At 65.0% G+C, this 57,070-nt stretch carries 48 protein-coding genes (2 of these 48 cut by a window edge); 21 read left to right on the forward strand and 27 right to left on the reverse strand.

The annotated features are described in order from the left end of the window. From uvrA to EN846_RS20190, 4 genes are all read left to right on the forward strand, one after another. Nucleotides 1-646, forward strand: the 3' portion of a protein-coding gene (gene uvrA, locus EN846_RS20175) for an excinuclease ABC subunit UvrA (RefSeq protein ID WP_128346749.1). The gene continues 2,276 nt to the left of window position 1, outside the view; 646 of the gene's 2,922 nt are visible here — the last part of the coding sequence; its start codon lies beyond the left edge, outside the window; it ends in the stop codon at nt 644-646. 33 nt (nt 647-679) lie between these two features. Beyond that, nucleotides 680-1,144, forward strand: a complete 465-nt coding sequence (locus EN846_RS20180; protein WP_127394167.1) for a GNAT family N-acetyltransferase — start codon at nt 680-682, stop codon at nt 1,142-1,144. 28 nt (nt 1,145-1,172) lie between these two features. Continuing rightward, on the forward strand, nt 1,173-1,979 hold the full coding sequence (locus tag EN846_RS20185) for a DUF72 domain-containing protein (protein WP_127394166.1): 807 nt from the start codon (nt 1,173-1,175) through the stop codon (nt 1,977-1,979). Nucleotides 1,980-2,092: 113 nt separating this feature from the next. Continuing rightward, on the forward strand, nt 2,093-3,244 hold the full coding sequence (locus tag EN846_RS20190; protein ID WP_128346750.1) for a GGDEF domain-containing protein: 1,152 nt from the start codon (nt 2,093-2,095) through the stop codon (nt 3,242-3,244). Nucleotides 3,245-3,263: 19 nt separating this feature from the next. Here EN846_RS20190 and EN846_RS20195 read toward each other — a convergent pair whose 3' ends face one another. The 6 genes from EN846_RS20195 to urtA all read right to left on the reverse strand — a co-directional run bounded on the left by EN846_RS20195 (nt 3,264) and on the right by urtA (nt 9,717). Further along, nucleotides 3,264-3,437: a hypothetical protein gene (locus EN846_RS20195; protein WP_127284540.1), complete on the reverse strand. Its 174-nt coding sequence runs from the start codon at nt 3,435-3,437 to the stop codon at nt 3,264-3,266. Between the two features lie 424 nt (nt 3,438-3,861). Continuing rightward, nucleotides 3,862-4,557 (reverse strand): urea ABC transporter ATP-binding subunit UrtE, encoded by a 696-nt coding sequence (gene urtE / locus EN846_RS20200; protein WP_128275646.1) that lies wholly within the window; start codon nt 4,555-4,557, stop codon nt 3,862-3,864. 70 nt (nt 4,558-4,627) lie between these two features. Then, nucleotides 4,628-5,374 carry an urea ABC transporter ATP-binding protein UrtD gene (gene urtD / locus EN846_RS20205; protein ID WP_127392692.1) on the reverse strand — a complete coding sequence of 249 codons (747 nt, stop codon included), beginning with the start codon at nt 5,372-5,374 and terminating at the stop codon, nt 4,628-4,630. 6 nt (nt 5,375-5,380) lie between these two features. Then, nucleotides 5,381-6,604: an urea ABC transporter permease subunit UrtC gene (gene urtC, locus EN846_RS20210; RefSeq protein WP_127392693.1), complete on the reverse strand. Its 1,224-nt coding sequence runs from the start codon at nt 6,602-6,604 to the stop codon at nt 5,381-5,383. Continuing rightward, a complete protein-coding gene (urtB, locus tag EN846_RS20215; protein ID WP_127392694.1) occupies nt 6,601-8,217 on the reverse strand; it encodes an urea ABC transporter permease subunit UrtB in 1,617 nt (538 codons plus the stop codon). The genes urtC and urtB overlap by 4 nt, the downstream gene beginning before the upstream one ends. A gap of 192 nt (nt 8,218-8,409) precedes the next feature. Beyond that, entirely contained in the window at nt 8,410-9,717 is a 1,308-nt protein-coding gene (gene urtA, locus EN846_RS20220) for an urea ABC transporter substrate-binding protein (protein ID WP_127284535.1), read from the reverse strand. A gap of 292 nt (nt 9,718-10,009) precedes the next feature. On the opposite strand from urtA, the gene EN846_RS20225 reads away from it, so the two are divergent. Then, the gene (locus EN846_RS20225; protein WP_127392695.1) at nt 10,010-10,405 is read left to right on the forward strand and encodes a hypothetical protein; all 396 of its coding nucleotides are present in this window, start codon (nt 10,010-10,012) and stop codon (nt 10,403-10,405) included. Nucleotides 10,406-10,468: 63 nt separating this feature from the next. On the opposite strand, the gene EN846_RS20230 is transcribed toward EN846_RS20225, so the two are convergent. Together EN846_RS20230 and EN846_RS20235 are read right to left on the reverse strand one after the other, a co-directional pair. Then, nucleotides 10,469-11,176, reverse strand: coding sequence for a DeoD-type purine-nucleoside phosphorylase (locus EN846_RS20230; RefSeq protein WP_127284533.1), 708 nt, complete (start codon nt 11,174-11,176; stop codon nt 10,469-10,471). Nucleotides 11,177-11,386: 210 nt separating this feature from the next. Then, entirely contained in the window at nt 11,387-13,960 is a 2,574-nt protein-coding gene (locus EN846_RS20235; RefSeq protein ID WP_127392696.1) for a PAS domain-containing sensor histidine kinase, read from the reverse strand. 218 nt (nt 13,961-14,178) lie between these two features. Between EN846_RS20235 and EN846_RS20240 the strand changes: the two genes are divergently transcribed. After that, the gene (locus EN846_RS20240; protein WP_187331399.1) at nt 14,179-14,901 is read left to right on the forward strand and encodes a flagellar biosynthetic protein FliO; all 723 of its coding nucleotides are present in this window, start codon (nt 14,179-14,181) and stop codon (nt 14,899-14,901) included. 219 nt (nt 14,902-15,120) lie between these two features. On the opposite strand, the gene dksA is transcribed toward EN846_RS20240, so the two are convergent. Next, a complete protein-coding gene (gene dksA / locus EN846_RS20245) occupies nt 15,121-15,537 on the reverse strand; it encodes an RNA polymerase-binding protein DksA (RefSeq protein WP_127393258.1) in 417 nt (138 codons plus the stop codon). Between the two features lie 246 nt (nt 15,538-15,783). Between dksA and EN846_RS20250 the strand changes: the two genes are divergently transcribed. The 4 genes from EN846_RS20250 (at nt 15,784) to EN846_RS20265 (ending at nt 19,562) form a co-directional block, all read left to right on the forward strand. Beyond that, complete coding sequence (locus EN846_RS20250) at nt 15,784-16,287, forward strand: histidine phosphatase family protein (RefSeq protein WP_127287093.1); 504 nt, start codon at nt 15,784-15,786, stop codon at nt 16,285-16,287. A gap of 79 nt (nt 16,288-16,366) precedes the next feature. Further along, a complete protein-coding gene (locus EN846_RS20255) occupies nt 16,367-17,839 on the forward strand; it encodes a YcjX family protein (RefSeq protein ID WP_127393257.1) in 1,473 nt (490 codons plus the stop codon). Continuing rightward, nucleotides 17,836-18,921, forward strand: coding sequence for a YcjF family protein (locus tag EN846_RS20260; protein WP_128346931.1), 1,086 nt, complete (start codon nt 17,836-17,838; stop codon nt 18,919-18,921). The genes EN846_RS20255 and EN846_RS20260 overlap by 4 nt, the downstream gene beginning before the upstream one ends. A gap of 89 nt (nt 18,922-19,010) precedes the next feature. Next, nucleotides 19,011-19,562: a hypothetical protein gene (locus tag EN846_RS20265; RefSeq protein ID WP_127309905.1), complete on the forward strand. Its 552-nt coding sequence runs from the start codon at nt 19,011-19,013 to the stop codon at nt 19,560-19,562. A 65-nt stretch (nt 19,563-19,627) separates the two neighbouring features. On the opposite strand, the gene EN846_RS20270 is transcribed toward EN846_RS20265, so the two are convergent. The 3 genes from EN846_RS20270 to EN846_RS20280 form a co-directional block, all read right to left on the reverse strand. Continuing rightward, nucleotides 19,628-19,894 (reverse strand): hypothetical protein, encoded by a 267-nt coding sequence (locus EN846_RS20270; RefSeq protein ID WP_126054776.1) that lies wholly within the window; start codon nt 19,892-19,894, stop codon nt 19,628-19,630. Between the two features lie 177 nt (nt 19,895-20,071). Next, nucleotides 20,072-21,280: an MFS transporter gene (locus EN846_RS20275; protein ID WP_127309906.1), complete on the reverse strand. Its 1,209-nt coding sequence runs from the start codon at nt 21,278-21,280 to the stop codon at nt 20,072-20,074. Between the two features lie 60 nt (nt 21,281-21,340). Further along, the gene (locus tag EN846_RS20280; protein WP_127286307.1) at nt 21,341-22,330 is read right to left on the reverse strand and encodes an AraC family transcriptional regulator; all 990 of its coding nucleotides are present in this window, start codon (nt 22,328-22,330) and stop codon (nt 21,341-21,343) included. A gap of 160 nt (nt 22,331-22,490) precedes the next feature. Between EN846_RS20280 and EN846_RS20285 the strand changes: the two genes are divergently transcribed. Next, a complete protein-coding gene (locus EN846_RS20285) occupies nt 22,491-24,329 on the forward strand; it encodes a monovalent cation:proton antiporter-2 (CPA2) family protein (protein WP_128346723.1) in 1,839 nt (612 codons plus the stop codon). After that, nucleotides 24,330-24,878, forward strand: a complete 549-nt coding sequence (locus EN846_RS20290; protein ID WP_127393001.1) for a DUF924 family protein — start codon at nt 24,330-24,332, stop codon at nt 24,876-24,878. Between the two features lie 34 nt (nt 24,879-24,912). Here EN846_RS20290 and folK read toward each other — a convergent pair whose 3' ends face one another. Genes folK through folP form a run of 3 tightly spaced genes read right to left on the reverse strand, consistent with a single transcriptional unit; the run spans nt 24,913 to nt 26,623 of the window. Next, nucleotides 24,913-25,425, reverse strand: a complete 513-nt coding sequence (folK, locus tag EN846_RS20295; RefSeq protein ID WP_127393000.1) for a 2-amino-4-hydroxy-6-hydroxymethyldihydropteridine diphosphokinase — start codon at nt 25,423-25,425, stop codon at nt 24,913-24,915. Then, on the reverse strand, nt 25,409-25,768 hold the full coding sequence (gene folB, locus EN846_RS20300) for a dihydroneopterin aldolase (protein ID WP_127286302.1): 360 nt from the start codon (nt 25,766-25,768) through the stop codon (nt 25,409-25,411). The genes folK and folB overlap by 17 nt, the downstream gene beginning before the upstream one ends. A 3-nt stretch (nt 25,769-25,771) precedes the next feature. Next, complete coding sequence (gene folP, locus EN846_RS20305) at nt 25,772-26,623, reverse strand: dihydropteroate synthase (protein WP_127392999.1); 852 nt, start codon at nt 26,621-26,623, stop codon at nt 25,772-25,774. An 85-nt stretch (nt 26,624-26,708) separates the two neighbouring features. On the opposite strand from folP, the gene EN846_RS20310 reads away from it, so the two are divergent. Both EN846_RS20310 and EN846_RS20315 read left to right on the forward strand, forming a co-directional pair. Next, complete coding sequence (locus EN846_RS20310) at nt 26,709-27,329, forward strand: DUF922 domain-containing protein (protein WP_127392998.1); 621 nt, start codon at nt 26,709-26,711, stop codon at nt 27,327-27,329. A 233-nt stretch (nt 27,330-27,562) separates the two neighbouring features. Beyond that, nucleotides 27,563-29,044, forward strand: a complete 1,482-nt coding sequence (locus EN846_RS20315) for an MDR family MFS transporter (RefSeq protein WP_127392997.1) — start codon at nt 27,563-27,565, stop codon at nt 29,042-29,044. 7 nt (nt 29,045-29,051) lie between these two features. Here the strand turns inward: EN846_RS20315 and EN846_RS20320 are convergent, their stop codons facing one another. The 3 genes from EN846_RS20320 to EN846_RS20330 form a co-directional block, all read right to left on the reverse strand. Beyond that, the gene (locus tag EN846_RS20320; RefSeq protein ID WP_127392996.1) at nt 29,052-30,080 is read right to left on the reverse strand and encodes an NAD(P)/FAD-dependent oxidoreductase; all 1,029 of its coding nucleotides are present in this window, start codon (nt 30,078-30,080) and stop codon (nt 29,052-29,054) included. Between the two features lie 89 nt (nt 30,081-30,169). After that, on the reverse strand, nt 30,170-30,490 hold the full coding sequence (locus EN846_RS20325) for a 2Fe-2S iron-sulfur cluster-binding protein (protein WP_127287062.1): 321 nt from the start codon (nt 30,488-30,490) through the stop codon (nt 30,170-30,172). Nucleotides 30,491-30,584: 94 nt separating this feature from the next. Beyond that, a complete protein-coding gene (locus tag EN846_RS20330; RefSeq protein ID WP_135913951.1) occupies nt 30,585-30,953 on the reverse strand; it encodes an Hpt domain-containing protein in 369 nt (122 codons plus the stop codon). A 290-nt stretch (nt 30,954-31,243) separates the two neighbouring features. Between EN846_RS20330 and EN846_RS20335 the strand changes: the two genes are divergently transcribed. After that, complete coding sequence (locus EN846_RS20335) at nt 31,244-37,297, forward strand: kinesin (RefSeq protein WP_135859262.1); 6,054 nt, start codon at nt 31,244-31,246, stop codon at nt 37,295-37,297. Nucleotides 37,298-37,398: 101 nt separating this feature from the next. Here the strand turns inward: EN846_RS20335 and EN846_RS20340 are convergent, their stop codons facing one another. Genes EN846_RS20340 through EN846_RS20355 form a run of 4 tightly spaced genes read right to left on the reverse strand, consistent with a single transcriptional unit; the run spans nt 37,399 to nt 41,482 of the window. Next, entirely contained in the window at nt 37,399-38,109 is a 711-nt protein-coding gene (locus tag EN846_RS20340; RefSeq protein WP_127393134.1) for an ABC-type transport auxiliary lipoprotein family protein, read from the reverse strand. Further along, nucleotides 38,087-39,460 carry an MlaD family protein gene (locus tag EN846_RS20345; RefSeq protein WP_127393133.1) on the reverse strand — a complete coding sequence of 458 codons (1,374 nt, stop codon included), beginning with the start codon at nt 39,458-39,460 and terminating at the stop codon, nt 38,087-38,089. Before EN846_RS20345 ends, EN846_RS20340 begins: the two co-directional genes overlap by 23 nt. Before the next feature lie 14 nt (nt 39,461-39,474). Then, nucleotides 39,475-40,293 (reverse strand): ABC transporter ATP-binding protein, encoded by an 819-nt coding sequence (locus tag EN846_RS20350; protein ID WP_127286684.1) that lies wholly within the window; start codon nt 40,291-40,293, stop codon nt 39,475-39,477. A 1-nt stretch (nt 40,294) separates the two neighbouring features. Continuing rightward, nucleotides 40,295-41,482 (reverse strand): ABC transporter permease, encoded by a 1,188-nt coding sequence (locus EN846_RS20355; RefSeq protein ID WP_135913950.1) that lies wholly within the window; start codon nt 41,480-41,482, stop codon nt 40,295-40,297. A gap of 76 nt (nt 41,483-41,558) precedes the next feature. Here EN846_RS20355 and dgcA point away from each other — a divergent pair, with 76 nt between their 5' ends. After that, complete coding sequence (dgcA, locus tag EN846_RS20360; protein ID WP_127393921.1) at nt 41,559-42,542, forward strand: N-acetyl-D-Glu racemase DgcA; 984 nt, start codon at nt 41,559-41,561, stop codon at nt 42,540-42,542. Here dgcA and EN846_RS20365 read toward each other — a convergent pair. Together EN846_RS20365 and EN846_RS20370 are read right to left on the reverse strand one after the other, a co-directional pair. After that, complete coding sequence (locus EN846_RS20365; RefSeq protein ID WP_127393922.1) at nt 42,513-43,727, reverse strand: MFS transporter; 1,215 nt, start codon at nt 43,725-43,727, stop codon at nt 42,513-42,515. The genes dgcA and EN846_RS20365 overlap by 30 nt on opposite strands. Before the next feature lie 126 nt (nt 43,728-43,853). Continuing rightward, the gene (locus EN846_RS20370) at nt 43,854-44,675 is read right to left on the reverse strand and encodes a UDP-2,3-diacylglucosamine diphosphatase (RefSeq protein ID WP_128347079.1); all 822 of its coding nucleotides are present in this window, start codon (nt 44,673-44,675) and stop codon (nt 43,854-43,856) included. Between the two features lie 120 nt (nt 44,676-44,795). On the opposite strand from EN846_RS20370, the gene EN846_RS20375 reads away from it, so the two are divergent. The 3 genes from EN846_RS20375 (at nt 44,796) to EN846_RS20385 (ending at nt 49,417) form a co-directional block, all read left to right on the forward strand. Next, complete coding sequence (locus EN846_RS20375) at nt 44,796-45,575, forward strand: SDR family oxidoreductase (protein ID WP_127394013.1); 780 nt, start codon at nt 44,796-44,798, stop codon at nt 45,573-45,575. A gap of 171 nt (nt 45,576-45,746) precedes the next feature. Continuing rightward, the gene (locus tag EN846_RS20380) at nt 45,747-48,071 is read left to right on the forward strand and encodes an NADP-dependent malic enzyme (protein ID WP_127394012.1); all 2,325 of its coding nucleotides are present in this window, start codon (nt 45,747-45,749) and stop codon (nt 48,069-48,071) included. A gap of 122 nt (nt 48,072-48,193) precedes the next feature. Next, nucleotides 48,194-49,417 (forward strand): DUF2865 domain-containing protein, encoded by a 1,224-nt coding sequence (locus EN846_RS20385; protein ID WP_135859259.1) that lies wholly within the window; start codon nt 48,194-48,196, stop codon nt 49,415-49,417. On the opposite strand, the gene gltX is transcribed toward EN846_RS20385, so the two are convergent. Beyond that, complete coding sequence (gene gltX / locus EN846_RS20390) at nt 49,335-50,708, reverse strand: glutamate--tRNA ligase (RefSeq protein ID WP_127309159.1); 1,374 nt, start codon at nt 50,706-50,708, stop codon at nt 49,335-49,337. The two genes, EN846_RS20385 and gltX, sit on opposite strands and share 83 nt — an antisense overlap. A 722-nt stretch (nt 50,709-51,430) precedes the next feature. On the opposite strand from gltX, the gene EN846_RS20395 reads away from it, so the two are divergent. Continuing rightward, complete coding sequence (locus EN846_RS20395) at nt 51,431-55,204, forward strand: vitamin B12-dependent ribonucleotide reductase (protein ID WP_127391157.1); 3,774 nt, start codon at nt 51,431-51,433, stop codon at nt 55,202-55,204. A gap of 193 nt (nt 55,205-55,397) precedes the next feature. Here the strand turns inward: EN846_RS20395 and EN846_RS20400 are convergent, their stop codons facing one another. Together EN846_RS20400 and EN846_RS35205 are read right to left on the reverse strand one after the other, a co-directional pair. Further along, complete coding sequence (locus EN846_RS20400; protein ID WP_127391158.1) at nt 55,398-56,006, reverse strand: class I SAM-dependent methyltransferase; 609 nt, start codon at nt 56,004-56,006, stop codon at nt 55,398-55,400. A gap of 39 nt (nt 56,007-56,045) precedes the next feature. Further along, the gene (locus EN846_RS35205; protein ID WP_187331398.1) at nt 56,046-56,213 is read right to left on the reverse strand and encodes a hypothetical protein; all 168 of its coding nucleotides are present in this window, start codon (nt 56,211-56,213) and stop codon (nt 56,046-56,048) included. A 105-nt stretch (nt 56,214-56,318) separates the two neighbouring features. On the opposite strand from EN846_RS35205, the gene EN846_RS20405 reads away from it, so the two are divergent. Then, on the forward strand, nt 56,319-57,070 hold the 5' portion of the coding sequence (locus EN846_RS20405) for a LysR family transcriptional regulator (protein WP_127285450.1). The gene runs 163 nt beyond the window's last position; only the first 752 of its 915 coding nucleotides appear in the window; the start codon lies at nt 56,319-56,321; its stop codon lies off the right edge, out of view.

A 57,070-nucleotide genomic window follows, 5' to 3' on the forward strand; every position in this document is an offset into this window, starting at 1 on the left:
CCGCTGCGAGGCCTGCCAGGGCGATGGCGTCATCAAGATCGAGATGCACTTCCTGCCCGATGTCTACGTCACCTGCGACGTCTGCCACGGCAAGCGTTACAACCGCGAGACGCTCGACGTGCTGTTCAAGGGCAAGTCGATCGCCGACGTGCTCGACATGACGGTCGAGGAAGGCGTCGACTTCTTCGCTGCCGTGCCCGGCGTGCGCGACAAGCTGGAGACGCTGAAGCAGGTCGGTCTCGGCTACATCCATATCGGCCAGCAGGCGACGACCCTGTCGGGCGGCGAGGCGCAGCGCATCAAGCTGGCCAAGGAACTGTCGCGCAAGGCGACAGGCAAGACGCTCTACATCCTCGACGAGCCGACCACCGGCCTGCATTTCCACGACGTCGCCAAGCTGCTCGAAGTGCTGCACGAACTGGTCGACCAGGGCAACACGGTGGTGGTCATCGAGCACAATCTCGAGGTCATCAAGACCGCCGACTGGGTGCTCGACCTCGGCCCCGAAGGCGGCGACGGCGGCGGCGAACTGGTCGCCTCCGGCACGCCGGAAGCGATCGTGCGCGAGAAGCGCAGCTACACCGGCCAGTTCCTCAAGGAGCTGCTGGAGCGGCGCCCCGGAGGCAAGCGCGAAGCGGCGGAGTGAGTGCGCAATCGTCAGTGCCTGGAGAGCGTTTGAATGACAATCACAAAGGCGCTTGCGGCGGATCTCCCCGCGGTCGTTTCGCTGACCACCGCCGCCTACGCGCCCTACACCGCGCTGCTCGGCGCGCCACCCATGCCGGTGACGGAAGACTATGCGCCGCGCATCGGGCGCGGCGAGGTCTGGCTGCTGGAGAGCGGTGCTGAGCTTGCCGGGCTGATCGTGCTCGAGCGCCATGCCGACCATGTCATGATCTTCAGCGTGGCCGTGTCGCCTGCGTTTCAAGGCAGAGGTCTCGGCATCAAACTGCTCAAGTTCGCCGACGAACAGACACGGTCATGGGGTCTGCCGGAAGTGCGGCTCTACACCAATTCGCGGATGGAGCGAAACATCGCGCTCTATACGGCCTATGGTTTCCGGGAAACGGGTCGCCGGGCACACCCCTACCGGCCAGGATGGATTGTGGTCGACATGGCCAAGCCGGTCGGCCAAGCCGCCTGATAGCTCTTTTGAAACTGGGAGGATGACAATGGCCAGCCAAGGAACGATCCGCTCGGGCATGGGCGGCTGGACGTTCGAGCCGTGGGACACGTCCTTCTATCCGGACAAGCTGTCCAAGGCCAAGCAGCTCCAATACGCCAGCCGGCAGGTGCCGAGCATCGAGGTCAACGGCACCTTCTATTCCAGCTTCAAGGAGCCGACCTTTGTGAAATGGGCAAACGAGGCGCCGGACGGTTTCGTCTATTCGCTGAAAGGCAACCGCTTCGTCACCAACCGGCGCGTGCTGGGCGAGGCCGGCGAGTCGATGATGCGTTTCCTCGGCTCCGGCGTCGCCGCGCTCGGCGACAAGCTCGGCCCGATCCTGTGGCAGTTCGCGCCGACGAAGAAATTCGACGCGGATGATTTCGAAGCCTTCTTGAAGCTGCTCCCCGAGAAGCAGGACGGCGTCGCGCTGCGCCACGCGCTGGAAGTCCGCCACGACAGCTTCATCGTGCCGGAATTCGCGGCGCTTGCGCGCAAGTACAAGGCGGCGATCGTCTATGCCGACCATGCCAAATATCCGGCTATCGCCGACGTCACCGGCGATTTCGTCTATGCGCGCCTGCAGACCGGCAGCGACGACAATCCCGACTGCTACACGCCGAAAGGGTTGGATGAGTGGGCGACGCGGGTAAAGACCTGGGCGGAAGGCAAGCAGCCGGCCGACCTGCCGCGCGTCGATCCCAAAATCGACGCGCCGGTCAAGCCGCGCGACGTGTTCGCCTATTTCATCACCGAGGGCAAGGTGCGCGCACCGTTCGGCGCCATGGCGCTGATGAAGCGCGTGACCGGCTGACGCGGCAAAATCTCGGTATCTTCGCGGATATCGTAACGGTATCGACACTTCCTTGCGGCACTAATAGCCGACGCCAGAGCAGACTCTGGCGCCGCCGCCGGCAAGGACAGGGCATGCTGCTCGACTACAATTCAATGCTGCTGGCGGTCGGCTTTTCCGCCGCCTGCCTCAGCATGACGTTGTTCGGCACATGGCTGACCGCCCGCTCCGACAGGTTTCTTCTGACCTGGGCCATCAGCGTGCTGCTGATCGTCGGCGAGGTGTTTGTCTATGACGCTTATATCGAATCCCCTGGGCCTGTCCTTGGCGTTCTGACGCTGGCACTTCTGCTGCTCGGCTTTTCGGTGATGCTGGGTGCCGCCCACCAGTTCAGGACAGGGCGCTCGCCATTGCCGCGCGTCCTGGTGGGCGCCGGCATTTCGCTCGCTTTGGCGCTGCCGCCCATGGCGCTCGGCTATGACGGGCTTGGCTTCATGCTGGAGAATTTCCTTGCCGGCCTGCTGCTGTTCGCGACGGCGCATGAATACTGGCGCGGGCGGGAGGAAGCGCCTGCGCCGCTGCAGGGTGTCGCCCTGCTCTATTCGCTGACCGCGGCTTCGTTCGTGCTGTGCGCGGCGGTGCTGGCCTGGGACGGCAGGCTGGTGCTCGGCCACGCGCCGAGCAACTGGGCCGAGGATCTCAGCCTCATCATCGTCATCGCCTCGATGACCGGCATCGGCGGGCTGTCGCTGGCGCTGAACCAGGGGCGGCTGGCGCAGCATCACCGGCGCAATGCGCTCACCGATCCGCTGACCGGCCTGCTCAACCGGCGCGCGCTGTTCGACCTGCATGGCGAGGCGCCCGTCGGCGCTTTCATGGCGGTGGTGGTGTTCGACCTCGACGGCTTCAAGGCGATCAACGACGAATTCGGCCATGCCGCCGGCGACGCGGTGCTGAAAGTATTCGCCGAGGAACTCGCCGCCAATCTTCAGCCAACCGATGCCGCCGCGCGCCTTGGCGGCGAGGAATTCGCGCTGGTGCTCAAGCGCACCTTGCCGGAAAAGGTGGAGTTCGCCGCCGAGCGCATCCGCGCATCGTTCGCGGCGCGCCGCATCGAAACCGAGACGCGCCCGCTGTCCTGCACCGTCAGCGCCGGCTACGCCTTCGGCAGCCAGGACGGCACCAGCTTCGACAAGGTGCTGAGCGCCGCCGACAAGGCGCTTTATGCCGCCAAGCGGAGCGGCCGCAACCGCGTGCTTGCCGCGACGCTGCGGCGCGCGAGCTAGCGCCCGGCCTGCCTTCGCTTCAGTGCGCCATCACCTCGTTGTAGGCATCGAGGTCGACGTAGAAAACCTTGGTCATTTCACCAATCAGCTCGTCCGGATCGTAGCCCTGCGACCTCAGGATGTTGATGGCGGTGATGATGTCGACGCGCTCGGTGAGGCGTCGCTTCTGGTAGTCCTCCACAAAACGATCCATCGCCTTTCCCCTGGCAAGAGTCTTTTGGACGCATTGACCGACAATCACTGCGGGGAAGCTAGGCCTGCTTGCTTGCGTGGAACTTGCCGGCTGGGCCCGCGCCTTCCCCCTCATTCGCGACTGGTACGGAAAGCGGCCGACTCACCAAGGCCAAGAAAAGACTAGCATGCGGCATTAAACGCGCCAGAGCTGCCGAACACTTCGTCATCCTTGGGCGCAGCGACGCGAAGCGGAGCGAAGACGCTAGGATCCATGCCGTTACTTGGAAGCGCCACTAACGGCGCAGAATTGGGAATGGTTGGGGCGCTGAGCAATCATTCTATTCTGTACCGCTGCACCATTCGGCAGAGGTAACGGCATGGACCCTGGGGTCTGCGCCGCGTCGCTTCGCTCCTTGCTCCGCCCAAGGATGACGAAAAGGCAGCTACACCGTCAGGAACTTCCGAACATCCGCGCGGTCGAGATCTTCGGCCGGGCCGGTGTGGACGATCTGGCCGCGGTCCATGATGTTGACCTCGTCGGCGAGCTCGCGGCAGAAGTCGAGATATTGCTCGACGAGCAGCACGGCAATGCCGGCCTGGTCGCGCAGGTAACGGATGGCGCGGCCGATGTCCTTGATGATCGAGGGCTGGATGCCTTCGGTCGGCTCGTCGAGCACCAGCAGCTTCGGCCGCATCACCAGCGCCCGGCCGATGGCGAGCTGCTGCTGCTGGCCACCGGAGAGATCGCCGCCGCGCCGGCCGAGCATCTGCTTCAACACCGGAAACAGCTCGAAGACGTGCGCTGGAATGTTGCGGTCGGCGCGTTTCAGCGGCGCGAAGCCGGTCTCCAGATTCTCGCGTACCGTCAGCAGCGGGAAGACCTCCCTGCCCTGCGGCACGAATGCGATGCCCGACCGGGCGCGGTCATACGCCGCGCTCCGGTCGAGCGCCTTCCCCTCGAAGGCAACGCTTCCGCTCGTCAGCCTGTGGTGGCCGACGATCGATCTCATCAAACTGGTCTTGCCGACGCCGTTGCGGCCGAGCACGCAAGTGATCTTGCCGGCGCCGGCCTTCAGCGAAACGCCGCGCAGCGCCTGGGCGGCGCCGTAGTGCAGCGTGGCATTGGAGACTTCGAGCATGGTCAGCGTCTCCTCCAACGCTTGAGGAAGGCAAGGTCGAAACGATGGAAGGGAACCCGCCAGACCATGCTCAGCGCCCCAGATAGACTTCGACGACACGCTCGTCGGCCGAGACGAAATCGAGCGTGCCTTCCGACAGAACCGAGCCCTCGTGCAGGCAGGTGACCTTGACGCCGAGCTCGCGCACGAAATGCATGTCGTGCTCGACGACGATGACCGAATGGTCGCGGGCGATATCCTTGAGCAGGCGCGCCGTCTCCACGGTTTCGGCATCGGTCATGCCGGCGACCGGCTCGTCGACCAGCAGCAGTTTCGGGTCCTGCGCCAGCAGCATGCCGATCTCCAGCCATTGCTTCTGGCCGTGGCTGAGATTGGCGGCGAGCTCGTCGCGCTTGTCGCCCAGACGGATGATGCCGAGGATGTCGTCGATGCGCCGCACGTCCGCCGTCGAGCGGCGATGGAACAGCGCCGGGAAGATCGAACGCGGCCCCTTCAGCGCCAGCATCAGATTCTCTTCGATGGTGTGGCTCTCGAAGACGGTCGGCTTCTGGAATTTTCGGCCGATGCCCATCATGGCGATCTCGGCCTCGTCATGCCGGGTGAGATCGACCTGGCCGTGGAAAAAGACCTCGCCCTCATCCGGCCGCGTCTTGCCGGTGACGATATCCATCATCGTCGTCTTGCCGGCGCCGTTGGGGCCGATGATCGCCCGCATCTCGCCCTTGTCGAGCACCAGCGACAGATTGTTGATGGCGCGGAAGCCGTCGAAGGAGACCGAGACGCCGTCGAGATAGAGGATGGTGTGCGACTTGCTCATGATCGGTCACTCCGCCGGCTGCGGTTCGGGGCCGGAGGCCGACCATGAGCCCGGCGTCCTTGCGGCGCTGCGTACGATCTTCGGCTGCGGCTCCTGCGGATCGCTGCCGGCTTCCGCGGCGAGCGAGGCCGCGCGCAGTGCCCTGGCCTTGCCGCGCCAGCTGTCCCACATGCCGACGATGCCCTTGGGCAGCAGCAGGGTGACGGCGACGAACAGTCCGCCCAGCGCGAACAGCCAGAATTCGGGCAGCACGCCGGTGAACCAGGATTTGCCGGCATTGACGAGCAGGGCGCCGACGATCGGGCCGAGAATGGTGCCGCGACCGCCGACGGCCGCCCAGATCACCACCTCGATCGAGTTGGACGGCTCGAACTCGCCGGGATTGATGATGCCGACCTGCGGCACATACAGCGCGCCGGCGATGCCGGCCATGATCGCTGACACGGTGAAGGCGAACAGCTTGACGTTCTCGGCCCGCCAGCCAAGGAAGCGGGTGCGGCTCTCGGCATCGCGCACCGCCATAAGGAGCTTGCCGTACTTTGAACGCACGATCGCCGAGGTCAGCAGAACGGCGAGCGCAAGCGTCATGGCGCTGGCCGCGAACAGGGCCGAGCGCGTCGCATCGGCCTGCACGTTGAAGCCGAGAATGTCCTTGAAGTCGGTCAGGCCGTTGTTGCCGCCGAAACCCATGTCGTTGCGGAAGAACGCGAGCAGCAGCGCATAGGTCATAGCCTGGGTGATGATCGAGAGGTAGACGCCGGTGACGCGGCTGCGGAAGGCGAACCAGCCGAAGACGAAGGCGAGCAGGCCGGGCACGGCAAGCACCATCAGCGCTGCGAACCAGAAATGGTCGAAGCCGTACCAGAACCAGGGCAGTTCCTTGTAGTTCAGGAACACCATGAAGTCCGGCAGGATGGGGTTGCCGTAGACGCCGCGCGAGCCGATCTGGCGCATCAGGTACATGCCCATCGCATAGCCGCCGAGCGCGAAGAAGGCGCCATGGCCGAGCGAGAGGATGCCGCAATAGCCCCAGACGAGATCGAGCGCCAAGGCAAGCAGCGCGTAGCAGAGATATTTGCCGACCAGCGCGACGATATAGGACGGCACGTAGAAGGCGCTTGCCGGCGAAACGGCGAGGTTGAGCAACGGCACGAGGACCGCCGCCGCGAGCAGGATGAGAACCGTGATGGCGATGCGGCGGTCGCCGCCGAAGAGGCGTTGCGCGATCATGCTTCCACCGCCCGGCCCTTGAGCGCGAACAGGCCGCGCGGGCGCTTCTGGATGAACAGGATGATCAGCACCAGCACGACGATCTTGCCGAGCACGGCGCCGGCATAGGGCTCGAGGAACTTGTTGACGATGCCGAGCGAGAAGGCGCCGACCAGCGTGCCCCACAGATTGCCGACGCCGCCGAAGACGACGACCATGAAGCTGTCGATGATGTAGCCGCGGCCGAGATTGGGCGAGACGTTGTCGATCTGGCTGAGCGCGACGCCGGCGATGCCGGCGATGCCCGAGCCGAGCGCGAAGGTCAGCGCGTCGACCCAGGGCGTCCTGATGCCCATGGAAGCTGCCATGCGGCGGTTGGCGGTGACTGCGCGCATGCGCAGACCCCAGGGCGTGCGCTTCATGACGTAGAGCAGCACGCCGAACACCAGGAGCGCGAAGACCAGGATCCACAGCCGGTTCCAGGTGATGGCCAGCTGGCCGATGTCGAACGAGCCCGACATCCAGGACGGATTGCCGACCTCCTGGTTGGTCGGCCCGAAAATGGTCCGCACCGCCTGCTGCAGGATCAGCGAGACTCCCCAGGTCGCAAGCAGCGTCTCCAGCGGCCGGCCGTAGAGGAAGCGGATGACGCCGCGCTCGATGGCGAGGCCGACGAATGCGGTAACCAGGAAGGCAAGCGGCAGCGCGATGACCAGCGACCAGTCGAACAGGCCGGGGAACGAGGTGCGGATCACCTGCTGGACGACGAAGGTGGTGTAGGCGCCGAGCATCACCATCTCGCCATGCGCCATGTTGATGACGCCCATGACGCCGAAGGTGATGGCAAGGCCGATGGCCGCGAGCAGCAACACCGAACCCAGCGAAATTCCGTACCAGATGTTCTGGCCGGCATCCCACAGCGCCAGCGTCGAATTGATGGTGGCGATCGCGGACGATGCAGCGTCCTTGACCGCGCCCTGGGAGTTCGCCTCGACCGAGGTGAGCAGCGAAACCGCGTCGCGGTCGCCGCGCGCGGCAATCAGGGCGATCGCTGAGAGCTTGTCGGCCTCGGGCCTGTCGGAAACCAGGAGCGACGCCGCGCGGGCCTGTTCGAACAGGGCTTTGACGCTTGCATCCGTTTCAGCAGCGATGGCCGCATCGAGCGGCTCGATGTTCGCCGCGTCGGGCGTCTTGAACATGGTAGCGGCAGCGGCGATGCGCACGGCCGGGTCCGTGGCGCGCAGCGTCAGCGTGCCGAGCGCATCGCGGATGACGCGTCGCAAGCCGTTGTTGACCTTGATCTTGGTGAGGTCGGTCTTGGCCGCCGAGGCTGCTTTCTCGCCGCTCAGCGGATCGAGCAGGTCGATGCCGTCGCCGGCGTCCTTGCCGACGAAGACCTGGGAGTCGGCCTTGCGGATATAGAGATTGCCGTCGGCGAGCGCTGAAAGCGGCGGCTCGACCGCGGGATCGCTGGTGGCTGCAAGCTCGCGCACCACGGCCTCGGTGGCGGAGAAATTCGCGGCGGTAGCGAATTTGGCGATGACGGCGCGAAGATCGGCTTCGGCGGCGCTGGACGGCAACAGGCTTGCCATCACCAGCAGCAGCGTCAGGCCAATCGCGCGGATCAGGATCATCGGTTCAGGTCGCTCCCAGAGGGATTGAGCTTGGTGTCCGGGCGGGCTGGAGGTCGAGCCCGCCCGGCTGCGGTCCTGGTCGCGGAGAGGCCCGCGACCAATCAGACCCGGGAGGTTACGGGCCAAGGTCCGGACCAGGCCATGGGCCTGGCGGCACAGACCTGGCCATGGGCCTGGCGGCCCAGACCTGGATCAGTTGGTTCCCTTGCCGCCGCACTTGCCGGTGGCAACGTTGAAGTTGCCGCAGGCCAGAGGCGCGCGCCAATCTGAGATCAGGTCCTTGGAGTCAGGCAGGTAGTCCGACCATTCGTCGCCCATCACGAGGCCAGGCGTCTGCGAGACGGTCTCGAACTGGCCGTCGGCCTGGATCTCGCCGATCAGCACCGGCTTGGTGATGTGATGGTTCGGCATCATGGTCGAATAGCCGCCGGTCAGGTTCGGCACCGAGACGCCGACCATGGCGTCGATGACCTTGTCCGGATCGGTGGTGCCGGCCTTCTCGACCGCCTTCACCCACATGTTGAAGCCGATATAGTGGGCTTCCATCGGGTCGTTGGTGGTGCGCTTGTCGTTCTTGATGAACTTGTGCCAGTCGTCGATGAACTTCTTGTTCTCGGGCGTGTCGATGCTCTCGAAATAGTTCCACGCGGCGAGATGGCCGACCAGCGGACCGGTGTCGAGACCGGCCAGTTCCTCCTCGCCGACCGAGAAGGCCATGACCGGGATGTCCTCGGCCTTTATGCCCTGGTTGCCGAGTTCCTTGTAGAACGGCACGTTGGCGTCGCCGTTGACGGTCGAGACGACGGCGGTCTTCTTGCCGGCCGAGCCGAATTTCTTGATCGCCGAGACCTCGGTCTGCCAGTCGGAGAAGCCGAATGGCGTGTAGTTGACCATGATGTCCTCGGCCGGTACGCCCTTCGCCTTCAGATAGGCTTCGAGGATCTTGTTGGTGGTGCGCGGATACACGTAGTCGGTGCCTTCCAGCACCCAGCGCTTCACCGAGCCGCCGTCCTCGCTCATCAGGTAGTCGACGGCCGGAATGGCCTGCTGGTTCGGAGCGGCACCGGTGTAGAAGACGTTGCGCTCGCTCTCCTCGCCCTCATACTGGACGGGATAGAACAGGATGTTGTCGAGTTCCGAGAACACCGGCAGCACGGACTTGCGCGAAACAGAGGTCCAGCAGCCGAACACGGCCGCGACCTTGTCCTTGGAGATCAGTTCGCGCGCCTTTTCGGCGAACAGCGGCCAGTTGGAGGCCGGATCGACGACGACGGCCTCGAGCTTCTTGCCGAGCAGGCCGCCCTTGGCGTTCTGCTCCTCGATCAGCATCAGCATGACGTCCTTCAGCGTCGTCTCCGAAATCGCCATGGTCCCCGACAGCGAATGGAGGATGCCGACCTTGATCGTGTCGTCGGCCGCCTTGGCAGGCGCCGTCAGCAGGCCGGCGGCGAGAACGCCGGCCGAAAACATTTTTGTTATTGTCGAGAAATTACCCCTCATATTGCACACTCCCAAGCTGGTTGTTTTGCATCGCAACATAGCTATGCAACCACCATGCCAAACAGCGAAGCGGCACTGGAAATGTCGAAATACCCCAATCTTATCAGCTTGTTACGATATTAGTCGTCAAACATGTAATGGTTTGCCAAAGACCCGAATGCGGCAAAATTGCGCAATGCTGCCTATCTTTTGCCCATATTAGTCTGGTGCTCAAAAATTGGGCCTTGCGACATACGGCAAGTTGCGGCGCGGCGCCAAAATAGGGCAAGGTCCGCTTGAACCGAGCCATGCCATGATTTCCCGTATCTCCAGCATTTTCAGCGTCGTGCTTCTGTTAGCCGTGACGGGGGCAGCCCGCGCCGACTTCACCGAGGGCAAGATGCCCGACGGGATCTACCGTTGCGAGGTCTACCTGCTCGGCGCCTTCCTCAACCTCGGCGACATCACCATCAAGGGCAATGTTTACAGCGGTCCGGTGACCTTCGGCGCCGCACCGCAAGGCTACAACTATCAGATGAATGCCAATGGCGAGATCAGCTGGCTCGGTCCGCTGGGCGGCTATACGAGCGGTGGCAACTCCGTTTCGATGACGCAGGCGACGCTGGAGGGCCCGGATGGTCCGTCCTTCGACATCATCATGAAGCAGCCCGACGGAGCCTTCACGGCCTCGACCTGCACCAGGGGGTGAACCTGCCCTATCCGCCGAAGAGAGCACCGGCAGCCGTTCGCAAGAACGTGAGGCGGCAGGCGTTCAGCTTTCCGCGGCGACTTCGAGCGCCAGCCGCGTCATGTCGGTGAACAGTTCCTGGCGCTCGGAATAGTCGGTCTGCTCGCCATTGGTGACATGATCGACCACGTTTAGCAGCGACAGCGCTCGCGCGCCAAAATGGGCCGAAATGCGGTAGAGGGCGCTGGTCTCCATATCGACGGCGAGCGCTCCCAAGGCCATGGCTTCGGCATAGCGGGCGCGGCCCTTCGGATGATAGAAAATATCGCTGCAGATGGTCAGCCCCGCCCGGTGCTCGATGCCAAGCGTCTCGGCCCGCTGCAATGCCCGGGCAAGCAGCGCCGGATCGGGACCGGCAGCGGCGTAGAGTCCGAAGACCTGGCCGCTGTCGGCATTCTCGGCGCGGACCGATTGCGAGACCACCAGGCCGCGCAGCGGCACCTCGGCGCTCAGGCCGCCACAAGTGCCGGTTCGGATCAGCGTCTTGACGCCGTGGAAGTCGAGAAGCTCATGGGCGTAAATCAGGAAGGACGAGACGCCGATGCCGGTCGACTGGATGCTGACCGGCTTGCCCCGGTACCGGCCGGTGAAGCCCAGCGCGCCCCTGCGGCGATTGACGCAGCGCGGCGCCTCGAGAAAAGTCTCAGCCATCCATTCGGCGCGCTCCGGGTCGCCCGGCAGCAGCACCGTTTCGGCAAAATCACCCTTTTCCGCTTCGTTGTGCGGCGTCACGGCATCTACCCCAATTCCCCGCCGCGTTTGTCACCGCAATCATGGCGATCTCGCGCCGATGCGCAAGCCGCGATTGCAAAGCTCCAGTGGCCGGACTCACTGGTTATGAGCGGACGGATCGCTCTCCGGCGCCGCCACCTGTAAACGGCATGGCGCGGGCGTCTGTGCGCTTGATCACATTCAGTCCGCCGTTTTGATGCGCGTCGTCGTTCAGGATTCCAACACGTCCTTGACGATGGTCGCCAGCTGCTTGAGCGAAAACGGCTTCGGCAGGAAGCCGAAATGGGCCTCAGCCGGCAGATTCCTGGCAAAGGCGTCCTCTGCGTAGCCCGAAACGAAGACGAACTTGATGTCCGGCTGCCGCTTGCGCAGTTCGCCGAGCAGCGTCGGCCCGTCCATCTCCGGCATCACGACGTCGGAGACGACTATGTCGACCTTGCCGCCGAGCGCCTCGAACACTTCCAGCGCCTCGACGCCGGAGGACGCCTCGTGGACGGTATAGCCGCGCGAGGTCAGCGCCCGCACGCCGCCCATGCGCACTGCATCCTCGTCCTCGACGAGTAGCACGGTGGCCGAGCCGGACAGGTCCTTGGCGGCTTCCGCCGGCTTCACCGGCGCCGCCGGCACCTCGCCCGGCTCGCTTGCCGGCCTCGCCTCCGCGATGTGGCGCGGCAGGAAGATGCGGAACACCGAACCCTTGCCGACTTCCGAATCGCAGAAGATGAAGCCGCCCGTCTGCTTGATGATGCCATAGACCATCGACAGGCCGAGCCCGGTGCCCTTGCCGACCTCCTTGGTGGTGAAGAAGGGTTCGAATATCTTTTTCAGCACGTCAGGCGCGATGCCGGTGCCGGTGTCCTCGATCTCGACCACGACGTAATCGGCCGGGGTGAGCTCTCGGTAGGAGAAGCTCTTGCATTCCTCGGCCGTGACGTTGCGGGTGCGCACCGCGAGGTCGCCGCCCGCCGGCATCGCGTCGCGCGCGTTGACGGCGAGGTTCACCACCACCTGCTCGAACTGCCCGATATCGACCTTGACCGGCCAGAGATCGCGGCCGTGGTCGATCTTCAGCTTGATGTCGTTGCCGACCAGGCGGGCGAGCAGCATCCTGAGGTCGGCCAGGACATCGGTGAGGTTCAGCACTTCCGGCCGCAGGGTCTGCTTGCGCGAGAAGGCGAGAAGCTGCCTGACCAGCGAAGCCGCCCGGTTGGCGTTCTGCTTGATGTTCATGATGTCGGGGAAGGACGGATCCGACGGACGGTGGTTGGTCAGCAGCAGGTCCGACGCCATGATGATGGCGGTCAGCACATTGTTGAAGTCGTGCGCAATGCCGCCGGCGAGCTGGCCGACCGCCTGCATCTTCTGGCTCTGCGCCATCTGGCCCTCGAGCGCCTTCTGCTCGGTGGTGTCGACGGCATAGACGATGGCCGATTCCTCGGCGCCCTCGCCGCCGGTGCCCTCGGCGACCGCATTGACGTAAAAGCGGATGTGCCGCTCCTCGTTGCCGGGCAACAGCGTGTCGATCGGCTCGATGTCGGCCTGCCGTTGCCTGGCCTTCTCGAAGGCCTCGGCGAACGCCGCCCGGTCGCGCTCGTGGATGACGGTATCGAGCCGCACGCGGCGGTCGACAGCGTCGCGATCGACGACCGAGGAAAACAGCGACAGGAACGGCGCGTTGGTGCGCAGGATGCGGCCGCTGGCGTCGACGCCGGCGATCGCCATCGGCGTCGAATTGAAGAAGCGGGTGAAGCGGACTTCCGAGGCGCGAAGATCGGCGGAGGCATCCTCGCCCTGGGTGCGGTTGAGCACGATGGTGCGGGTCGGACCGCTGACGCCCTCGCGGCTCGCCGAGACGCGGTGCATGAAGCGTACCGGCAGCGCCTCGCCGGTCATCGTCGTCAGGTCGAGGTCGATAACGGCATTGCGCGTGGTGCCGGGGTCGGCCTTGACCGAGCGGACCAGCGCCATGCCGTCGCCGGCAACGATCTCGGGCAGCGAGACGGCGCCCGGCGTGAAGCTTGCCAGATCGATGCCGAGCCATTCGGCGAGCGTGGCGTTGATGTAGGTGACGCGGCCTTCCTGGTCGGCGGAAAAGAAACCGGCCGGCGCATGGTCGAGATGGTCGATCGCCTTTTGCAGGTCGAGGAAGAAGCGCTCCTGCTCGGCCCGTTCCTGCGAGATGTCGGCAAGCTGCCAGGCAAGCATCGGCAACCGCTGGCCGGGCACATTGAAGGCGCGAGCGCGGGTGCGGTACCAGTGCGCGCCGGGCTCCGCCCCGGGGCGGATGGACTGCGCAAGCCTGAACTCGCCGTCGCCCGCCTGGCCGTCGCGCAGGCCGGACGCCAGTCGGTAGATGGTCATCGAGGCTTCGGGAACGTCCGACAGCAGCCCCTCGACCGTCTTGAGGTCGGCCGCCGACGAAGCGCCCGTCATGTCGGCGTAGGCCCGGTTGGCGTAGACGATGCGGCCCTTGGTGTCTGTGACCAGCAGGCCTTGCGACATCGAATCGACGAAGGCTTTCGAAAGTTCGTCGCTGGTCGAACGCGGCGCGACCTGAACGAAGCCGATGGCAGTAGCAAACAGGAACCCGACGCCGATCATCGCCAGCACGCCGAGCATGCCGAGCAGGAAGGGATCGCCAAGGCGCTCGCGGAAAAGCCCGAAAACGATCGCCGCGCCGGTCAGGACAACGATGAATATGATAAGCCGGGTCACGGCACCCGGACGCGTATTCTGGTCGACGATCGGTACCGGATAGAAATCGCCGCGCGTTTCCTTGGCCATGTGCCCCCTGCTCGTGATTCCGGTGCCCGACACCCCGCGGACGGCCGGTTGAATCACATTCTCCTGTAGCGGAAAAGGCCCCGGTGGCAAATGTCAGATAAAAATGGCGCCAGGCCGTGGATTCGTGTTTCAAACTGTTCACGAAGCGTGATGCCAACTTGCGGCGGCCGGTCCGCACGGTCTAGTGTCGCGTCACCTCAAAAAAGGGCGGTGCACCGATGCTGCAGTGGCTGGATAGCGTGGCGGGTCCTGGTTATGTCGCCGCAATCCTGTGGACGTTTGCCGCGCTCGTCCTGCTCGTGGTCGTTCTCCTCATCATCAAGGTGGTGCGCAGCCTGACCTTCGGGACATTCGTCGCCGGCGGCCGCAACCGCAAGACCAGGCTGGCCGTCATGGATGCAACCGCCGTCGACAGCCACCGCCGGCTGGTGCTGGTGCGCCGCGACGACATCGAACATCTCATCCTGATCGGCGGGCCGACCGACGTCGTCGTCGAGCGCGATATCAGGCTGGCGGCGCCGCGCCGCCCGGCGCTGACCGGAGACGGCGGCCAGCAGCAGGCCCAGGCGCCGCGGCCGCGCCCCGCCCAGCCGGCCCCCGTGCCTGTGAGGCAGGCGCCGCCCGCGCCGCAGCCGGTGAGCGCCACGCCGCCGCCCGCCCGCCCGCGCCAAGCCGCGCCGTCACCGGCGCCGAAGCCAGCCGCTCCGAGCTACCAGGCGAGCAACATCACGCCGCTGCCAGCCTATGGATCGGCGAACACCAATGCCGTCCGGCATGCCCCACCGCCGGCGAAGCCAACCTCCATCGACGATACGCTGATTCAGGAGCTCGAGGTTTCGCTCGATGAATCGCATGCGAGCAAACCGGCAGCCAAGGCGCCGCCGTCGCTCGACGATGAAATGACGAAGCTGCTCGGCGAACTCGCCAGCCAGAAGCGCTAGAAGCGCGTCGTTTCGCGAAGACGCAGAACGCGCCATCTGCTTGTTTCGACACGATTCCGGACGGAAAGCCGTTTCACGCCTGTTCCTGGATTTGCCTGCCCCAGCAAGGCCGAAATCCGGCGACATCGCTTGCGCAACCGAGGATGCAACGCCACGCGGGCACAAAAATGGCCGGTCGCCCGGCCATTTTCTAAACCCCTGGGTGATTATCCCAGCGCGTCAGTCGTCGCGATAGACCTTCTCCCGGCGCTCGTGGCGCTCCTGCGCCTCGATCGACAGTGTCGCGATCGGACGCGCATCGAGCCGCTTCAGAGCAATCGGCTCGCCAGTCTCCTCGCAATAGCCGTAAGTGCCTTCGTCGATGCGCTGGAGCGCGGAATCGATTTTCGAGATGAGCTTGCGCTGACGATCGCGGGCGCGGAGTTCAATGGCTCGGTCGGTTTCCGAGGAGGCGCGGTCGGCGAGGTCGGGATGGTTGGCGTTTTCTTGCTGCAGGACTTCGAGGGTTTCGCGCGCTTCGCGCAAAATGTCGTTCTTCCAGGCGACGAGCTTCATTCGAAAGTAAGATTTCTGCCGTTCGTTCATGAACGGCTCGTCTTCAGAGGGTACGTAATCGGCGGTAACGATGTCGTTCATTCGACTCACCCAACAACCCCAAATTTGGCGCCTATATATTCGCGCAGAGAAGCGTGCACAAGCGCAATCGGCGACCGTTTCACGCAAATGTAATATCGGACCCACAGCTGTCCATGATATCGTTATGCTTGCGAGCGGAAATCGAATTCATCCATGATTCGTTGTGGTTGAAGGCTATTGGCCATTGTGCGCCATGGCTTTCTCGTGGCTAATCCCATTGTGCCAACCAGGCATTTTGGGGGAGCGGTGAGCAAACTCTACCTGTTGAGACATGCCAAGGCCGGATGGGCGCTGCCCGGCGTTCGCGACTTCGACCGTCCGCTCGATGCCTCCGGCATCGCCGATGCCGAGGCGATCGGGGCAGCCATGCGCAGCCGCAACTACGTGCCCGACCTGACCCTTTGCTCCAACGCAAAACGGGCCCGCCAGACCCTGGAGGGACTGGCCGGCCAGACCGATACCGGCCGGGTGCTGTTCTTCGACACCCTCTACAGCGAGGACGCCGCCGGCTATCTCGGCATCATCCGCGACAATGGCGGGGTGGGCTCGCTGCTGGTCATCGGCCACAATCCGATGACGGAGGATCTCGCCATGGCGGTCTCGGGCGACGGCGAGGAGGCCGCGCGTGGCATAATGAACCATGGTTTCCCGACATCTGGCCTCGCAGTCGTCCGCTTCCCCGGCAGTCTTGCCCATGCCGAGCAGGGCAGCGGCTATCTCGAGGCCTTTTTGACACCGGCCGACCTCTGAGACCCAAATTGGCAGCGCCATTCCAAACCGCAGCCTGAGTGCCTATATCGGGAACCGACGGGCCCTCAGAGAGCATGTTTTGGCATCATCGCTGACCACTTTCACCGACGAGGCGAAGATCGCTCTCGACACGCTTTCAGGGCGCGCCGCCGGGCTCTTTGCGCCGTCGCTCAGGTTGGGCGTCACCGGCCTTTCCCGCGCCGGCAAGACGGTGTTCATCTCCGCGCTTGTCCACAACCTGATCCATGGCGGCCGCCTGCCGCTGTTCGAGGCGCAGAAATCGGGGCGCATCGCACGCGCCTTCCTCGAGGAGCAGCCCGACGACGCCGTTCCCCGCTTCCAGTACGAGGATCATGTCGCGGCGCTGGTCAACGACCGTGTCTGGCCGGACTCGACGCGCGCCATCTCCGAGCTGCGGCTGACCATCGAATACGAATCAGCTTCCGGCTGGAACCGTATGTTTTCGGCTGGAAAATTGTCGCTCGACATCGTCGACTACCCGGGCGAATGGCTGCTCGACCTGCCGCTGCTCGGCAAATCCTTCGCCGATTTCTCGCGCGAGGCGATGGAGATGGCGGCGCTGCCGGTGCGCACCGATCTTTCCGAAGGCTGGCGAACGCTCGCTGCCACGATCGATCCCAACGCCGATGCCGACGAGATGACGGCGCGCCGGCTTGCCGAGGCCTTTTCGGCCTATCTCAAGGCGTGCAAGCTCGACGAGCGCGCGCTGTCGACCTTGCCGCCCGGCCGTTTCCTGATGCCCGGCGACCTCGACGGCTCGCCCGCGCTGACCTTCGCGCCGTTGCCGGCACTGGCCGAGCGGCGGCCCCGCCCCGGTTCGCTGCAGGCGATGATGGAGCGGCGCTACGAGGCCTACAAGACGCATGTGGTGAAACCGTTCTTCCGCGAGCACATAACGCGGCTCGACCGCCAGATCGTGCTGATCGACGCCATGCAGGCGCTGAACGCGGGCCCGGCCGCGATGGCCGACCTGGAGCGTGCCGTCACCGAAATCCTCGCCTGTTTCCGCCCCGGTCGCGGCAATTTCCTCACCGACCTGTTTTCACGGCGCATCGACCGCATCCTGGTGGCGGCGACCAAGGCCGATCACCTGCATCATGAAAGCCATGACCGGTTGCAGGCGATCGTGCGCCGGCTTGCCGACCGCGCGGTGGCACGGGCGAACTTCACCGGAGCCGATGTCGACGTGGTCGCCCTGGCGGCCGTGCGCGCCACCCGCGAAGGCACGGTCAAGCAGGGCCGCGAAACCCTGCCCGTTATCATCGGCACGCCGCTGAAGGGCGAGCGGATCAATGGCGATACGTTCGACGGCAAGACCGAAACAGCCATATTTCCCGGCGACTTGCCTGACAAAGTTGACACGGTTTTCGATCCCTCCGTAACGTCGCCGGATGGCGGCGACCCGGCGATCCGCTTCGTGCGGTTCCGCCCGCCAAAGCTCGAACGCACGGCCGAAGGTGTTACGCTGTCGCTGCCGCATATCCGGCTCGACCGGGCGCTGCAGTTCCTGATTGGAGACCACCTGGCATGAGCGCGCCCCGCAAACCCGCTGCATTCCGCATCGAGCCGGAGCCGAGCCGGGAGACGCCGAAGCCGCGGCCCGTCGAGGCTGAGCCGGCGCGCCGGCCACGCGCGGCAAAGGCCGACGTGGCAGTCGTCATTCCATCCGAGATCGACGTCTTCGACGAGCCCGACATCGTTGCCGCCGAGCCGCCGCCGGCCACCGCGCCGCGCAAGCGTTCCCTGCTCGCCCGCCTGTTCTTCGGCGCCGTGGGCGTGCTGGTTTCGCTGGCGGTCGGCCTTTGGACGGACCAGCTCATCCGCGACCTGTTCGAACGCGCCGAATGGCTGGGCTGGCTGGCCGCCGGCATGGCGGCGATCGCGGTGCTGGCGCTGGTAGTCATCCTGGTGCGCGAATTCCTGGCGATTGCCCGCCTGGCCGAGGTCGAAAAACTGCAGCGGCGGGCGCTTGACGCGGTCGCCCGCGACGACCCGAAGGCGGCGCGGTCCGTCGTCGACGAGCTTTCAGCCTTCGTCGCCGCCAAGCCGGAGACCGCGGCCGGCAGGCGCGCGCTCGCCAAACTGCGCGGCGAGATCATCGACGGCGGCAATCTGGTGCGGCTCGCCGAGACCGAGATCCTCGGCCCGCTCGATGTCCGCGCCAGGGCGATGATCCTCGAAGCGGCAAAGCGCGTTTCGCTGGTGACCGCGGTCAGCCCGCGCGCCCTCGTCGATGTCGCCTACGTCGTGTTCGAGGCCGGGCGACTCATCCGCCGCCTGTCGGAGCTCTATGGCGGCCGGCCGGGCACGCTTGGCTTCTTCCGGCTGGCGCGCAACGTCCTTGCGCACCTGGCGGTGACCGGCTCGATCGCCGTCGGCGACAGTTTCGTGCAGCAGATCGTCGGCCACGGGCTTGCCGCGAGGCTTTCGGCGAAACTTGGCGAGGGGGTCGTCAACGGCATGATGACGGCACGAATCGGCATAGCGGCGATGGAAACGGCGCGGCCCCTGCCCTTCATCGCCGCGAGGCGGCCTGGACTGAGCGATTTCCTCTCCGCGCTGACATCGTTCGCGGCCAGGAAAGATGGCGAAACTTCGGCCCCCGGCAAGTAATCGGCGCCGCCAAGTGACGAAGCATTAACCAATCTTGTTCATGGTCTGACACGTCTAGCAAACAGCGTTCTTGCTGCCGGGTGTCGTCTATGAAAAGAGTAAATCTGTACAGCGTCCTGCCTCTTGCGGTCGCGGTTGTGGCACCTTTGGCCCTTGCCGGAAAAGCGCTTGGAGCCGAACCCGACAAGCAGTTCTTCCGGTCGGTCGAGGGCAAGTGGGTCGGCCCGGGCGAAATCGTTGCCGGCAAGTACAAGGGCACGAAATTCACCTGCAATTTCAATGGCACGACGCCCGACGGCAAGACCGGCATGACGCTCGACGGCGATTGCCGCGTCGGCGTGTTCACGCAGAAGATGTCCGCCACCGTCGAACGCAAGGGTCGCGACTACAAGGGCAACTTCATGGGTGGATCGTCCGGCAACGGGCTCGATATCATCGGCGGCAATGTCGTCGACGCCCAGAAGGTCGTCTTCACCATCAACCGCAATCAATTGAACGGCGTCATGCAGGCGCGCATCCCCGACGACAATTCGATGACGGTGACGGTCGCCGTGCGCGTCAACAAACAGCTGGTGCCAGTGATCGGCATGAGCCTGAAGCGGGTAGACACCGTCGAAGTCGGCTCGATCGCGCCGAACTGAGATCCACAACCTGCAACAAAAAAAGGCGGCGGCCTCAAGCCACCGCCTTGTTCATTTTCGGACGCTCAGCCCTTGATGGCGGCCGTCACTTCGTCATAGGCCTTGCAGGCCTCGGCCAAAGTCGAGGCGTCCTTGTACTTGTCCGTGACAGCCTGGACCTTGGCCGACAGGTCGGCTGCCTTGGACGGATCCTTGGTGATCGCTTCCTGCAGCGCGGCAGTCATGTCCTGCGCCTTCTTGGTCGCCATTTCGGCGGTGCACTCAGGCGCCTTCGAACAGGCCGAACCGGCAAGCGCCGCAACACCCACGGCGACGAGCAAAAACTTCTTCATGTCAGTCATCTCCTCAAAAAAGGCAGCGGTGGTCGCTCCTTCCCAATGGCCGAAGCCGAGCGTCCCTTAGCCGTCGATTGTGGCAACACGCAACGCGTGCATCACGTAAACTTGTGTAACGCGGCTGCAACATCGCGGCGGCCCGGAGCCTGGCCGCCGCGATGGTCGACGCAGGGTTCAGCTGCGAGGCTGTAGCAGCGCCAGCAGAGCCGTCGATGCGGCAAGGATGGCAGTAAGCGTCAGGGGCGCCGTAGCGCCGTAATTGTCCACGACATAGCCACCGACAACCGCGCCAATGGTGATGGCGACCTGGAAAGAGACGACCATCAGGCTGCCCGCCGCTTCCAGCGCGTCAGGTGCCGCACGCGACAGATTAGTCGGCAGCACCACCGGCCCCATGCCGAACGCCAAGCCCCAAAGCGTAACGAAGCCGAAGGCAGCGCCGATGTGCACACCCCAAAGCACCAATGCTAGCGCCGCAAACGCCATCAACGCAGCGGTGATCACGAGCGCCGTGCGGATATTGGCATCGGCCAAGCGGCCGCCGGCAATGTTTCCGACCACTGCGGCGATGCCAAATCCAAGCAGCGCGAGCGCTATCGGCCCGGTCGCAAGCAGCGTCACGTGTTCGAGGAAGGGGCGCACATAGACTGAGCCGGCGAAATGCCCGGTCATGAGCAAGACAATGGCAAGCATGCCGAGTTGAATGCCACGCCGCCGTGTCAGCCGAAATACGTCGGCAAGGCTATTGCTTGCACTTGCAGGCAAGGTCGGCAGGCTGAGAAACTGCAGCAGCATGGCAACCAGCGCCAGCCCCGCTGTCATCGCCATGGCGCTGCGCCATCCCAGCCAGTCGCTGATCAGCGCTCCCATCGAGGGTGCGGCAATGGTGGCGAGCGAGACGCCAAGAGTGACGATGGCCATGCCTCGACCTGTCGCGTTGGCGCCAACCAGCCTTGCCACGACGGCAACCGAAAGCGCCCAGAACGCGCTGAGCGCGATGCCGAGCCCGGCTCTGCCAAGCAACAGCAGCCAGAAATTGGGCGCCAGCGCCGCAAGAATATTGGAAGCGACCGCCAGGGCCATGAGGCCAATCAGCACCGTCTTGCGGTTCAATCGGCCGATGAGAACATTGCTCAGCATGGCCGTCACGGCGCCGACCGAAGCGGTGGCGGTGACGACCTGTCCGGCCGTTCCCTCGCTGATGCCGAGATCGCGCGCCATCGGCGTCAATAGACCGGCCGGCAGGAATTCGGCGGACACCAGGGCAAAGCTGGTGGCCGCCAGTGAAATGACCGCGAACCAGGTGGCTGCGCCCCACGCGGTTGGCGCATCGGCATCAAGGCCGATCGCTGCGTCTTCAAGCTGTAATGTTGTGTCAGTCACGGAAGAATCTCCAAAAATTGGAGATCTTAGATAGGCAAGTCCGCCCGGATGATATGTACCTTAGAATCCGAAATTCATATCTATTCGTCCGGGATTTGTGCGACGCACAACGCCCGGCGAAACATTGGTGATGCGTTTGAACGCGCGAGCGAAGGATGCCTCGGAATCGTAGCCCAAACGGGTAGCGACTTCGGCAACCGACAAGCCGTTCTGGCCCAGCAATTCGCGGGCAAGCTGCATACGCATGCGGGCGAGATAGTGTGCGGCGCCTTCCCCCAGGACAGCGCTGAAGCGCTCGGCGAAAATCGAGCGCGATTGGCCTGCCACGCTCGCCAAGCTTCCCAGCGTCCAGTTATGGCCGGGGTCGCGGTGCATGGCTGCCAGAGCGCGGCCGATATGCGGGTCGCGGATGGCTGCGAGCCAACCGGTGGTCGACGCGCCGTTGCAATTGACCCAGCAGCGGATGAGCCGGGCCGTTAGCAAGTCCGCCATACGCGACAGGATCGTGGCGCTGCCCATCTGCGGTTGCGCGGCCTCCACCGTCATGGCCGCCAGCAGAGGACCGACGACAGGGTCATTCCCAGCCACGTCGCAACCCTTGATGACAGGCGGCATCAACGTAATCAATGGGTTGAGCGCACAGGAGCCCAAGGCCATGGAGCCGCAGAAAAGAGTGCTCGTCGCGCCCGTTCCCTGCCGAACCACTTCGCAGACATTGCCGCCCAGCTTGATTACCTGGCAACCTTCGAGCGAGCCGCCTTCAACGTCCGGCGCGCTCGCCAGCCGGTGGGCGATGCCTTGCGGCAGCAGGACCAGATCGCCATTGCGCAACTCCTGCCAGCCCTGCGCTTCGGTGTGAATCCAGCATGGACCCTGGCCGACAAAATGAAACCGCAGCAGCTGTTGTTTCGGAAAGTCTATGCTCCACGGATGCCGGAGCTCGCAACGGCCGTAGTTGACGCCACTCAAGCGAAAGTCCTGCAGAACTTCGCTGAGCGCATCCATCGGAATATGCGTCGGCGAAGACGGGCGGGACGAATGGTCAAGCATTTACCAGATATAGATGCCGATCGTCCGACAGGCAAGCGGAGACCATTGTTCCACCAGAGGAATCGCGTCAACGGCACCTGCCCGTCCTGGTAGGTTTCCCACCCTTGCCTCTGGCTCCAACTGCATGCAAGGAGTGCTGCTGAACACAGGGACAAGAGGCATGGCGGCAGAAGCATCGGGCAGCGATCTTATCCAGGTGGTGGCGCTGCTCGCGGCCGGCGTGGTCGCGGTCCCGATCTTCAAGCGCATGGGGCTCGGTTCCATCCTCGGCTATCTCGCCGCCGGCGTCGTCATCGGCCCGTTTGGCCTCGGAATCTTCTCCGAATCGGAAGCCATCCTCCACGTCGCCGAACTCGGCGTCGTCATGTTCCTGTTCATCATAGGGCTGGAGATGCAGCCGTCGCGACTTTGGGGCCTGCGCCGCGAGATCTTCGGCCTCGGCGCGCTGCAGGTCGGCGTCTGCGCGGCGCTGCTCACCAGCGTCGGGCTCGCCGGCGGCTTTCCGATCGCGCAGTCCTTCGTCGCCGGCGCCGGCTTCGTCCTGACCTCGACGGCGATCGTCATGCAATTGCTGGAGGAGCGCGGCGAGATCGCCACGCCCAAGGGCCAGCGAATCGTCTCGATCCTGCTGCTGGAGGACCTGGCGATCGTGCCGTTGCTGGCGCTGATCGCCTTCCTGGCGCCGGGCGGCGCCGAGACCCGCCTGTCGCAGCGACTGACCGAGGTCGGCATCGGCCTTGCCGCGATCGTTGGCCTGGTGGTGGCCGGGCGCTATCTGCTCAATCCGTTCTTCCGCATCCTGGCCGAGGCCCGCGCCCGCGAGGTGATGACGGCAGCGGCGCTGCTGGTGGTTCTGGGATCGGCGCTCGCCATGCAGCTTTCGGGCCTGTCGATGGCGATGGGCGCTTTCCTCGCCGGCGTGCTGCTTTCCGAATCGACCTTCCGCCATCAGCTCGAGGCCGACATCGAACCCTTCCGCGGCATCCTGCTCGGCCTGTTCTTCCTCGCCGTCGGCATGTCGCTCGACCTGCACGTCGTGGCCGCGAACTGGCGGCTGGTCGCCATCTATGTCGTCGCCTACATGGTGATGAAGGCGCTCGGCATCTACGTCGTCGCCCGCATGCTGAAGACCGGTCATCGCGAGGCGCTGGAACGCGCCGTGTTCATGGCGCAAGGCGGCGAATTCGCTTTCGTGCTCTATTCGGCGGCGGCGGCGGTCGGCATCATCGACGGCCAGGCCAACGCGACGCTGACGGCGATCGTCATCATCTCCATGGTGCTGACGCCGCTCGCCATCATCGCGCTGCGCTATGTGACGCCGCGCGACGAGCAATCGCTCGACGGCGTCGACGTCGCCGAAGGCCTTTCCGGCAGCGTGCTCATTATCGGCTTCGGCCGCTTCGGCCAGATCGCCTCCCAGCCGCTGCTGCTGCGCGGCATCGATGTGTCGATCATCGACAACGAGGTCGAGATGATCCAGGCGGCGGCCGATTTCGGCTTCAAGGTCTATTACGGCGACGGCACGCGGCTGGATATCCTGCACGCAGCCGGCGCCGGGCGGGCGCGCGCAGTCCTGATCTGCGTCGACAAGCCGGAAGCCGCGGTGCGCATCGCGCAGTTGATCAAGGCCGAATTCCCGCTGGTGACGATCCTGGCGCGCGCCTTCGACCGCGGCACTGCCTTGCAGCTCATCCGCGCCGGCGTCGACTACCAGCTGCGCGAGACCTTCGAATCGGCATTGGTCTTCGGCGGCTCGGCGCTCGAAGCGCTGGGCGTCGACCCGGAAGACGTCGCCGAGGTGATCGAGGATGTCCGCCGTCGCGACACCGCCCGCTTCGAGATGCAACTGGCCGAAGGCGTGCGCGCCGGCCAGCGCTTCCTGAAGGGCAATATCGGCACGCCGATCCCGACGCCGCTGACGCCGCCGCGCCGCACCGGCCAGGCGCTCAACGAGGAGACCGCCGGCGTGCTGAGCAAATCCGAGCCTGCGGAGGAATAGATGGCTGAACTGGACAAACGCGCGCTCACCGTCACCGCATTCTGGCGTGAGGCCGGCGAGGACGCCTGGTTCGAGAAGAACGATGCCTTCGACGCGGATTTCCGATCCCGTTTCCTCGACCTGCACCACGCCGCCGCGCGGCGCGAATGCGACGACTGGTGCGAACACGCCGAAGGTTCGCTGGCGCTGATGGTCCTGCTCGATCAGTTTCCGCGCAACTGCTTTCGCGGCACCGGCCATATGTATGCAACCGACCCGCTGGCGCGCCATTTCGCCGGCAAGGCCATCGCCGCCGGCCATGACCTGGCGCTGGAAGAAGATATTCGCTTCTTCCTCTATCTGCCGTTCGAGCATTCGGAGCTGCTTGTCGACCAGGCGCGGTCGGTGGAGCTCACCTCCACCAGCGCCCAGGCCTACCTGAAATATGCGGTCGAGCACCGCGACATCATCCAGCGCTTCGGCCGCTTCCCGCACCGCAACCGGATGCTCGGCCGCGAGACGACGCCGGAGGAACAGGCCTTCCTCGACGGCGGCGGATTTTCCGGCTGATTTCAGCCGGATTGCAGGCGTCGGTCGGCAGTTCCTAAGCCAGCCACCAATCCCGACCCGACGGCAGGCGCTCGATACCGGACGCATCGACCGCGCCGAGGCGTTCCGACACGCTCTTGCCGCCGATGGCAAGCTCCGGCGCGATCTCGGCCAGGGGCGCGAGCACGAAAGCACGCTCCAGCATGCGCGGATGCGGCACTTCCAGACCGGTCTCGTGGATGATGCGGTCGCCGAACACCAAAATGTCGATATCGATCAGCCGCGGCCCCCAGCGCTCCTCGCGCACCCGCTTCAGCCGACGCTCCGCATCGAGGCAAAGATCGAGCAGTTCGCGCGGCGCAAGCCCGGTCGCGATCGTAGCTGCGGCATTGAGGAAATCGGGCTGGTCGAGCTTGCCCCAGGGCGGCGTGCGGTAGAGCGAGGAGACCGCGACGACACTGGTCTTGTCGTCTCCATCCAGAAGGCGCAGCGCGGCCGCCATCGACTTGGCGGGATCGCCGAGATTGCCGCCAAGGCTGAGGTAGACCGTGTTATTCGGGCCAGACAACGGTCACCTCGACATGGTCGAGCACGCCGGGCACCGGCGCGTTGGGCTTGCGCACGGTGATCTCGGCCCTCTTGATCTGCGGAAACCGCGCCGTCAGCGCCTTGGCCACTTCCAGCGCAAGCGCCTCGATCAGGAAACGCCGGTGCCCGGTGACGATCTTCTCGATCACCGTGAAGGCGACGCCATAGTTGACGGTGTCCTCGATCGAATCCTCGACGAGCGCCCGGCCCGGCTCGACGGTCAGCGCCGCGTCGACATAAAAACGCTGGCCGAGCGTCTCCTCCTCGTCCAGCACGCCGTGCCGGGCAAAGAAGGCGCAGTTCTTCATGCGGATGACATACATGGCTCAGCGTCCGGACGGGTCGGTTTCACGCGCCAGCATAGCATCGGCCAGCGCCAGCGCATCCACGTTGATTGCGACATCGTGGACGCGAAATAGATGCGCGCCTTTCAATCTCAAAATGACGCTGGTGGCTGCCGTTCCGGCGCCGCGCTCGGCGGCATCCCGCCCGGTCACGGCGCCGATGAAGCGCTTTCGCGAAGTTCCGGCCATCAATGGGTGGCCGAGCGCCTGAAGCTCGGTAAACCGCGCCATCAGGTCGAGGTTCTCCTCGGCCGTTTCCTTGGCGAAGCCGAAGCCGGGGTCGAGCACGATCTGATCATCGGCGACGCCGCTGGCCCGCGCGATCTCCAGCGACTTGCGGAGAAAGAAAAGCTGGTCGTCGATGACGTCAGGCAGCTTCTGCCTGCCACGACCGGTGTGCATGATGACGAGGCCGGCGCCGGTTTCGGCGGCGACGCGGGCAATGCCCGGCTCGCGCTGCAGGCCCCAGACATCGTTGACGATATGCGCGCCGGCGGCGACGGCCAGGCGCGCGGTGTCCTCGCGATAGGTGTCGACCGAGATCAGCGCCTCGCCGGAACCGGCGAGCGCCTCGATGACCGGCAGGACACGCGCCTGCTCTTCCTCGCCGGTCACGGCGGAGGCGCCTGGCCTGGTCGATTCGCCACCGACATCGATGACGGCTGCGCCCTCCTCAACCATGCGGCGCGCCTGGGCGAGCGCGGTGTCGCGCGCGGCGAACAGCCCGCCATCGGAAAAACTGTCCGGTGTGACGTTGAGGATGCCGACCACGACGGCCTTGCCGCCAAGGTCGAGATGGCGTCCATGCGCCAGCTGCCATCGCCTCGTCGTCATTGTCCGTCAACCATCTTATGATCCGCTGGAAATCAAATCCGTTGCGCCGAGAGCGGCCGTAAAGCAAGGTGGCCGAAGAGGCAACATGATGAAACGTTCGCTTACCTGCGCCCTGGTTCTCGCGCTGACCGCCCTGCCCGCCGGCGCGGCCAATCTGGTCAAGACCTACAGCTACTTCGCAATTGGCGGCCGCACGCTGGACGACATCGAGACCCAGCTTTCCAAGCACGGCCCGCAGGTGAAGAGCACCGGCTCGCGGCACCCGGGCGCGACGCAGATGGCGTTCACCACCCGCGTCAGCTATGCGGAAAGCCCGGGTTCCTGCCGGGTCGCCGACGCCATTGTGACTGTAAAGGTCAAGGTGATTCTTCCGGAATGGCGCAGTTCGCGCAAGGCCGATGCCGACGTGAAGCTGTTCTGGAACACGCTGTCGGCCGACATCAAGCGGCACGAGGAACGCCATGTCGAGATCGCCAAGAACCACGCCAGGCAGCTGGAGGACGCGCTGAAGGCGAGCTATCCGCAAAAGACCTGCGCCGAAGTCAAGGCGAGAGCCGCGCAGATCACCGCGGCCGAGCTCGCCAGGCACGACCAGGACCAGGTGCGGTTCGACCGCGTCGAGAGCGTCAACTTCGAAAGCCGCATCCTGCGGCTGCTGCGCTACCGGCTCGAGCGCATCGAGACCGGCCAGCTGCCGCCCGCCTGATTTCGCCGGCACCAGGGCGCCCATGGCGCAAGCCAAATTCGCCGAAGCGTAGTGCCAGGCGGCAAAAACTTTCGAGCCCCCGTCGAAATCGGCCTATATGGAACGACATATGTCAGGTTCGCAAAGGCGGAACCTGAAAGGCACGACAACCAATCGACGCGGCTGCGTCGTCGCACCGGCCGAGCCGGCCGCCTCCCTCAGAGGCGCGCGCAAGCCCACGAGAGAACGAGACCATGGATCAGGCTGTCGACAAGCCGGCGACAATTGCAGCGACGTCGCCGCTGACGGAGAGCGAGAAGAACGCCATCATCGGCGGCGTGCTGTTGTCGATGCTGCTGGCGGCGCTCGACCAGACCATCGTCTCCCCGGCCATGCCGACGATGGCGCGTCTGCTCGGCCATGCCGAATATCTGCCTTGGATTGTCACCGCCTATCTGCTCACCGCAACGGCGATGGCGCCGCTCTATGGCAAGATCTCCGATGTCTATGGCCGCCGGCCAACCCTCTACGCGGCTATCCTGATCTTTCTCGCCGGATCGCTGGTCAGCGCAATCGCGCCCAACATGCTGGTGCTTATCGTCGGACGCGCTATCCAGGGCGCCGGCGGCGGCGGCTTGTTCGCACTGGCCCAGACGGTGATCGGTGACCTCGTGCCGCCGCGCGAGCGGGCGCGCTATGCGGCCTGGATCGCAGGCACATGGGCCGTTGCCAGCATTACCGGCCCGCTGCTCGGCGGTACGTTCGCCGAGCATCTGCACTGGTCGCTGATCTTCTGGATCAACCTGCCGCTCGGCCTGCTGGCCATGGCGATCATCAACAAGCCGCTGAAGAAGCTGCCGATCGCGGCAAAGCATCATCGCATCGACGCTGTCGGCGCGGCGCTGCTGATCGCGGCCACTGCCCTGCTGCTGCTGGCGCTTAACTGGGGCGGCAGCGCCTATCCCTGGCTGTCGCGCGAAATCCTCGGGCTGCTCGCCAGTTCGGCGGTTATCTGGGGCGCTTTTGCGCTGCGGCTCATGCGCGCCGACGAGCCGCTGATCTCGCTCGAGGTGCTCAGCAACCCGATCGTGCTGGCCGGCACCCTGTCCTTGTTCCTGCTGCAGGCCGCCAATATCGGCCTGGCGGTCTATCTGCCGGTCTACCTGCAGTCGATCGTCGGGCTTTCGGCCAGCGAATCGGGCGTTGCGCTGCTCGGGCTGATGCTCGGCACCGTCGCCGGCGCCACGTTCAGCGGGCGCACGATACCCCGCTTCGTCCATTACAAGCGGATCGCCATGATCGGCGTGAGCTTCGCCATAGTCTGCCTCGGCGCGCTCAGCTTCGTCGCCGGGCATGCCTCCCTGCTCGTCGTTGAAATCCTGACGACCTGTGTCGGCCTCGGCAGCGGAACGACGTTTCCGGTGGCCACCGTCTCGGTCCAGAATGCCGTCGATCAGGCGCATCTCGGCGTCGCCACCGGTGTGCTCACCTTCCTTCGCTCTTTGGGCAGCGCACTGGGCGTGGCGATCCTGGGCGCGGTCGCGCTCGGCTATGGCCTGCCATTGGCCGGCGAAGGCGCGCATTCAGCTGGCGTCGCCGCTTCGGCCGAAGCGTTCACGATGATCTTCCTCGTCGCGGCGGCGATCCTGCTGATGGCGCTTGCCGCGCTCGGACTGATGCCGGAGAAGGCGCTACGCGGCCATCCCGAGACCGCGGCTCCGGTGCTGGCCGAGTAGCACACGCTCAATCGTGGACGCCGAGCTTCTTCTGCAGGCTGGTCGACGAGGTGGTGTACTGGAAGACGATGCGCTCGCCGGGGCTGACGATGCGCTTGGCGGCCTGCGCCATCAACGCAACCTCGTGGAAACCCGACAGGATCAGCTTCAGCTTGCCGGGATACCAGTTGATGTCGCCAACGGCGAAGATGCCGGGAACCGAGGTCTGGAATTTCTCGGTGTCGACCGGGATCACGTTCTCATGCAGGTTGAGCCCCCATTCGGCGATCGGACCGAGCTTCATGGTCAGGCCGAAGAAGGGGAGCATGCGGGTGCATGGCACCTCGATGTCGCCGTCCGGCCCCTTGATGGTCGCGGATGAAAGCCGGCCGTCGGCGCCGCTCAGGCCGCTCACCTGGCCGACCTGGAAATCCAGCTGCTTCATCTCCTGCATGGCATACATCTTGTTGACGCTGTCGGGTGCCGCGCGGAACTCCGGACGGCGATGGACCAGCGTCACGCTCTTTGCCACCGGCTGCAGGTTCAGCGTCCAGTCGAGCGCCGAATCGCCGCCGCCGACGATGACGAGGTCGTGGCCGCGGAAATCCTCCATACGGCGCACCGAATAGAAGACGCTGTTGCCTTCATAGGCTTCGATGCCCGGAATGGGCGGCCGCTTGGGCTGGAACGAGCCGCCGCCGGCGGCGATCACCACCACCTTGGCCTCGAACACCTCGTTCTCGTCGGTGGTGACGCGGAAGCTGCCGTCCTCCAGCTTCTCCAGGCTGGAGACCATGCGGTTGTAGGTGAATTCCGGCTTGAACGGATGGATCTGCTCGAGCAGCTTGTCGACCAGGCCCTGGGCGGTGATCAACGGCCAGCCGGGAATGTCGTAGATCGGCTTTTCCGGATAGAGTTCGGCGCACTGGCCGCCGGGCCGGTCGAGGATGTCGATCAGATGGCACTTCATGTCGAAGAGGCCAAGCTCGAACACGGCGAACAGGCCGACCGGCCCTGCCCCGACGATGAGTACGTCCGTCCTGATCGTGTCGCCCATGCAATGCGCCTCGCTGCCAAACGGCGCGAGACTGCATGAGCAATGGCCCGCTGCCAAGCGGCGGCGACAAAAATAGCCGAAGCGTGAACTCAGCCCTGGCGGGCGGGTACGCGCACGACCAGCCCGTCGAGGGCGTCGCGCACCTTGATCTGGCAGGACAGGCGCGAATTCGGCTGGACGTCGTAGGCGAAGTCCAGCATGTCCTCCTCCATCGCCTCCGGCTCGCCGACCTCGGCCGTCCAGGCCTCGTCGACATAGACATGGCAGGTCGCGCAGGCGCAGGCACCGCCGCATTCGGCCTCTATTCCGGGCACTGCGTTGCGGATGGCGTTCTCCATGACGGTCGAGCCGTTTTCGGCATCCATGTCGAACTGTGTGCCGTCATTGGCAATGAAGGTCAGCTTGGTCATTTGTCACCTGAAGGGGAGTTCCAGCCGAGATAATCACTCCGGCGGACAAGTCAACTGCGGCGCGAAAGCGCCGCGCCGTGACGTTTTTTTGGAACTAGCGGCCGATGGCGGCGATGAACTCGCGCACTTCCTCGATCAGGACGCCGAGCCGGTTCAGGGTCTTGGCGTCTTCGGGCTGGCCTTCGATGGCGGCGGCACAATCGGCGATTGCAAACGCTCCCACCCCGCGCGCCGAGCCTTTGAGCCCATGCGCCAGCAGCAAGCGCTCCTTAACCTCGGCTTCGAGGATCTTGTCGCGCACGCCGAGCGCCTGCTGCACGAACAGCGCCAGCACCTCCTGCTCGAGAGCGCGATCGCCCATCGTCTGGCGCGAAAGATGGGCGAGATCCACAGGACGTGACCTGGCCGTTCCCGAGACGTCGCCGCCGGGCATGGAAAAAGCAATGCCGCTTTCGCCGCGCATGAAATTTGCAGCTCCCTGGTGTTCAGACTTGCCTGGAAAACTAGGCGAATCCCGTAGCAAACGGGTTAATGATTGACCTGAAAAAATGTTGACAGGGAGGCCGCGAAATCACGTCTCCGTTAACCCTATATTTAAAGTTTTACGTATCGCCCAGAATGCAGGTTTTCTTTACCCCTGTGTGTCATTACGATACGAGGGTCCATTTTCAGCCTCCTGCGTGGGATAAGACAAGCCAGAATCACGGCTCAAAATCATAACTCCCCCGGCAGCTAGTACAGGGTAGCGAAGGCATGGCGAAGAAACCAACGACACGAACTCTCGACAGCGACGTGGCCAAGGAGCTCGAAAAGGCACTCGACCTTGATTTGAGCGTAGATGGCGACGGCGGCCTCGATATGGCGGCGTCGATGGAAGATCTGGAAGCGCAGATTTCGGCCGCGGCTGACGAACTGGCGCGCGAAGGGCGTGGCCACAAGGAAGAACCGGTGGTTGTTCAGAGCCAGAATGCCAGGCCAATACAGAACACGCAGCCGGCGGCGAAGCCCGCCGAGTTGCGTCCGGTTGAAACGCGCAACGGCGCGCAGCCGGCCGGCTTCACCCCGGCCAATGACGACCGCCAGAAGGACTACCGCACCCTGCTGCATGGCCTCAACCGCCGCGCGTCGAGCACGATCTACTGGGTTGTGGCGTTCATTTCGCTGGCATGGATCGCCGGCGCCGGCGGCCTGGCCAATCTTCTGTTCGGTTCGGGCATCTGGAAGATCCGCACCTTCGACCAGTTTTTCGCCCGCCCCGAGCTGATCGGCCTGGCAGTCGCGGCAATCATTCCCGTGATCCTGTTCTGGGCCTTCGCGGCCATGGTGCGCCGCGCGCAGGAAATGCGCATTGCCGCGCAGTCGATGACGGAAGTGGCCTTCCGCCTGGCCGAGCCGGAAAACCTCGCCCAGGACCGCGTCATGATGATCGGCCAGGCCGTGCGCCGCGAAGTCGCGGCGATGGGCGAAGGCATCGAGCGCACGCTGGCGCGCGCGGTCGAGCTGGAAACGCTTGTCCACAGCGAAGTCAACCAGATCGAGCGCTCCTATTCGGAGAACGAGGCCCGTATCCGCTCGCTGGTCGATGGCCTCGGCAGCGAGCGCGAAGCGGTCGTCAGCCATGCCGAGCGCGTGCGCGCCTCGATCGCCAGCGCGCATGAGACGCTGCGGGACGAAATCGGCTCCGCCAGCGACATCATCCGCGACTCCATCCTCAATGCGTCGACCAAGCTGTCGATGACAATCAACAATTCCGGCGACACGCTGATCGACCGCATCAACGAAAGCTCGATGTCGATCTTCGATTCGGTCGAGGGCCGGCTCGATTCGATCACCGACCGGCTGTCGACCTCGGGCGAGGCCTTCGCCAGCCTGCTCGACACCCGCATCGCCAAACTGACCGACACCACCGACGGCCTCACCCGCTCGCTGACCGACCTGCTCGACGACCGCACCAGCGGCATGGTTTCGCTGCTAGGCGGCGCCGCGCGCACGCTGAGTTCCGAGTTCGAGAACAGCCTCAGCGGCATCGAACGGACGCTGGCCGAACGCGGCCAGGCGCTGATCAGCGAATTCCAGACCCGCGCCGAGGCGCTCGACACCGGCACGCAGAAGCTCAATGCCGCGCTCGAAGCCCGCGCCCGCCAGATCAATGAGACGCTGGTCGAGCGCGCTCGCGAAATCGCCAATACCTTTGCAGAGAGCAAGGACCAGCTCTCGGCGATGATCGACCAGGGCAAGACGCAGATCGGCGCCGACATGGCCGACATCGTCTCGTCGACCTCCTCCATGCTCGAGGCCCGCGCCAGCGACTTCGCCGGCCGCATGGAAGCCGCTCGCCACGTCGTCTCGCGTTCCTTCGACAGCGACATCCAGCGGCTCGCAGATGCCCGCGTCGGCATCGAGGAGGCGGTGGAAAACCACAGCCGCAAGCTTTCGGAAAGCCGCGATCGCATGGCGGCCGCCATGCAGGCCGACCTGGCGACGTTCGCCGAAAGCCGTGCCGGCATCGACGCCGCCGTGACCGACCAGGTGCAGAAGCTGGCGGAAGGCCGCAACCTCATCGCGCGCGCGTTGGAAGACGACCTGCGCAAGGTCAACGAGTCGCGCGCCGCGATCGACGCGTCGCTGGGCAGCCACCTGGAGCAGCTCGAAGAAGGCCGCAACCGGCTTGCCCAGGCCCTGAATGACGACTCCGGAAAGCTCGTGCAAGCCCGTACGATCATTGACGAAATGGTTGCCGGCCACGTCGGGAAGCTCGCCGAGGGCCGCAACATCCTGTCGCGCGCCCTGGAAGCCGATCTCGGCAAGCTGGCCGACAGCCGCGCCAGCATCGACGGGCTGGTCGCCGGCCAGGTCGAGAAGATCGCCGAGGGCCGCTCCGTGCTCGCCAAGGCGCTGGAGACCGATATTATCGGCATCAGGAGCCTGATCGAGACCCATTCCGCCAAGCTTGCCGAAGACCGCGGCGAACTCAGCCGTTCGCTGGAGAGCGACCTGTCCGGCATCAGGAACCTGGTCGAGGGTCATTCCGTCAGGCTCGCCGACGACCGCAGCCTGCTGGCGCAGACGCTGGAGGCCGACCTCGCCAAGCTGGCGGAGGGCCGCGCCAGCATCGACGGTCTGGTCGCCGGCCAGGTCGAAAAGCTCGCCGAGGGCCGCGACATCCTCAAGCGCGCGCTCGAAGCCGATATCAACACGATCAAGGGCGCCATCGCCGGCCATTCCGAGCGGGTGGCGGAAGAGCGCAGCCAGCTTTCGAAGGCGCTGGAAGCCGATCTTCAGAATGTGAACAGCCTGATCTCCGACCACACGAACCGGCTCGTCCAGGATCGCTCGACGCTGTCGCAAGCGCTCCAGGACGATCTGCAGAATGTGAACGGCATCATGGCCGATCACCAGAACAGGCTGGTCCAGGACCGCTCGACGCTGGCCAAGGCGCTGGAGGTCGATCTCGCCAAGCTGGCGGAGAGCCGCTCCAGCATCGACGGGCTGGTCGCCGGCCAGGTCGAGAAGCTTGCGGAAGGCCGCGATATCCTCAAGCGCGCGCTGGATGCCGATCTCAGCACGATCAGGAACGCCATTGCCGACCAGTCGCAGAAGCTGACCGACAACCGCGCCGAGTTCGCGCGGGTGCTGGAAGGCGACCTGGAGAACGTCAACAGCCTCCTCCAGGGCCATAGCGACAGGCTTGCGCAGGATCGTTCGGCGCTTTCGAAGGCACTTGAGGACGACCTTGCCAAGCTGGCCGAAAGCCGCTCCAGCATCGACGGGCTGGTCGCCGGCCAGGTCGAGAAACTCGCCGAGGGCCGCGATATCCTCAGGCGCGCGCTGGAAGCGGACCTGCAGAAGCTCGTCGCCAGCCGCAGCGAGGTCGACGACATTATCGCCGGCCATGTCGGCAAGCTGGCCGAAGGCCGCGACATGCTGAGCCGCGCGCTGGAAGACGATCTGGCGAAGCTCGTCGACACCCGCAAGGATGTCGACCGCTCCCTGTCCGGCCATATCGACCAACTGGCCGCCAGGAGCAGCGACATTTCGGCAACGATCGCCGCCGACGTCGAGAAGATCGAGCAGGCGTTCAACCGGCAGACCGGCATCATCGAGGAGCGCGCCGGAACCATGGAACGGGCGCTGTCGACCGGCGTCGACAACATCCGCAACGTGCTGGAGAAGAGCGCGGTCTTCGTCGCCGGCGCCTTGCGCGAAAAGGTCATGGAGGTCACCAGCGCCCTGCACGAGCAGGCTGGCCTTGTCTTCAGCGACGCCGACCGCAAGATCGCCGACCGCGCCGAACAGACCTCGGCCGCGCTGCTCGCCAGGGCAGAAGACATCGCCCGCGCCTTCGAGGACGCCGACCGCCGCCTGCATGCGCGCGCCGAGGACACGTCGAATGCGCTGATCGCACGCGCCGAGGACACCGCCGACCAGCTGTCCGCCCGCGCCAGCGAGATCGCCGGTACCTTCGACGCCGCGGACCAGAAGCTGGTTGCCCGCGCGGTCGAAACGGCGCAGTCGCTGGCGGCGCGCGCCGGCGACATCCTGCGCAATTTCGAAGGCGCCGACGAGCGGCTGAGCATGCGCATCGGCGAATCGGCCGAAGCGCTCGCGGCCCGCGCCTCGGACCTCGGCCGCATCTTCGATGCTGCCGACCAACATCTGATCTCGCGCATCGCCGAGGGATCGGAAGCGCTTTCGTCACGCGCGTCCGAGATCGCTCGCATCTTCGACGATGCGGACCAGCGCCTGGTCGCGCGCATCGCCGACAGCACCACGACCATCGGCGGCCATGCCGAGACCATCGTCGGGGCCTTCGCCAGCACCGAGCAGCGGGTCGCCGACCGCGCGCGTCAGACCGGTCAGGAACTGGCCGTCCACGCCCGCGAGATCGAGCAGGCGCTGGCCGGCGCCGACGAGCGCCTGGCGTCGAATGCGGCGGCAGCAGCGGCCCGGATCGAGGAGCAGATCGCCGGCGTCGAGAACCGCCTCGCCTGCACCACGGAAACGATCGGTCAGAAGCTCAACGAGCAGGTCTCGGGCGCGGAGGCGCAACTGATTTCGCGCGCCAACGTCATCGCCGAGACCTTCACCGCGGTCGGCCAGCATATCGGTCAGAGCACCAACGACGCGGCCAAAACCATCGGCGCCAACACCCGCGAGCTCAACACGATGTTGGCGGCGCGCTCGGCCGAAATGTCGAAGATCCTCGACGAAACCGCCAAGCCGCTGGTCGAGCGTTTCGCCCAGGGCGGCTCGGAGCTGCAGCGGAGCATGGAAGAGGTCACCGAGCGGGCGACCGAGAAGCTGCGCAGCGAAAACGCCGCGCTCGTCAACGCGCTCGCCAGCCGTACCGCCGAGACCTTGTCGGCGGTGGACGGCGCGCGCTCGACGCTCGCCGAAAGCGTTGCCGACCTCATCGGCCGCATGAGCACCTCCAGCGCCCAGCTCGGTCAGCTGATCGACCAGGCTGCGGCCAATCTCGGTCATGTCGAGGAACGCCTGTCCGGCAGCACGCAGAGCTTCGCGACAACGACGGAAAAGGCCGCGCAGACCTTCGCCAGCTCGGCGCGACTGGTCGATTCGAACACGACCCGGCTCACCGACCTGTCGTCGGCCACGCTGCGCGAGGTCGCCTCGATCGCCACCAAGTTCGACGAGCACAGCCGCTTGCTCTCCAGCGCCTCGGCTCTGCTCAGCTCGGCGCAGAGCAACCTCGAGCACACGCTGGAGCGGCAGTCGTCGCTGGAAGATCTCGCCGTCGGCCTGGTCAAGAAGTCGGAAGACCTCGAAAAGGTGATGCGTTCGTTCGAAAACCTGGTTGGCCAGACGATGCAGAACGCCGAGGGGCGGACCATGGAATCGGCGGAGAAGATCCGCACCGCCATCGCCGAGGTCGTCGATTCGGCGACGCGCCGCTTTGCCGACGCCACCGAGGAGATGCGACGCACTGCCGGTTCGATCAAGAGCGAGCTCGACCTGACGCGCGCCGAGCTCAAGAAGGGCGTCATCGAGATGCCGGAAGAGGCCAAGGAGTCGACCTCGGCCATCCGCCGCGCCGTCTCCGAGCAGATCAACGCGCTCAAGGAGCTGTCTGACATCGTTGCGAAATCCGGCCGCAGCGGCAGCAGCGAATCCGGCGAGCCGCGCGGTCTACGCCCCGCACCGCAGGCGCCGGCCCGTCCTGCCGAGCCGCTGCGTCGCCCGCCGGCACCGCAGCAGTCACAGCAGCCACAGCCGCAACCCGAGCGCCGGGCACCTCAGGCGCCGCTGGCCGAGACGACCTTGCGCGGCACGCTTGACCTGGATCGCGCTGCCGAGACGGCCCCGCGCCGCGATCCCAATGGCCGCACGGCGCAAGGCGGCTGGGTGCGCGATCTCCTGACCGGCGCATCGCGCGAGGAAGAGCTCCGGCCGGCCGCTCCGGCGGAAGCGCCGCGCCCGGCTCCGGCGCAGCGCTCGCCGCTGCATGTCGTGGAATCGCTCAACTCGCTGTCGGTCGATATCGCCCGCGCCATCGACCACGACGCCTCGATCGAGCTGTGGAACCGCTACCGGCGCGGCGAGCGTGACGTGTTCACGCGGCGCCTCTACACGCTGAAGGGCCAGCAGACCTTCGACGAGATCCGCCGCAAGTACCAGGCCGAGGCCGAGTTCCGCGCCGCCGTCGACCGCTACTGCGACGATTTCGAGAAGCTGCTCAAGGATGTGTCGCGCAACGACCGCGACAACATCATGGGCCAAACCTACCTGACTTCGGACACCGGCAAGGTCTACACCATGCTGGCCCATGCCAGCGGCCGCCTGCAGTAAGCGGCTTCGGTACACACCAAAAAGGCGGGCCATGGCCCGCCTTTTTCATTTGTGCTGGATTGTTTGAGATGGCCAGGAGCGGCGCCTCCCGGGCGAGACCGTCAGATCAGCGAATCCGTCCAGAGCACAATGTCCTTCGCCGCCTGGCCGAAGGCGTTGTCCAGAGCGTTGACGTAGGCGGCGTTGCCGCCTCCCGAAACCGGCGCGCTCGTGGTGAAGCTCTTGGCGGCGCGCACCTCGCCGTTGCGGTCGTTGAGGATGCGCACGAACAGTTCGACCTCGGCATGCTCGCCGCCATTGACCCGGACTTCGAAGGAACGGACCTCGGCGATGATCTGGTAGTCGATCGCCAGCCCCTCGCCCGGCTTGCCGACGCCGGCGAAGCTGCCGGAGCGCTGGAAGGTCTCGGCCAGCCTTGCCTGCACGATGAGCGGCAGCCGGTCGGCCCATTGCGCGCCCTTGAGGTACTGGATCGAGCCGTCGCCCGGCTTGATGACAATGTTCTGGCTGTCCAGCGCCTTGAGCGCGGAGGGCTGGGCGATCAGGATCTGGCGACGGCTGCGGCCATGGGCGTCCACCGACGGCGCCGACAACTCGAACGTGTCGAGCGGCGCCGGCTTGGCACCGAGGGCCGCGCAGCCGGCGAGCGAAAGCGCAAGCAGCGCCGCAGCCGATGTCAATCCAACCGACTTCACCCAAACCGACGTCACACGCGATCCCCGTTGTCCCCAGATCGTAAGATCAACCCGCAATTGCGGCTCATGTTCTTGCGGTGGGCGCAGGCCGAAGTCAACGCCGCACCCTGCCGTCATATTGCCGGACCTCGCCCTCGCCGCCCGACAGGATACGCCCCGGGTTGCGGCTGAGATCGGTCACCGCTTCCTCGATGCGGTTGATCGAACGCCTGCTGTCCTGGACCAGCGCCTCGACATTCTGCAGGCCCTGGCCGGAGAAACGGGCGAGATTGTCGGTGATGGTACCGAGCCGCGCATTCAGCGTGTCGGCGACCTGCTTGAACGATTTCAGCGTCTCACGGGCGTCCGCCATGACGCCGTTCGCCTCGCCCGAGCCGAGCAAGTTGTCGACCTTGGCCAGGATGCCGTCGACGCGCACTGACGCATCGTTGAGCCGCTGCGCCAGCTGTTTGGCGTCCTTGATGGTGTCGTCGATATCGTCGGCGCGGTTGGCGAATTTGTTCGTGACCTTGGCAATGTCGGCGGCGGCCTGATTGGCGTTGTCGCTGGCCTTCTGGATGTTGGCCAGCGCCGTGCGCACCTCGGCCGGATCAATGCCGTCGAGCACGCCGTTGACCTTATCCAGCGTGCCTTGCGTCTTCTGGGCGAAGTCGTTGATCGAGCCGACCGCCGTGTTGACGTTGTTGATGACGGTATCGAACTGTTTGGAGCTTTCCTTCAGGTTGCCGGTGACCGTGTCGACATTGGCGACGATGCTCTTGATCTGGTCCTTGTCGACGGCGTTGAGCAGGCCTTCGGCGGCCTTCAGCGTGCCGTCGAGCTTGCCCGAGACACCCTTCAACTCGTCCGACAACGCACTCACGCTGGACAGGAACTTGTCTATGCCGTCGGAATTCTTGGCCAGCGCGTCGGAAAAGGTCTGCACGTTCTTGACCGTATCGGTCAGCGGCCCGCGCACGTCATGGGTGAACCCTTCGAGATCGGAAAGCACCTTGTCGGCGCGGGTAAAGATGGTCTGCGCGGTCTGCAGGAGGTTGGTGACCGCGGATGGATTGGCGACGATCTCGGCGTCCTTGCCCTCCTTCTCGGCCAGGTCGAGAAGGTTTTCCTCATTCAGGTTGGCGCCCTTGAGCTCGATATTGGCCTGGCCACTGAGGCCGGCAATGCCGATATCGGCCTGCGTCGACTTGGTAAGCGGCGTCGTCCGGCCGATTTCGGTGCTGGCGATCGCGGCCGCCGGATCGTTGGGCGCGATATAGACGCGCTTGACCACGCCGACCTTGACGCCGTTGAACAGCACCAGGCTGCCGGGGCCGAGGCCCGAAGCCGAACCTGGAATGCGCACCAGCAGCACGGCCGTCTCGCCCCTGTCGCCGATGGCGGCGGTCCAATAGACAAAGGCGAAGGCCGCAACAATCGCGGCCAGAGTGAAGATGCCGACAATGACGTAGTTGGCTCTTGTTTCCATTGCCTCACTTATGACTATGCGCGCGCCGCAAGATCAAGTTGCCGGGCACGTTTTCCGCGGAAATAGGATTTGACCCACGGCTCCTCGCTCTTCAGCATGTCGTCGATCGTACCTTCGACCAGCACTTTCTTCTTGCCGAGCACCGCAACGTGATCGCAGGCCGTGAACAGCGTGTCGAGGTCGTGCGTGACCATGTAGACGGTGAGATCCATGGTGTCGCGCAGCTTGACGACGAGTTCGTCGAACTCCGCCGCGCTGATCGGATCAAGCCCCGAGGTCGGCTCGTCGAGAAAGACGATGTCCGGGTCCAGCGCCAGCGCGCGCGCCAGCGCCGCGCGCTTGATCATGCCGCCGGAAAGCTCGGAGGGGAATTTCTGCGCCGCGTCCGGCGGCAGGCCGACCAGCTCGATCTTCAGCAGCGCCAGCTCGTCCATCAGCTTCCTCGGCAGGTCGAGATATTCCCGCATCGGCACCTGCACGTTCTCCTGCACCGTCAAGGCTGAGAACAGCGCGCCGTGCTGGAACAGGACGCCCAGCCGCATGTCGACGCGCAGGCGCTCGATATCGCTTGCCTTGTCGACGTCGACGCCGAACAGCTTGATCGTTCCCGATTGCTTGGGCATCAGCCCGAGGATGGTTCGCAAAAGGACGGACTTGCCGGCCCCCGAAGCGCCGACGAAACCAAGAATCTCACCACGCTTGATGTCGAGCGACAGCTTGTCGAGGATCAGCTTGTCCTCAATGGCGACGGTGACGTCGCGCACCGAAAGCACGATCTCGCTTTCGTCAGCGTCCTCAGCCGTCTTGACCCCGTTGCCGTTCGCGTTCGCCATCTCAAAACTCGATCGCTGCGTAGAACATGGCGAAAAGCCCGTCGAGGATGATGACGACGAAGATCGACTTCACCACCGAGGCGGTCACGTGCTGGCCGAGCGATTCGGCGCTGCCACCGACCTTCATGCCCTCCACCGACGCTATGATGCCGATGATCATGGCCATGAACGGCGCCTTGATCAGTCCGGCAAAGATGGTGCTGAGGTCGATGGCGATGCGCAGCCTGTCGAGGAAGGCGGCCGGCGGAATGTCGGAATAGAGCCAGGCGGCGACGATGCCGCCGCCAAGTGCTGCAAAATTGGCGACGATTGTGAGGCAAGGCAGCGCGATCACCAGCGCGGCCAGCCGCGGGAATACCAGCACGCCGATCGGATTGAGGCCGATGACCTTCAGCGCGTCGACCTCCTCGCGCATCTTCATCGAGCCGATCTCGGCGGTGATGGCGCTGCCGGAACGGCCGGCGATCATGATGGCCGTCATCAGCACGCCAAGCTCGCGCAGGATCAGCACGCCGACGAGGTCGACGACGAAGATGTCGGCGCCGAAATAGCTGAGCTGATAGGCGCCCTGCTGGGCAACGATGGCGCCGACGATCGCCGACATCAGCACCACCACCGGGATGGCGCCGACGCCCATGCGGTCGATCTGGTTGAAGATCGCGGCCGGATTGACGGCATGGCCGCGGCCGAGCTTCATCTGGGCGCCGCGGATGGTGGCGCCGAGGATGTTCATCGAGGCCAGGAAATCGTCGCGCATCTCATAAACGCGCCGGCCGACCGCCTCGAGCGCGCGCAGGATGATGTTGGGCGGACCGGCCGGCCCCGATTCGGGCTCGCGCCGGACGGCGTCGCCGACGGCGGAAAGCAGGATGGAGGCGATCTCGCTCTGCCCCTGCATGGTGACTTCGATGCCCTTCTTCTCGAAGGCGCTGACCAGGCGGTCGATCAGCCAGGCGCCGGCGGTATCCATCTTGTCGATATGCGAAAGATCGAGCGCCAAGGACTTGACGCCGCTGCGCTTTTCGATCTTGCGCATCTCGGCGTCGACCAGCGCCACGGTGCGCGTCGTCCAGTTCCCCGAGAAGGCGCAACCGAGAACGCCGCCCTCCTGGCCGACCGCGACGCGCGGCTGGCCGTTCGGCTCCTTGGCGGCGGTGCCGCTTGCGTCGCGTTTGCGGATGGTCAACATGGCGTCCTGTTTAGCCTGCCGGAACCGGGCTGTCATTTGCCGGCGACCCGTTGTCGCACAGCCGGAGAAGAAAAATATGGCGCGTGTCATTTCGGTCGAGTCCGAGCGTTTTCCCATCACCGGAGCCTTCACGATCTCACGCGGATCGAAGACCGAGGCGGAAGTCATCACGGTGACGATCCGTGAAAACGGCCATGCCGGGCGCGGCGAGTGCGTTCCCTACAAGCGCTATGGCGAGACCATGGACGGCGTGCAGGCAGCGATCGAGGCGATGCGCGGGCGGATCGCCGACGGAATCGACCGGGCTGCCCTGATCCACGCCATGCCCGCCGGCGCCGCGCGCAACGCCATCGATTGCGCCTTGTGGGACCTGGAAGCGAAGCTCAGCGGCGCGCCGGTGGCGCATGCAATCCGCGCTGTGCCCTTGAGAGCGCTGGAAACAGCCTTCACGCTGTCGCTTGGCGAGCCCGAAGCGATGGCGGCGCAGGCTCGCGCCAATGCGGCGCGGCCACTGCTCAAGGTCAAGATCGGCGGCGACAACGACAAAGCCCGCATCCGTGCCGTCACCGAGGCGGCGCCCGGCAGCCGCATCATCCTCGATGCCAATGAGGGCTGGACGGAGCACAATATCGTCGAAAACCTCGCCTTCGCCGCCGAACAAGGGATCGCGCTGATCGAACAGCCGCTACCCGCCGGCCGCGACGAAATCCTGCGCGAGATCGCGCATCCGGTGCCGATCTGCGCCGACGAAAGCGTGCACGAGGCGAAGAACCTCGACGCGCTGGTCGGCCTCTACGACGCCGTCAACATCAAGCTCGACAAGACGGGTGGCCTGACCGCAGCGCTGGTGCTGCGCGACCGCGCCCGCGAACTCGGCTTCGACATCATGGTCGGCTGCATGGTCGGCACCTCGCTGGCGATGGCGCCGGCCGTGCTTTTGGCCCAGGACGCCGACTTCGTCGATCTCGACGGTCCGTTGCTGCTCGCCAGGGACCGCGCGCCCGGCCTTGTGTACCAGGGGTCGCTGGTGTCACCCCCCGACCGAACGCTGTGGGGCTGAGCGCGCGGCGAGCGCAATCAGCGCCAGCCCGATGAGCGCGATCGGGATCATCGCCAGAAAGCCGTCGACGCCGAAGCGATCGTAGAGCGGGCCCGACGCCAGCGTCACCACGGCCATGAAGAAGCCGTTGAAGAAGTAGGCAATGCCTTGCGCGGCGCCGGTGCGCTCCTCCGAGACGGTTTCACCGATCATTTTCTGCAGGCCGATCAATACCATAGCGACCGATACGGCGTGCAGCGTCTGGACGCCGAAGAAGCCGGCAATGCCGAGGCCGAGCGGCCAGATCAGCGGAAAGGCGATCCAGCGCACGATCGCGCCGATGGCGGCGATCAGCATCACCGTGGCAACGGAAACGGACCCGAAGATGCGCGTGAACATCACAAACATGCACACCTCGGCGACCACGCCCCAGGCCCACAGCAGCCCGACGACGGTGTCGCTGATGCCGATCGACTTCCAGTAGATCGAGACGAAGCCGTAGAGAAAGGCATGGCTGGCGGTGATGATGCCGACGCCGAGGGTGAAATAGAGGAAATAGGCGTTGAGGAGCGTCGGCGCCGAATGCTGGATGTCAGCCGCCGAAAGCGGCGAGGCGCGCCGCGGACGGCCAAGCCTTGGCGCAAGCAGGCCGGCGGCCAGGGCCGCGGCCAGCGCGACGAAGATGATCACCGGCACCGCCTCGGCGCCCGTGCGCGCCAGGATGAAGCCGCCGACGACATTGGCGCAGAGGTAGGAGATCGAGCCCCATTTGCGCATGCTGGTGTAATTGGAGCCGAAGCGGCGCACGCCCGATAGCGCCAGCGAATCGGCGATCGGCGAATGCGGTGTCCAGACGACGGTCAGCGCCAGCGAGACAACGAGCACGATGGCGTAGGTGGGTGGCAGGAAATAGCCGGCGGCGAGCAGCATCGATGCGGCCACCAGCGCGATATAAACATTGGCGCGGTCCCGCGCCCGGTCGGCAAGCGCCGTCAGCAGCGGCGTCGTCACCACGCGCAGGAACATGGGCGCCGCGAGGATGACGGCGATCTGCTCGGCATGGAAACCCTTGGCCTGCAGCCATAGCGGGAAGTAGGGCAGATGCGTGCCGAGTGACACGAAGAGCGTGGCGAAGATCAGGCTCATGCGCAGCTCGAAATGGCGCGGCTTGACGAGCTGTTCAGGCGTGAGCGGCGGCAAGGACATGAATCGATCCAATTACGCCGCGTTCTACCGGCCGCAACGTATGGCGATCCCTAACATGGAGAAGAACCCGGCGAAACCGGCTGGACTAATCGATTAACGCGGGTTTGCGCCCGCAGGGGCCTCGCGTCAGGCCGCCTGCGTTGCCCTGCCCCTGATGTTGACGGGAACGAGCACGTCCTTGCCGGCCGGAGCCTCGGGCAGGACGTGAGCCCAGGTCAGGATTTCCATGCGGCCGTCGAAATGCTCCACCACCGCCGTGCAGCTTTCCACCCAGTCGCCCGTGTTGATGTATTGCACATCGCCGTAGTTCTCGATCGCGGCGTGATGGATGTGGCCGCAGATGACGCCATCGACATGCGAGCGGCGCGCCTCGTCGCTCAGCACGGTCTGGAACGAGCCGATGAAGTTGACCGCCTTCTTGACCTTGACCTTGGCCCAGGATGAGAACGACCAGTAAGGCAGGCCGAGCAATTGACGCAGCCGCGTGATGATCCGGTTGACCTGCATCGCCGCGTCATAGGCGTAGTCGCCGAGATAGGCGAGCCAGCGCTGGTTGTGCACCACCGTATCGAACTGGTCGCCATGGATGACCAGCAGGCGCCGGCCGTCGGCGGTCTCGTGGATGGCGCGGTCGGCGACGACAATGCCGCCGAAATGCACGCCCTGGAACTGGCGGGCGAACTCGTCGTGGTTGCCGGCGATATAGGTGATCGAGGCGCCCTTGCGCGCCTTGCGCAGCAATTTCTGCACGACGTCGTTATGGCTTTGCGGCCAGTGCCAGCTGCGCCTGAGCCTCCAGCCGTCGACGATGTCGCCGACCAGATAGATGATATCGGCGTCGTGATGCCTGAGGAAATCGATCAGGAAGTCGGCCTTGGCCGCCTTCGACCCCAAATGGATGTCGGAGATGAACATCGATCGGAAAGTGCGGGGCTCTGGGCCGGACATCGCTTGTCACCGTTGCTTTCGCAGAGCCTATGCCCCGATTCATGCAACAACCGTATGACGGTTGCGATTGGTCCAGCCCAAGCGCTAGCTTGCCGCGCTCAATCAAGGGAGAAGACCGTCATGGATCTCGGCATTCGCGGAAAGAAGGCCATTGTCTGCGCCTCCAGCAAGGGGCTCGGGCGCGGTTGCGCCATCGCGCTGGCCGAGGCCGGCTGCGATATCGTCGTCAACGGCCGCAACGCGGAGCTTCTGGCGAAGACCGCCGCCGAAATCCGCGAAAAATTCGGCGTCAAGGTGATCGAGATCGCGGGCGACGTGTCGAAGCCCGAGGTGCAGAAGGCGCTGCTTGCCGCCTGCCCGGACCCGGACATCCTCGTCAACAACAATGGCGGGCCGCCGCTGCGCGATTTCCGCACGCTCGACCGCGAGAAGATCATCGAGGGCGTCACGCAGAACATGGTGACGCCGATCGAGCTGATCCAGGCGGTGATCGACGGCATGGCGAAGCGCGGCTTCGGCCGTATCGTCAATATCACCTCGCTGTCGGTCTATGTGCCGATCCCCGGCCTCGATCTCTCGTCCGGCGCGCGTGCCGGCCTGACCTCGTTTCTGGCCGGCGTGGCGCGCACGGTGGTCGACCGCAACGTCACCATCAACAGCCTGCTGCCGGGCAAGCTCGATACCGACCGGCTGCGTGGTCCGCATGAGGCCGGCACGACCGAGGATCCCGCCGCCGCGGCCGAGCGAAAAGCCCGCATCAGCGCCGACGTGCCGGCCAAGCGCCTCGGCACACCCGAAGAATTCGGCCAGATCTGCGCCTTCCTGTGCTCGGTGCATGCCGGCTATCTCACCGGCCAGAACATTCCGGTCGATGGCGGCCTCTACGTCAGCGCGTTCTGACCGGCTGCCGGCGCCGGCCGCCCGCCGTATCGCAGAGTCTCGGCGCAAGAGGCTGAAATAACTTGGTTATTCCCGCTTCGCCGATCTGAATGCCAATTGCGTCATTTGCCGTCGCGAAAAGCTCGCGCCGCATGCTAAAAGGCTGCAAAGCAGGAGCGCAAGGAGGCCGGTATGGACAGCGAGAACAAGAAACCGGCCCGGTCGGACCTCGACGAGGCCGCGCTCTACTTCCACAAGCATCCCATTCCCGGAAAGCTGGAAATCCAGGCGACCAAGCCGCTCGGCAACCAGCGCGACCTGGCGCTCGCCTATTCGCCGGGCGTCGCCGCCCCTTGCCTCGAGATCCGCGACGATCCGGCGACCGCCGCCGATTATACGGCGCGCGCCAACCTGGTCGGCGTCGTCTCCAACGGTTCGGCGGTGCTCGGCCTCGGCAATATCGGGCCGCTCGCCTCGAAGCCGGTCATGGAAGGCAAGGCGGTGCTGTTCAAGAAGTTCGCCGGCATCGACGTCTTCGATATCGAGATCGACGCGCCGGAGATCGAGCGCATGGTCGAGACGGTCGCGGCGCTGGAGCCGACCTTCGGCGGCATCAACCTCGAGGACATCAAGGCGCCGGAATGCTTCGAGGTCGAGGAGCAGTTGAAGGCCCGGATGGGCATTCCGGTGTTCCACGACGACCAGCATGGCACGGCGATCATCGTCGCGGCCGCGGTGCTCAACGGGCTGGAGTTCGCCGGCAAGACGATTTCCGACATCAAGATCGTCACCTCGGGCGCGGGCGCGGCCGCGCTTGCCTGCCTCAATTTGCTGGTCTCGCTCGGCGCCAAGGTCGAGCACATCTGGGTCACCGACAGGTTCGGCGTCGCCTACAAGGGCCGCACGGACGAGATGGACCGCTGGAAAGACCCCTATGTGAAGGACACCGACGCGCGCACCCTGGCCGACGTCATTCCCGGCGCCGACGTCTTCCTCGGCCTGTCCGCCGCCGGCGTCCTGAAGCCGGAACTGCTGCAGCACATGGCGCCGAAGCCGCTGATCCTGGCGCTGGCCAATCCCAATCCAGAGATCATGCCGGAGGCCGCGCGGGCCGCGAGACCGGATGCGATGATCTGCACCGGCCGTTCCGATTTCCCCAATCAGGTCAACAACGTACTGTGCTTTCCTTACATCTTCCGTGGCGCGCTTGACTGCGGCGCCAGCGCCATCAATGAGGAGATGAAGATGGCGGCGGTCAGGGCGATCGCCGCCCTTGCCCGCGAAGAGCCATCGGATGTCGCGGCGCGCGCCTATTCCGGCGAGACGCCGATCTTCGGGCCCGATTTCCTGATCCCCTCGCCCTTCGACCCGCGCCTCATCCTGCGCATCGCGCCGGCCGTCGCCAAGGCCGCCTGCGACACCGGCGTGGCCACCAGGCCGATCGCCGACTTCGCCGCCTATATCGACAAGCTGAACCGCTTCGTGTTCCGCTCCGGCCTGGTGATGAAGCCGGTGTTCTCGACGGCCAAGGCGTCGAGTGCCAAGCGCGTCATCTATGCCGACGGCGAGGACGAGCGTGTGCTGCGCGCCGCGCAGGTGGTGCTGGAGGAAGGCATCGCCGAACCGATCCTGATCGGCCGCCCGCATGTCATCGAGGTCAGGCTGAAGCGCTATGGGCTGCGCATCAAGCCGGGCGTCGATTTCGGCCTGATCAACCCGGAGGAGGATCCGCGCTACCGCCACTATGTCGACCTGCTGATCGAGCTTGCCGGGCGGCGCGGCGTGACGACGGAAGCGGCGCGCACCATGGTGCGCACCGACAACACGGTGATCGCCGCATTGGCACTGAAGCGTGGCGATGCCGACGCCATGGTCTGCGGCCTCGAGGGCCGTTTCGAGCGGCATTTGCGCAACGTCACGCTGATCATCGGCCCACGTGCCGGCATCAAGGACCGCGATCTCTCGACCCTCTCCATGCTGATCTCGCAGCGCGGCATCATCTTCCTCACCGACACCCATGTCTCGGTCGATCCGACGGCCGAGGAGATCGCCGAGATGACGGTGCTGGCGGCGGAGGAGATCCAGCGTTTCGGTATCGAGCCGAAGGCAGCGCTGCTGTCGCATTCCGACTTCGGCTCGCGCGATTCCCCGAGCGCGCTGAAGATGCGCCAGGCGGCGGCGATCCTGGCGCGCATCGCGCCCGAATTGCAGTGCGACGGCGAAATGCATGCCGACTCGGCGCTGTCGGAGCACCTGCGCCAGCGCGTCTATCCGCATTCGCGGCTGAAGGGCGAAGCCAACCTCTTGGTGTTCCCGAACCTCGATTCGGCCAACATAACGCTGACGGCGCTGCGCGCCATGATGGACGCGCTGCATGTCGGCCCGATCCTGCTCGGCACCGACAAGCCTGCGCATATATTGACGCCCTCGGTGACGTCGCGCGGCGTCGTCAACATGACGGCACTGGCGGTGGTCGAGGCGGCGCACAAGGCGCAGGCGGTCGTCAATCTGGGCTGAGGCCGGATTTGGCGGTAGACTGCGGATCGCAGACTCAAGTGCTTTCGGCTGCAAAGTAAAGACAGGTTTAACCGCGGACACGCTAGTCTATGCGACAGGCTGGCAATCGGGGTTTCAGGCGAATGAAGGGCGCGGGGTTGAAGCTGACCCACCTTGCGGCGCTGCTCGCGGCGCTGGCGACGTCGGCTGTCGCCGTGACCGAGCCGCAGGCCGCCTCGCGCATGTGCCGCCAGCTCGAGGCGGAGCTGGATGCCAGTCGCGGCGGCGGTGGCGGACCGGCGATAATCCGCAAATATGACGACGCCATCGCGCGCCAGCGCGAGCAGATGACGAAGGCGCGCAACCGGGCGAGCGATGCCGGCTGCGGCTTCTCGCTGTTTTCGCGCAACGTCAACAAATGCGCCGCGATCAACGCGAACATCGATCGCATGAACGCCAATCTCGACGCCTTGCTGGCGAAGCGCGAGCGTCTTTCAGGCGGCGGCACCCGCCGCGATCGAGGCCGTATCCTGGCGGCGCTCGATGCCAATGGCTGCCGCGACGACGAGATCGCGCCGAGGCGCGCTCCGATCGAGGAGGCCGCGCGCGACAATGGCGGCGGCGGCAATCTGTTCGAGCAGCTCTTTGGCGGCGGCAACCGCGAGCTCGAAGCGCTCGACACGCCCGATGCGCCTGACGTGCCGCCGGACGATCCGAGCGAGCGCAACATCCGCCGCGTCATCAACCAGCCAGACGGCATGGACCTGCCGCGGCTGAACGGTGAATTCCGCACCGTATGCGTGCGCACCTGCGACGGCTATTTCTTCCCGATGTCGAACGCCGCTTCCTATGGCGATTTCGAGCGCGATCAGAAGAATTGCGAATCGAGCTGCCCGGGCACCGAGATGCAGGTGTTCTACACGCGTGGCATGGACGACGATGCTGGCGCGATGACCTCGTCGGTGACTGGCAAGCCGTACAGCGAACTACCGAGCGCCTATCTCTACAAGCAGAGCAACATGGCGCGGCCGTCGGCCTGCGGCTGCAACGCGCAGGCGCAGAATTTCGAGATCATCGCCGGCAATCCGCCGAACCCCGGGCAGCCCGACCCCGAGGCAGCCACGGCGCCCTTCGTTCCCATGCCCGGTACCAAGCCGGATCCGGGCGCCGATCCGGAGACGCTGGCCAATGCCGAAGGCGGGCTCGACCGCGACGCCATCAAACGCCTGGCCGAGAAGCCGGCGACATCGCCGGTGTCGGCGCTGCCCCCGGAGCAGCGCAAGGTCAGGGTCGTCGGGCCATCGTTCCTTCCCGACCCAGCAGGGGCAATAGATCTGCAAGCTCCGGCCCGGAAGGCTGTCCAGTAAGCGCCAGCCTGAGCGGCATGAACAGCGCCTTGCCCTTGCGCCCGGTTGCTTCGCGGATCTTGCCGGTCCAATCCTTCCAGACGGTGCCGTTCCACGGCTCATCCGGCAACAGGTCGAACGCCTGGTGCAGGAAGTCCCGATCCTCGCCGGAAAACTCCGCCGGCTCCTGCGGTCCCTGATCGACGATACGCCACCAGGCAACCGCGTCGGCCAGCCTGTCGAGGTTGCCGCGCACGGCCATCCAGAACGGCTCCGCCTTGTCGCCTGAAACACCCAGCACGATCAGCCGGTCGCGCGCCTCGGCAAACGGCATGTGGTGCATCAGCGTGCGGTTGAGCACGAACAGCTCGTCCGGATCGAACTTGGCCGCCGATTTCGAGGTCGCGGCCGGATCGAAATGGCCGGCGAGGTCGGCAAGATCGTGCGCCGCCGCGACATTCTCCGACGTGCCGACGAGCACCGCCAGCGAGGCGACCGCCATCGGCTCGATACCGTTCTCGCGCAGGCTTTCGATCGACAGCGCGCCGGTGCGCTTCGACAGGCCCTCGCCCGAGACCGTGGTCAAGAGATTATGGTGGCCGAAGACCGGCGGCTCGGCGCCGAGCGCCTGGAACAGCGCGATCTGCACGCCGGTGTTGGTGACATGGTCGTCGCCGCGGATGACATGGCTGACGCCCATCTCGATGTCGTCGACCACCGACGGCAGCGTGTAGAGATAGGTGCCGTCCTCGCGCACCAGCACGGGATCGGACAGCGAGGCGAGATCGACGGTCTCCTCGCCGCGCACCAGGTCGTTCCAGTGGATCTCGGTGCGCTCGGGCTGCAGCGGATCGCTGGTGAAGTTCGGCAGCAGGAAGCGCCAATGCGGGCGGCGGCCGTCCGACTGGTATTCGGCCACCTGCTCCGGCGTCAGCGTCAGCGCCTCGCGGCCATAGACCGGCGGCAGGCCGCGCGTGCGGCGCACCTTGCGGCGCAGATCGAGCTCTTCCGGCGTCTCGTAACAGGCGTAGAGGACGCGCGCCTCCTTCAGACGCTCGACGGCGGCGTCATAGATCTCGACGCGCCGCGACTGGTATTCGGTGGCGTCCGGGAAGATGCCAAGCCAGTGCAGGTCGTAGAGGATGGAATCGGCGAATTCCTGCTTGGAACGGGCGATATCGGTGTCGTCGAAACGCTGGATGAAGCGGCCCTTGTTGTTCGCGGCGAACAGCCAGTTGAACAGAGCGGTGCGCGCATTGCCGATATGGATGCGGCCGGTCGGCGACGGGGCGAAACGGACGGTAACTGTCATGAGCGGGGCGTAGCGGATGCTTTTCCGGTTGACAAGACGCGCCCCCGCGCGAAGGGCAAGACATAGTGCAAGCCAGCTAAAATGAAAAGCCGCTCGGCCGGCATGGTCCCCGCCGGCTTCGAGTCGTTGCCGACGGCCGGCAGAACCGGGAGTTGCGCAGGCCCTTTCTGTCCCCGTTATCCACATCTGTGACACACAAGATATTGGGGTCACAAAAGCTACGTAAACGAATCCTTGACGGCGCAAAACGAGTCGCCTTTTATAGGCCATGCGTTCCTGTTGAGAGCGCGACCGGAGAGTTCAGAGGCCGGTCTTTTTTCCCGGATTTTGTGCGTTTTGCCCACATTTCCGCCCGTTCACGAGGCCGGCGGAAGCGTTGGGATTGGGTGGGGCTTGGGTGGCGAAAAGGGAGAATTGTCGGACTGGAAAAAATGATCTGTTAACACTATATTTAGTGTTTGCAGGCAGGTTCGACCCTAGATAGTGTGAAACCCTCGATCGGGGGAATCGCGAAAAAGTTTCAAAGTTTTGAGGGACCCGCAGGGGGTTCGTCGGCGAGTTGGAGAGGCCCTTCGCAAGAAGTTGGCCAGCGCGCCGCGCCACGACTGCGAAGGAGATGCCGGCGTCGTCAAGATGCCGGCAAACGGCGGACCGCGCGTTTCGCTTTCGGGGCATGAATCCCTGGGGAAAAGCGCTATATATAGACACAAAGGACCGGACCAATGCGCATCGAGCGTCGTTTCACCAAGCCAGGACAATCCGCCTACGCGGAGATCGAATTCCGCAAGGCGCTTTCCGAGATCAAGAATCCGGATGGCTCGGTGGTGTTCCGCCTGGACAATATCGACGTGCCGGCGCAGTTCAGCCAAGTCGCCGCCGACATCCTGGCGCAGAAGTATTTCCGCAAGGCCGGCGTTCCCGCGCGCCTGAAGAAGGTCGAGGAGAACGACGTCCCCTCCTTCCTGTGGCGCTCGGTCCCCGACGAGGCCGAACTCGCCAAGCTCCCCGAGGCCGAGCGCTATGGCTCCGAGATCGATGCTCGCCAGGTCTTCGACCGCCTCGCCGGCACCTGGACCTACTGGGGCTGGAAGGGCGGCTACTTCAAGTCCGAGGAAGACGCGCGCGCCTTCCGCGACGAGCTTGCCTATATGCTGGCCACGCAGCGCGTCGCGCCGAACTCGCCGCAATGGTTCAACACCGGCCTGCACTGGGCCTATGGCATCGACGGCCCGAGCCAGGGTCACTTCTATGTCGACCCCTTCACCGGCAAGCTGACCAAGTCGAAGTCCTCCTACGAGCATCCGCAGCCGCATGCCTGCTTCATCCAGGGCGTGCAGGACGACCTCGTCAACGAGGGCGGCATCATGGACCTGTGGGTGCGCGAGGCGCGCCTGTTCAAATATGGCTCCGGCACCGGCTCCAACTTCTCGCTGCTGCGCGGCGAAGGCGAGAAGCTGTCCGGCGGCGGTCGCTCCTCCGGCCTGATGAGCTTCCTCAAGATCGGCGATCGCGCGGCGGGCGCCATCAAGTCGGGCGGCACGACGCGCCGCGCCGCCAAGATGGTCATCGTCGACGTCGACCATCCCGATATCGAGGAGTTCATCGACTGGAAGGTCAATGAAGAGCAGAAGGTCGCCTCGCTGGTGACCGGCTCGAAGATCGTCAAGAAGCACCTCGAAGCGATCATGAAGGCCTGCGTCAATTGCGAAGGCCATGACGACGACTGCTTCGACCCGGCGATCAACACGGCGCTGAAGCGCGAGATCAAAGCGGCCAAGAAGGACGCGGTGCCGGAGAACTATATCTACCGGGTCATCCAGTTCGCCCGCCAGGGCTACACCTCGATGTCGTTCAAGACCTACGACACCGACTGGGATTCAGATGCCTACCTGACCGTCTCCGGCCAGAACTCCAACAATTCGGTGTCGCTGAAGGACAATTTCCTGCGCGCTGTCGAGGCCGATGGCGACTGGCAGCTGACCGCCCGCAAGGACGGCAAGGCGCTGAAGACGCTGAAGGCGCGCGACCTGTGGGAAAAGATCGGCTACGCCGCCTGGGCGTCGGCCGATCCCGGCCTGCACTTCAACACGACGATGAACGACTGGCACACCTGCGCCTCGGCCGGCGCGATCCGGGCTTCCAACCCGTGCTCGGAATACATGTTCCTCGACGACACGGCCTGCAACCTCGCCTCGATCAACCTGCTGCCCTACCGCAATGCCGACGGCACGATCGACATCGCCACTTACGAGCACACGGTGCGGCTGTGGACCATCGTGCTCGAGATCTCGGTGATGATGGCGCAGTTCCCGTCGAAGGAGATCGCCAAGCTCTCCTACGAATACCGCACGCTCGGCCTCGGCTACGCCAATATCGGCGGCCTGCTGATGACCTCGGGCATTCCGTACGATTCCGACGAGGGCCGCGCCATCTGCGCCGCGCTCACCGCGATCATGACCGGCACGGCTTACGCCACCTCGGCCGAGATGGCGGCCGAGCTCGGCGCCTTCCCGGACTATGACCGCAACGCCCAGAACATGCTACGCGTCATGCGCAACCACCGCCGCGCCGCCTATGGCGACAAGGACGGCTACGAGAAGCTCGCCGTCAATCCGGTGCCGCTGGTCGCGTCCGATCTGAAGCAGCAGGCGCTCGCTGAGCACGCCAAGGCGGCCTGGGACCGCGCCATCGAGCTCGGCGAGGAGCACGGCTACCGCAATGCGCAGGCAACCGTGATCGCGCCGACCGGCACGATCGGCCTGGTCATGGATTGCGACACCACCGGCATCGAGCCCGACTTCGCGCTGGTCAAGTTCAAGAAGCTCGCCGGCGGCGGCTACTTCAAGATCATCAACCGCGCCGTGCCGGAAGCGCTGCGCACGCTCGGCTATTCCGAGAGCCAGATCGCCGAGATCGAGGCCTATGCGGTCGGCCACGGCAACCTCAACCAGGCGCCCGGTATCAATCCCGGCTCGCTGAAGGCCAAGGGCTTTTCCGACGACAAGATCGCGGCGCTGAACGCGGCGCTGAAGTCGGCCTTCGACATCAAGTTCGTCTTCAACCAGTGGACGCTGGGCGCCGACTGGGTGAAGGAGACGCTCGGCTTCACCGACGAGCAGCTCGGCGATTTCTCGTTCGAGATGCTGCCGGCGCTTGGCTTCTCGAAGAAGGACATCGAGGCCGCCAACATCCATGTCTGCGGTGCGATGACGCTGGAAGGCGCGCCGTTCCTGAAGGCCGAGCACCTCGCGGTGTTCGACTGTGCCAGCCCGTGCGGCAAGATCGGCAAGCGCTCGCTGTCGATCAACAGCCACATCCTGATGATGGCGGCGGCGCAGCCCTTCATCTCCGGCGCCATCTCCAAGACCATCAACATGCCGAACGAAGCGACGGTGGAGGACGCAAAGAACGCCTACATGCTGTCGTGGAAGCTGGCGCTGAAGGCGAACGCCCTCTATCGCGACGGCTCGAAGCTGTCGCAGCCGCTCAATGCCTCGCTGCTCGCCGATGGCGAGGAGGATGAGGATGAGCTGGTCGAGCAGCTGATCGCGGCACCCGCCGCGCAGCGCGCCGTGCAGGTGACGGAAAAGATCGTCGAGCGCGTGGTGGAGCGGCTCTACCGCGACCGCGAGAAGCTGCCGAACCGCCGCAAGGGCTACACGCAGAAGGCAGTGGTCGGCGGCCACAAGGTGTATCTCCGCACCGGCGAGTTCGACGACGGTCGCCTGGGCGAAATCTTCATCGACATGCACAAGGAAGGTGCCGCGTTCCGCGCGATGATGAACAACTTCGCCATCGCCATCTCGCTCGGCCTGCAGTACGGCGTGCCGCTCGACGAATATGTCGAGGCCTTCACCTTCACCAAGTTCGAGCCGGCCGGCATGGTGCAGGGCAACGACGCCATCAAGAACGCGACGTCGATCCTCGACTACGTGTTCCGCGAGCTCGCCGTCTCCTACCTCGCCCGCCACGACCTCGCCCATGTCGACCAGTCGGACTTCGACAAGACGGCGCTCGGCCGCGGCATCACCGAAGGCAAGGCGACGCCGTTCTCGAAGGGCCTGACTCGCGGCGTTTCGCCGGTCAAGCTGGTTTCGGGCGCCGGCGGCGATCCCAAGGGCTTTGGCGGCTCTGCGCCGACGACGGCCCCTGCCCGCGCGGCACCGACCGCCTTCTCCGGCTCCAACGTCTTGACGCTGAAGCCGGCGAGCGACGAGGCCATCGCCTACAAGCGCGACTATGAGGAGCGCGCCAGGGAACTGGCCGAGGACATCGTCGAAGAAGAAGCCGAGGCTTCCAGCACAGAGGCACTGTTCACCGACGCCGCCGCGCAGGAAGCCGCCGACGCCAAGAAGCTCGCCGCGACACGGCGCCAGCAGTCGCTGCTGCAGGGCTACACCGGCAACGAATGCTCGGAGTGCCACAACTTCACCATGGTGCGGAACGGCACCTGCGAGAAGTGCGATACGTGTGGAAGCACGAGCGGGTGCAGCTGAGGAATCTGAGCATCTGAAACGGATCGGCCCGGTCGCAAGATCGGGCCGATTTTCTTTTAGACAATCCGTGAGGCTGGCGGTGCGATCAGATCACCATCAAGGTTTGGCGTAGGTTCGCGTCAGCTGGAGCACCCCTCATCCGGCCGCTTCGCGGCCACCTTCTCCCACAAGGGGAGAAGGGAAAAGCGTCGCGTCATGCCGGCCTGACAGCCAGGAACGTGTTCCATTCCTCGCGATTGCGGCCCTCGTTGAAATCGTCCCTGATCAGGACCAGCCCGGCGCTCTCGATACGGGCCACGAAGTCGTCCCGGCGCCACAGGACGGTGTGATAGTTGCCGTCCGTCTCGTCGTCGCCATTGCGCATCGACACCAGGAAGGCGCCGCCTGGCCGCAGCGATCCGGCTATCCTGGCGAGCACCTGATCGATCTGGTCGCGGGGCACATGGATCAGGACGGCGAGCGCCAGCACTGCATCGTAGGGGCCGCCGAGATCGTCGGTGAGGAGATCGAGAAGCTCGCCGTGCTTGCCGCGCGCAGCCTGCAGGTCGAGAAACCGCTTTGTCGCGTCGGTGCGGCGAACCTTGACGCCCAGGCCCTCCAGAAAGTCGGCGTCGTATCCCGCTCCCGACCCGACTTCGAGAATCTGGCCGGCGGTGCCAGCGATCGCCACAAGGCGCTTCAGCGATGCCTGTTCTCTGTCGTTGGGGACATGCCGCACGATTTGATCGTAGCGTTCCGCATAGTCCTCATAGGCGCTGATCGTTTGACGGCTCTTCGCCAGAGCCTGCGATAATGCATCCATCTTTCCCTCCCTCGCGTCGGTCAAGGCGCCGGACTTGCCTCAGCGAAGGGTGCCGGGAGGCACGCGTCCGTCGAGCATGCCGATGTCGCGCAGGAAATGGTCCGACAGCGAACGGCGGTCAAGCAGGCCGCGCGTGCGTGGCCTGAACGGCGCGATGAAGAGGTCGAGAACCGGACGACGAAGCGTGCTGTAAAGGGTGGTGGTCATTGCCGTGTCCTTTCGGGTTCGAGTTCGATGACCAGAGCATGCCGTTTTCCGGCCTTGGATTCCAATCGAACCTCGCGTAGCATGCATCAGGAGGATTGATGCGTCATGAGTTGGGAGCTGCCGCCGCTAGGCGCCATCCGCGTGTTTGAGGCCGCGGCGCGGCTGGGCAGTTTCACCAAGGCGGCCGAAGAACTCGGCATGACCCAGTCGGCGGCCAGCTATCAGATCAAGGTGCTGGAAGAACGCGCGGGAACGCCGCTTTTCATAAGAAAAACAAGACAGATCGCCCTGACCGAGGCCGGACAGCAGTTGGCGCCGCACGCATCAGGCGCATTCTCGGCCCTGGCCGATGCGTGGGTCGCGACCAAGGGCGGCGCGACCGGCGTGCTGTCGGTGACGACCATGGAGACCTTCGCAACGAACTGGCTGGCCGTATGGCTTGGAACATTCCAGTTGATGCATCCCGATCTCGCCGTGAAGGTGAACACATCGCCCCGCCTGGTCGATTTCACGCGCGAGGACATGGATGTCGGGATCCGCACCGGCACCGGAAAATGGCCCGGCCTGACGGCGCACTATCTCTTCAAGGCTGACTATACGCCGATGCTCAGCCCGCGACTGGCCGAGAGCGTGGGCGGCATCCACCGTCCCGAGGATCTCTACAAGGTGGCGCTATGCTGCGCCGACGATCCCTGGTGGAAAATCTGGTTCGAGGCGGCCGGCGTGCCGTTCGAGCCCGATCGCGTCATCGCGGGTCCGACGCTGGGGTCGCAGGCCTACGATGCAATGGCAGCGCTGACCGACCAGGGCGCCGCGATCCTCACCCGCAACATCTATAGCGCCCTGCTGGCCAAGGG

Source organism: Mesorhizobium sp. M4B.F.Ca.ET.203.01.1.1 (genome assembly GCF_004791025.1).
GTDB classification, from domain to species: domain Bacteria; phylum Pseudomonadota; class Alphaproteobacteria; order Rhizobiales; family Rhizobiaceae; genus Mesorhizobium; species Mesorhizobium abyssinicae.

Excerpts from the sequence above, each read along its gene's own strand:
- EN846_RS20180 (WP_127394167.1), top strand. The coding sequence starts at position 680 with ATGACAATCACAAAGGCGCTTGCGGCGGATCTCCCCGCGGTCGTTTCG.
- EN846_RS20185 (WP_127394166.1), top strand. The coding sequence starts at position 1,173 with ATGGCCAGCCAAGGAACGATCCGCTCGGGCATGGGCGGCTGGACGTTC.
- EN846_RS20190 (WP_128346750.1), top strand. The coding sequence starts at position 2,093 with ATGCTGCTCGACTACAATTCAATGCTGCTGGCGGTCGGCTTTTCCGCC.
- EN846_RS20195 (WP_127284540.1), bottom strand. The coding sequence starts at position 3,437 with ATGGATCGTTTTGTGGAGGACTACCAGAAGCGACGCCTCACCGAGCGC.
- urtE (WP_128275646.1), bottom strand. The coding sequence starts at position 4,557 with ATGCTCGAAGTCTCCAATGCCACGCTGCACTACGGCGCCGCCCAGGCG.
- urtD (WP_127392692.1), bottom strand. The coding sequence starts at position 5,374 with ATGAGCAAGTCGCACACCATCCTCTATCTCGACGGCGTCTCGGTCTCC.
- urtC (WP_127392693.1), bottom strand. The coding sequence starts at position 6,604 with ATGATCGCGCAACGCCTCTTCGGCGGCGACCGCCGCATCGCCATCACG.
- urtB (WP_127392694.1), bottom strand. The coding sequence starts at position 8,217 with ATGATCCTGATCCGCGCGATTGGCCTGACGCTGCTGCTGGTGATGGCA.
- urtA (WP_127284535.1), bottom strand. The coding sequence starts at position 9,717 with ATGAGGGGTAATTTCTCGACAATAACAAAAATGTTTTCGGCCGGCGTT.
- EN846_RS20225 (WP_127392695.1), top strand. The coding sequence starts at position 10,010 with ATGATTTCCCGTATCTCCAGCATTTTCAGCGTCGTGCTTCTGTTAGCC.
- EN846_RS20235 (WP_127392696.1), bottom strand. The coding sequence starts at position 13,960 with ATGGCCAAGGAAACGCGCGGCGATTTCTATCCGGTACCGATCGTCGAC.
- EN846_RS20240 (WP_187331399.1), top strand. The coding sequence starts at position 14,179 with ATGCTGCAGTGGCTGGATAGCGTGGCGGGTCCTGGTTATGTCGCCGCA.
- dksA (WP_127393258.1), bottom strand. The coding sequence starts at position 15,537 with ATGAACGACATCGTTACCGCCGATTACGTACCCTCTGAAGACGAGCCG.
- EN846_RS20260 (WP_128346931.1), top strand. The coding sequence starts at position 17,836 with ATGAGCGCGCCCCGCAAACCCGCTGCATTCCGCATCGAGCCGGAGCCG.
- EN846_RS20265 (WP_127309905.1), top strand. The coding sequence starts at position 19,011 with ATGAAAAGAGTAAATCTGTACAGCGTCCTGCCTCTTGCGGTCGCGGTT.
- EN846_RS20270 (WP_126054776.1), bottom strand. The coding sequence starts at position 19,894 with ATGAAGAAGTTTTTGCTCGTCGCCGTGGGTGTTGCGGCGCTTGCCGGT.
- EN846_RS20280 (WP_127286307.1), bottom strand. The coding sequence starts at position 22,330 with ATGCTTGACCATTCGTCCCGCCCGTCTTCGCCGACGCATATTCCGATG.
- EN846_RS20285 (WP_128346723.1), top strand. The coding sequence starts at position 22,491 with ATGGCGGCAGAAGCATCGGGCAGCGATCTTATCCAGGTGGTGGCGCTG.
- EN846_RS20290 (WP_127393001.1), top strand. The coding sequence starts at position 24,330 with ATGGCTGAACTGGACAAACGCGCGCTCACCGTCACCGCATTCTGGCGT.
- folB (WP_127286302.1), bottom strand. The coding sequence starts at position 25,768 with ATGTATGTCATCCGCATGAAGAACTGCGCCTTCTTTGCCCGGCACGGC.
- folP (WP_127392999.1), bottom strand. The coding sequence starts at position 26,623 with ATGACGACGAGGCGATGGCAGCTGGCGCATGGACGCCATCTCGACCTT.
- EN846_RS20310 (WP_127392998.1), top strand. The coding sequence starts at position 26,709 with ATGATGAAACGTTCGCTTACCTGCGCCCTGGTTCTCGCGCTGACCGCC.
- EN846_RS20315 (WP_127392997.1), top strand. The coding sequence starts at position 27,563 with ATGGATCAGGCTGTCGACAAGCCGGCGACAATTGCAGCGACGTCGCCG.
- EN846_RS20320 (WP_127392996.1), bottom strand. The coding sequence starts at position 30,080 with ATGGGCGACACGATCAGGACGGACGTACTCATCGTCGGGGCAGGGCCG.
- EN846_RS20325 (WP_127287062.1), bottom strand. The coding sequence starts at position 30,490 with ATGACCAAGCTGACCTTCATTGCCAATGACGGCACACAGTTCGACATG.
- EN846_RS20330 (WP_135913951.1), bottom strand. The coding sequence starts at position 30,953 with ATGCGCGGCGAAAGCGGCATTGCTTTTTCCATGCCCGGCGGCGACGTC.
- EN846_RS20335 (WP_135859262.1), top strand. The coding sequence starts at position 31,244 with ATGGCGAAGAAACCAACGACACGAACTCTCGACAGCGACGTGGCCAAG.
- EN846_RS20340 (WP_127393134.1), bottom strand. The coding sequence starts at position 38,109 with ATGACGGCAGGGTGCGGCGTTGACTTCGGCCTGCGCCCACCGCAAGAA.
- EN846_RS20345 (WP_127393133.1), bottom strand. The coding sequence starts at position 39,460 with ATGGAAACAAGAGCCAACTACGTCATTGTCGGCATCTTCACTCTGGCC.
- EN846_RS20350 (WP_127286684.1), bottom strand. The coding sequence starts at position 40,293 with ATGGCGAACGCGAACGGCAACGGGGTCAAGACGGCTGAGGACGCTGAC.
- EN846_RS20355 (WP_135913950.1), bottom strand. The coding sequence starts at position 41,482 with ATGTTGACCATCCGCAAACGCGACGCAAGCGGCACCGCCGCCAAGGAG.
- dgcA (WP_127393921.1), top strand. The coding sequence starts at position 41,559 with ATGGCGCGTGTCATTTCGGTCGAGTCCGAGCGTTTTCCCATCACCGGA.
- EN846_RS20365 (WP_127393922.1), bottom strand. The coding sequence starts at position 43,727 with ATGTCCTTGCCGCCGCTCACGCCTGAACAGCTCGTCAAGCCGCGCCAT.
- EN846_RS20370 (WP_128347079.1), bottom strand. The coding sequence starts at position 44,675 with ATGTCCGGCCCAGAGCCCCGCACTTTCCGATCGATGTTCATCTCCGAC.
- EN846_RS20375 (WP_127394013.1), top strand. The coding sequence starts at position 44,796 with ATGGATCTCGGCATTCGCGGAAAGAAGGCCATTGTCTGCGCCTCCAGC.
- EN846_RS20380 (WP_127394012.1), top strand. The coding sequence starts at position 45,747 with ATGGACAGCGAGAACAAGAAACCGGCCCGGTCGGACCTCGACGAGGCC.
- EN846_RS20385 (WP_135859259.1), top strand. The coding sequence starts at position 48,194 with ATGAAGGGCGCGGGGTTGAAGCTGACCCACCTTGCGGCGCTGCTCGCG.
- gltX (WP_127309159.1), bottom strand. The coding sequence starts at position 50,708 with ATGACAGTTACCGTCCGTTTCGCCCCGTCGCCGACCGGCCGCATCCAT.
- EN846_RS20395 (WP_127391157.1), top strand. The coding sequence starts at position 51,431 with ATGCGCATCGAGCGTCGTTTCACCAAGCCAGGACAATCCGCCTACGCG.
- EN846_RS20400 (WP_127391158.1), bottom strand. The coding sequence starts at position 56,006 with ATGGATGCATTATCGCAGGCTCTGGCGAAGAGCCGTCAAACGATCAGC.
- EN846_RS35205 (WP_187331398.1), bottom strand. The coding sequence starts at position 56,213 with ATGACCACCACCCTTTACAGCACGCTTCGTCGTCCGGTTCTCGACCTC.